Origin of the sequence: Allosphingosinicella sp., assembly GCF_036387615.1 — a bacterium.
Classification (GTDB): domain Bacteria; phylum Pseudomonadota; class Alphaproteobacteria; order Sphingomonadales; family Sphingomonadaceae; genus Allosphingosinicella.
Map to the genome: position 1 here is coordinate 1 of NZ_DASVTH010000043.1, position 51,737 is coordinate 51,737.

Consider the following 51,737-nt stretch of genomic DNA (forward strand, 5'->3'; position numbering starts at 1 on the left):
CGCTCCGATGGGGGCAAATCGACCTTGATGCGCGGAGGATCAATTTCCAGGCTACCGGAACATCACGGACAAAAAAGGGTCGCGCTCATATCCGTATTCCGGCCCGCCTGCTCACGTTTCTCCGGCTGGCGCGGCGCCGCGGGTCCGATTTAGGGTACGTTGTTCATCGCAACGGCGCTCGGGTCCGCAGCATCAAGCGAGCATGGGGCACAGCTTGCACGGCAACCGGTCTCCATGACGTTACGCCCCACACGCTACGCCATACGTGCGGAACTTGGCTCGCGCAGCGGGGCGTCCCGCTGGATAAGATCGGAGGTTGGCTCGGCCACACGGACGCTCGGACGACGCAGCTCTACGCACACCATCACCCTGACTTCATGGACGAGGCATCAGACGCTCTCGATCGGAGACCCGCGTGATGTCCGACGAACGTCCGAGCTACAAACGCCAGTTCGCGTCACGTTCCGCCCTTATCGACAGGAAAGAGCAAACAGAAACCGCAAGAAACGCCCCGACACGCGTCTTCGGGAGGCAGGGGCCGGAGGTTCGAATCCTCTCTCCCCGACCAATTTTTCATCGCTTGATCAGCGGCCTGTCCACGGGTCGTAGGGCGCTTGGCGGATCCAGCGGGTTGCGAGCCATTTGGTGCCGCTTGCCACCGGCCTGCCGGCGTGGCGCGTGCGGTAGTCGGGGCGGCCGTCATCGGCGGCGTTGGCAAAGATCAGGGCGTCGCCGGGCTCCCCCCTTGCCACGATCCCCAGCTGGTCGAAATCGGTCTCCCCAGCTTCATACTCGTTGTTCAGATACAGAAGAGCCGTCCAACGCCGCTGGTTTTCCACTCCTGGGAGCGCGTCGACGTGGGGCTTGTATTCCTGTCCCGGCGCGTAACGCAGGACATGGAGCGGCTCGCCCCAGCTGGGCTGCGTGCCCGTAATCGCCGCGATGCGCCGATTGAGGGCGTTGACCACCAAGTCCTCTTCCAGCGGCCCGAAGCTCATCCCCGCCGAAGTCCGGGTTGGATGCGGCAAGCGTCGCCCGCTCGGGTCGATGATGACGGAAGGCTGCAGCAACGGCGCGGCCCGGGAGATCAGGTAGGAGCATTCGTCAAGGCTGATGAGCCCGCGCACGAGGCGCACCGCCGGGTCGTCCGAAAGGCGCTCTGCCGGTAGCTGCTCCAGGCAATCAAGCTGCTGCATCCGATCGAGCAGTGCCAGCTGTGCGGCGGCATCCGCATCCTGCGGGGCGATGCTGGCGAGCAGCGCGCGCGCCTTTTCGTAGTCGGCCGCCACGCCCGTTCCGTTTCCGACCAGGGTGGCGAGCAGCAAGGTCGCTTCGGTCGACCCGGCCTGCCTCGCCCTGTCGAGCAAGCGATGCGAGTCGGCGAGATCGCGCGGGCCATAAAGCCCATGCAGCCGCCAGTGCGCGACCGCGAGCAGCGCTTCAGTGTCGCCCCGTTCGGCCGCGCTTTGGACAAGAGTTCGTGCCTCCGACCCGCGCCCCGACTGGGCGAGCGCGCGCGCCTGGTTCAAGATGCTCATCGCTCACCTGCCGGGACCATCGGTTGGGCTTAGCCGCCCTTTGCCTATTCTGAACAGAGCCGCTCGGTACCCTGGGGTCCGCCTGATGGAACCGGCGCCTTTTTGCGCAACCGGCATGTTCTGGTAAGAGCCGCGACGGGCGCGGGGGAGTCGCAGCTTGACCGAGGAACGTCCGGTGATCGGGTGGCGCGAATGGGTGGACTTGCCGGGGCTGCTCGCCGTTCCGATCAAGGCCAAGATCGACAGCGGCGCCCGGACCTCTTCGGTCCACAGCTTCGGAACGCGGCGCTTCGTCGATGGTGGAGCGCCGATGGTCGAGTTCCTGCTGCATCCGCTCCAACGCAGAGAGACTCCCGCTGTCGTCTGCGTTGCGCCGATCAAGGATGAGCGCTGGGTGCGCAGCTCCAACGGCGAGCGGGAATACCGGATCGTGATCGAGACCGAGGCGCGGCTCGGCGAGACCGTCTGGCCGATCGAGTTGACGCTGGCCGACCGCGACGTGATGGGCTTTCGCATGCTGCTGGGCCGCGAGGCGATCCGGCGGCGCTTCCTGATCGATCCGGCGCGCAGCTTCCGCCTGTCGCGCCGCACTCCCAAAGCCATCAGAGCCTTTGAAGCCGCAATGTCATGAAGATCGCGCTCTTGTGCCGCAGCCCCCAGCTTTACTCGCACCAGCGGATCATGGCCGCCGCGCGCGAGCGGGGGCATGATATCGATGCGATCAATCATTTGCGCTGCACGCTGGATATCGCCTCCCACCGGCCGGTCATCCATTATCACGGAAGGGCGTTGGCCGGCTATGACGCCGTGATCCCACGCATCGGCGCGTCGGTGACCTTCTTCGGCACGGCCGTGGTCCGCCAGTTCGAGATGATGCGGGTCTATACCGTCAACGAGTCGGTCGCGATCGCCCGCTCGCGCGACAAGCTCCGCAGCCTGCAGTTGCTCTCCCGCAAGGGCATCGGCCTGCCGGTCACCGTGTTCGCGCACCGCACGTCCAACGCCCAGGAGGTCATCAGGCTGGCCGGCGGCGCGCCGGTCGTGATCAAGCTCCTGGAAGGCACGCAGGGGATCGGCGTGGTGCTGGGCGAGACGCCGCGAGCGGCCGAGAGCATCATCCAGGCCTTTGGCGGGGTCGACACCAACATCCTAGTCCAGGAATATATCGCGGAGGCCAAGGGCGAGGACATCCGCTGCATCGTCGTCGGCGGCAAGGTGGTCGCATCCATGAAGCGGCGCGGCCGGGAAGGCGATTTCCGCTCCAACCTTCACCGCGGCGGATCGGCAAAGGCTGCCAAGATCACGCCACAGGAGCGCACCACCGCGATCGGCGCGGCCAAGGCGATGGGCCTCAACGTGTGCGGCGTGGACATGCTGCGCTCCAACCATGGCCCGGTGGTGATGGAGGTGAATTCCTCGCCCGGGCTCGAGGGCGTCGAGCAGGCGACGCATGTCGACGTTGCCGGCAAGATCATCGAGTTCATCGAAAAGAATGCTAAGCCGGGGGCAACCAAGACCAGGGGGACGGGATAAGATGGCACGGGGGGCGTTCACGATTGGTACCGAGAGCGTAGCACCCGGCGAGCGGCGCATGGTCGATCTGCCGCTGACGGCGCTTATCACCCAGACACCGATGTCCGTTCCGGTTTGCGTGATCCACTCCAGGCGAGAAGGGCCGGTTCTGTTCGTCAGCGCGGCGGTGCATGGCGACGAGCTGACCGGGGTCGCAATCTGCCGGCGTCTGCTCGGCTCGAACGCGCTGGCGATCAGCCGAGGCACGTTGCTGGTGGTGCCGATCGTCAATGCCTTCGGCTTCATCAGCCACAGCCGCTATTTACCGGACCGGCGCGACCTCAATCGCAGCTTCCCGGGCAGCGTGAAGGGATCACTCGCGGCTCAGCTCGCCCATCTGTTCATGACCGAAGTGGTGGCGCGATCAAACTACGGCATCGACCTGCACAGCGCCGCCATTCACCGATCCAACCTCCCACAGATTCGCGTCGACAGCCATGACGAGGGCGCCTTCAGCCTCGCCGAGGCGTTCGGGGCGCCGATCATCGTCCATAGCGGGCTGCGGGAGGGCTCGCTGCGCGAGACCGCGCTGCGCAAGGGTGTGCCGGTCATCGTTTATGAAGCGGGCGAGGGGCTGCGGGTCGACGAACTCTCGATCCGCGTCGGCATGGAGGGCGTCCTCAACGTCATGGCTCATCTCGGCATGACCCGCCGCCGCCGCGCGCAACCCCGCCCGCCCGTGCTTTCGACGAGCAGCCGCTGGGTGCGCGCGGAGGAAAGCGGCCTGTTCCGCCCGTTCCGCGATATTGGCGACCATGTGGCCGCAGGGGAGCGGATCGCCGTCGTCGCCGACCCCTATGGCGACCACGAGACCGACATCAAGGCGAGCTGCGCCGGCATCATCATCGGCCGGGCGAACATACCGGCGGTGAACCAGGGCGACGCGCTGTTCCATATCGCCAAGGTCGACAATGCCAGCCAGCTCGGCGCGCATTATGAGGCGCTGGAACGGCAGGCCGGGGCGGAGCCGATGCTCGACGAGGACGAGATTATCTGAGTTGGCCGAATCGCCAGCTTTTTACTCATCCTGAGGAGGGAGTGAGCTTGGAGAAGCTGTCCTGAGCGCCTGCCTTGGCAGGCAGACGGAGGGGGCCCGTCTCGCAGATCGCCGGCCCGGGTAGACCCTTGTAAGTCGTTAAGTCTTGCTGGACCAGGTGGCTGAGATCGACGGGCGTTTCATCCTCCACAGGGCGACCAGCCCGATACCCATCCAGATCACGTTGAGCACCGCCGACGGGATCGCGCCATGCCACCAGCCGTTGACGATGAAACCGGCCGCGCCGAGCACGTTCATGCCCTGGTAGAGCGGCGAGCGCGACGTCACCCGCTCCGCCGTCAGCAGCGCGTATCCGCCGAGGATCAGCAACGCGCCGCCCCAGCCGGCGCCCTCGACGAGGATCTCGGTAACGCTCACCAGCTCGCGCCGTCCACGTGCCGGACCTCGACATCGTCGAGCAGCGCCGGATCGAGCAGCCGCGCATTCACGCCCATCCGCGCGTGCGGCGGCGGGGTGCGCGGCTCCCAATGCGTGGCGACGCCGCAATTGGCACAGCGGAACAGCGTCAGATGGACTTGGTCCAGATCGGTTCGGACGTAGCTGTCGAACTCGCCGGAAATCTGTAGCTCTTCAGACGCGAAATAAATGCCGCGGACGCCGGTCTTCGTACACAGGCTGCAATTGCACTGCCCGACATAATCGGGCGTTCGCCGCAGCCGGATCGTGGCGCGGCCGCAATGACAAGTCGCGACCAATGTCACGCCGCGAGCTTCCGCAGCACATAGTGCAGAATGCCGCCGGCGCGGAAATATTCGAGCTCGTTCAGCGTGTCGATGCGGACGCGGGCTCGAAAGGAAGCTGAGCTTCCATCCGCCCTCTGCACCTGGACGTCGATTCCCTGGCGCGGCTGGAGATTGGCGATGCCGGTGATGGTGAAGGTCTCGTCGCCGGTCAGGCCCAGGCTCTCGCGGTTCTCGCCGTCGACGAACTGAAGCGGGACGACGCCCATGCCGACGAGGTTGGAGCGGTGGATGCGCTCGTAGGTCTCCGCGATCACGGCGCGGACGCCGAGCAGGTTGGTGCCCTTCGCGGCCCAGTCGCGGGACGAGCCGGTGCCATATTCCTTGCCGGCGAGCACGACCAGCGGGGTCCCCGCTTCCTTGTAACGCATCGCCGCGTCGTAGATCGGCATCACCTCGCCCGTGGGCACGTGGCGGGTGACGCCGCCCTCGATGCCGGGGGTCATCTGGTTTTTGATGCGGATATTGGCGAAGGTGCCGCGCATCATCACTTCGTGATTGCCGCGGCGGGCGCCGTAGCTGTTGAAATCGGCGCGCGAGACGCCGTGCTCGGTCAGGTAGGCGCCGGCGGGAGAGTCGAGCTTGATGCTTCCGGCCGGGCTGATGTGGTCCGTCGTGATGCTGTCGCCGAACACCGCGAGCGCTCGGGCGTCGACGATGTCGGTTAGGCCCGCCGCGGTCATGCTCATGCCCTCGAAATACGGCGGGTTCTGAATGTAGGTGGAGGCGGCGTCCCAGGCATAGGTGTCGCCGCCCGTGACCTCGACCGCCTGCCACTCCGCGCCGCCCTTGTAGACGTCGGCATAGCGCGCCTTGAACATGTCGGCGTTGACGAACTGGTCGATCAGGCTGCGAACCTCGGCGTTGGACGGCCAGATGTCGCGCAGGTAAACGTCCGTTCCGTCGCTGCCCTTGCCGATCGGGGAGGTGACCATGTCCTCGATCACCGTGCCCTTCAGCGCATAGGCGACCACCAGCGGCGGCGAGGCGAGATAGTTGGCGCGGACATCCGGGCTGACGCGCCCCTCGAAGTTGCGGTTGCCGGACAGGACGGAGGCCGCGACCAGATCGTTTGTGTGGATCGCCTTGGAGATCGGCTCCGGCAGCGGCCCGGAATTGCCGATGCAGGTTGTGCAGCCATAGCCGACCAGATCGAAGCCGAGCGCGTTCAGATCCTCGGACAGACCGGCCCGGTCGAGATAATCGGTGACGACCTGGCTGCCGGGGGCAAGGCTGGTCTTGACCCAGGGCTTGGTGTCGAGCCCTTTCTCGCGCGCCTTGCGGGCGACGAGGCCGGCCGCGACCAGCACGGACGGATTGGATGTGTTGGTGCAGGATGTGATCGCGGCGATCACGACATCGCCATGGCCGAGATCGTGGGTGGGCTTCTTGCCTATCAGGCCCTTGATCGTGTCCTTGATCCCTGCAGTGATGCCGCCGCCCGCATCCTCGACCGGGAAGCGGTCCGGAAGCTCCTCGGCGGGATGGCCGAACTCGTCGGTGAAGTTGCGGCGGAACTCCTCGTCGACCTGGGAGAGCAGCACCTTGTCCTGCGGGCGCTTGGGCCCGGCAAGCGACGGCTGGACGGAGGACATGTCGAGATCGATGGTGTCGGTGAACACGGGGTCCGCATCGCCCGCTGAGAGCCACAACCCTTGCGCCTTGGCATACGCTTCGACCAGCGCGATGTCCGCGTCCGGCCTGCCGGTGAGACGGAGGTAGTCGAGCGTCTTCTCGTCGATGCCGAAGAAGCCGCAGGTCGCGCCATATTCGGGCGCCATGTTGGCGATGGTGGCGCGGTCTGCGAGGCTGAGCTCTGACACGCCCGGGCCGTAGAACTCGACGAAGCGGCCGACCACGCCCTTCTTGCGCAGCATCTGGGTGACGGTGAGGACCAGGTCTGTCGCGGTGATGCCCTCGGCGAGCGCGCCGGTCAGCTTGAAGCCGACCACTTCGGGGATCAGCATCGACACCGGCTGGCCAAGCATCGCCGCTTCCGCCTCGATCCCGCCGACGCCCCAGCCGAGCACGCCCAGGCCGTTGACCATTGTGGTGTGGCTGTCCGTGCCGACGCAGGTATCGGGATAGGCGACTTCCGCGCCGGATGGATCGCGCGATGTCCAGATCGAGCGCGCGATATTCTCGAGATTGACCTGATGGCAGATGCCGGTGCCCGGTGGCACCACCTGGAAATTGCTGAACGCCGACGAGCCCCATTTCAGGAACTGGTAGCGCTCGATGTTGCGCTGATATTCGAGCGCGACGTTCTGCTCGAACGCCTTGGGGGTGCCGAACTCGTCGACCATCACGGAGTGATCGATGACCAGGTGGACCGGCACCTGCGGGTTGATCCGCGCCGGATCGCCGCCGAGCCGGGTAATCGCGTCGCGCATCGCGGCAAGATCGACCACGCAGGGAACGCCGGTGAAATCCTGCATCAGCACGCGGGCCGGGCGATACTGGATCTCCTTGGAGGTCGCGCCCTTGTCGCCGAGCCAGTCGACGATCGCCTGGATATCGGCGCGCGTGACGGTCTTGCCGTCCTCGAAGCGGAGCAGGTTTTCGAGCAGCACCTTCATCGAGAAAGGCAGGCGCGACACGTCGCCGAGCTGCTCGGCCGCCTTGGCGAGCGAATAATAGGCGTAGGAGCGGCCGCCGACGGAGAGGGTGGAGCGGGTGTTGAGCGAATTGTTGCCGATGGCGGTCATAAAGGCTCCGTTGCTAAGTGGACCTTCGCGCCGGGCAGACGGCCCGGCGGCGTTGCCGCGGGCTGTAGCAAGCGGGCGCCAAGGGCGAAAGGGCCAGGCATGCCGCCGGGACTGGCGTGTTGACGGCTGTATTAGGCCCATGCGAGCCCATCGGCTTCCGGAGTTCCGCAACGGGAAGACTACATAGGAGACAGCCGCTCTACGTGGTTTCCTTTCAACCCTTAGCTTGGCGCTGCGGCGCTCATGAGCTACGGCTCCGAACCAACAATTTGGTCCGGAGCCTATGCCGCCCATCCAGCTCGCCACGGTCCTGCCGGGAGGCGAGCCGTTCAAGAAGACAATGTAAACGAGACCTTCCGCGGCCAGGTTCTGCTCGCAGACAGGTCCGTGAGCGGAGCTATTCTGAAGGACCTCGACCCGCGCCAGCTCGCCAACGAATTGCTCGTCTCCGTTCTCGCGCAACGGGCGGGCCTCCCGACTCCTGACACTTACCTTGCGCTTGTTCGAGGGGCAGACCTCCCCGTCGTCCACGGCCCATCGCTTCCTGACGGCAACCGACTCGTGTTCGCGAGCGTGGACGTGAAGGTGCCCAACATCACTTTCAGGGCGCGCGGCGCCACGGCTGAGGAGCAGCAGCGTCTCGTCGAGGAGATACTCGAATGGGCGGGGCTCGGTGGCCTCTACGGCTTTGATGCTTGGGTTGCGAATGTCGATCGCCATCCCGGCAACCTGCTGTTCGGCGGGAAAGAGCAGGTTTGGCTTATCGACCACGGCCACTGTCTCTCTGGCCCAACGTGGGCACCGGATGACTTGAAGGAGGACGGCGATTACCGGAACCGCCTGACAGAATGGCTGACGAGCCGCATGAACCTTGATCAGAAGAAGAAACGGTCAGCAGAGGCGAATAAGCTCGCGACCGGCTTGAGCTTGATTGACGTGGACGATGCCGCGGCAGCAAGCCACGTACGGGCTCTGCTACCGCCTGCGCACGTTGCCGCTGCTACCAGCTTCTTGAAGGGGAGAATGGACAAGGTGCCACGTCATGCGAGCAAGGCACTCGGGGTCCCATTGATGCTATGAGCGCCGGTGGCATCATGTCGAACCAGTTTCCCTCCTTCGAGGCCGGGGTCCGTGCGCGCTGGGCTCCGATCATCCTCGTGCCGATCTCGGGCTCATACGAGCGGCTGGTGATCGGCGTGGCGGTCGCGAACGAGAACGGGTTCCACGTCGAGATGGCAAATGCGCTCGATCGTCTGCGGTGCCTCTATGCCGATGACGCGGAAGGCGTGGCCTACGCGATAGACCTCACAGCAGACCATCTGCGCTTGGACATCGGCAAGCGAGGCGTTCGCGCGATCGTGGAGCCGCAGCCCCTTCTCTCCGGTGTTGAAATTGGAATGAACCGCGAGGCCGAAGGAGCGAGCTTCGAGGCCATCGCGGCAAGTTGGATGCGCAGCCTGTCGTCTCTCTACCGGAACGAGCAGCAGCAGCCTTTCGCCGCTGACGAAGCGATATCGCAGGCTGAGGGCGTATCAGATCAACTGCCGGTCCTCGTCATGGATTATGTGCGGGAGCGGCGGGAAGGCTTCTTCAACTACTTCAGCGCTGACCTGCGAGAGGGCCGACGCCGCCGCGTAACGGGCCGCAGCCATGAGGTGCTGATCGACTTTGGGGGATCACGCCTCGTCGCTAACTTCGGAACGCTCAGAGCAAGCGGCATTGCGCGCTCGGTGAACCTCATAAAGCGGCGGCTGTGGGACTTGAAGGTTGAGCGCGATCGCGATCCGCAGAGCGCCCTTTTGCGGCAGCACGAGATGATCATCCAGAGCCCAGCCAAGGGCGATCCTCAGGTGACGGCGAATCAGCAGACCTATCTCTCAGATGCACTCGCCGCTCTCGAACAACAGGCCGATCAGGAGCAGCTGCGCCTGCGACCCCTGAGCAGCGTCCCCGAGATTGGTGAGCACGTGCTGCGCGTCGAGGCTGCTCAAGCGGCGATCTGATCGAGGTAGTAGGTGCCGTCTAGCCGGTTCCTGATCACGCCCGCAGCCTCGGCCTCGTCATACTTAGCCTTGCAGAAGCAGCGCTCTTCGCCATCAACGATGATGCGGATGACGAGGTCTCCCCATATCCCGTCTGGCTTCATGCCAATCACCCGCTGCTCGAGCGCGATCGTGCCGTCTGACAGGCGAACAGCTTGGGGCCGGTGCACCGCGTAAGGCTCAACGGGCTCATCTCGCCCGTAGGTGACCTCCTTAGGATAGAAGGCGATCTGGACGTCAGCGGGCTCGCCCTCAGGCAGCTCGTGCCGCCGCTCAAGGATGCGCCGTGCTTTCACCTCGCCCCACGCGTGCACGGGCCCGATCGCTTCGAAGCCGAAGCGACGCCAGAAGGCCCACGAGGATGCTGGTGCGCAGGTGATATTCAGTACGTTCAAGCCCTCGTCGATCGCGCGGCGCAGCCCCGCCTTGAATAAAGCCGTGCCGTAGCCCTGACCCTGGCGATCCTTGCGGACACTCGTGATTTCGGGCGCGCGGTTTCCGACTTGGAAGGCTACCGCCTTCCCGTCTTCGCGAATGACGGTCAGCTCGTCCGTTTCCAGCGCGCTGATGATTAGCCGCTTGTTGCACCAGAACCCACCGCCCTCCTCCTTATGCTCGCGCTCTAGCCAGCCCAAGATGTAGTCGAGGTCTGCCTGCGTTGCCTTCACCACCTCCACGTCACGTGTCTCCTCTTCTTGGGGCGATATAGGACGGCCCGATTAGGTTTCGATCAAAGGTTGCGAGGACCAGCGGCGACCGTCGGTCGAGCGGACGTCTTTCCTGCAATCCACCCGCGCCTGGCGCCCTTGAGGCCTGGGCCACTGCCGCTGAATGACGCTGTTGTTGCTGAGCGGTCGTGACCGCGCCGGGGCAATGGTGTATGGTACAAGCGTGACCCTCCCCGGCCACCCTCGCATCTGTGTCGATCCGGCCGTGTGCGGCGGGCGCCCCACGATTGCGGGCACGCGAATGCGCGTCACTGACATTCTTGAAGCGCTTGCCTCAGGCGCGAGCGAGCAGGAGTTGGTGCGCGACTTCCCCTACATCAGCGCCGAGGACGTCCGGGCCGCGCTCCGTTACGCCGCCTCCGCCGCCAACCACCCAGTCGCCATCGCGGCTGAATGAGGTTTCTGGTCGACGCGCAGCTGCCGCCCGCTTTGTGCGGTTGGCTGCGGGCGCGGGGGCATGAGGCCGAGCATGTCGGGGCCGGTGGGATCGGCGATGACGCGATTGCGCGGAGGGCCGAGCAGGATGCCGCGATCCTGATCAGCAAGGACGAGGATTTCTGCACGCTTCTCCTGCCGGACCGCTTCGGCCTGCTTTGGCTTCGCTGCGGCAACATCACCAACCCTGCGCTTGAACAATGGCTGGATGCGCGATGGGATCAGGTGGAGCGCTGGTTGGTGGAAGGCGAGCGGTTCATCGAGCTGCGGTGAGATCGGACCGGTGTGGAACGCCTCTTCAGGGCAAGCATTCACGCCCTGCGGCGCCGGCGCCGTTGTCAGAGCGAAGGTGATCCGATGATTGGCAAGGTGGCGAGGATGATGGCGGGGCGCTCGGTGGCCAGGAAGCTGGGCTATAGCGCCGGGGCGGGCGCGGTGGCCGGGCTGATTGCGCCGTTTGTGATCAGGAAGGCGCTGTCGTTGGTCGGGAAAGCGGGCAAGGCGGCGGTGAGATCGCGCCAACGGCCGGTGGAGCCTGAATATGGCAAGCCGCTGGACCGATCCGGGATCGGCCCCGACCGTAGCTGATCGCCGCCTCGGCCAGTGGCTCGCTCAAGGCGAGCGACTTGACGAACTCGCGGCTCCCCACTTTTGCCTCTGTCCTACACGAACCACATGGGTTACCCCGCGCATGGAGCAGGCGAGCGGAGGGCATTGTGGGAAGGCGGACGGGAAAGGCGGACGGGTTGAGCGTGGATGCGCCGGTGGGGGAGGCACTTCAACTTTCGTCAATGGCCGGGAGCGAGGTGGTGGTGGCGGCGGGATCGTTGCCGGTCGGGGGCGAAGGCTGGCGGCGGCGGCATGACGGGTTCACGGCGGAGCGGCGGCGCACCTTCCTGCGAATATTGGCCAGGACCGGCTGCGTGGCGGACGGCGCGCGGATGGCGGGGATTTCGACGACCACGGCGGACCGCTGGCGGCGGCGCGACGCGGTGTTTGCCAAGGCCTGCGAAACCGCGCTGCACATGGCGTCGAGCCACATCGAGACGCTTGCCTGGGAGCGGGCGGTGACCGGAATCGAAGAACCTGTCTGGCACTATGGCAAGCGCGTGGGCACCAGGCTGAAGCGGTCGGACGCGATCTTCAGGCTGCTGCTCATCGCCTCCAACAAGAAGAAGTTCGGGCGGCAGGGCGCGGCCGGCGGCGAGGCGCTGACGGCCAAGGTGCGCCAGCGGATCGAGGCGGAGGTGCGGGCCGAGATCGCGGCAAAGAGCGAGGTGGACGGGCGCGCGCTGGAACAGAATCTGCGGTTGCGGCTGATGACGATCCAGGCGCGGCTGCGCGGCGGACCGGAGCCGCAGTCGCTCGACGATCCGGATTACCGCGCCTGGGAGGACGCGCGGGCGGGGCGGGAGAAGCGCGCGATGGCGCTGCTCGAGCAATTGGAAGCCGAGCAGGCCGACAAATGAGGTTGGGCAGCAATGCCGATCGCGAGGCTTGGGCGCGGGCGCGAGCGATGATAAGGGGCGCGCATCATGCTCAACCTGACCAACGTCACCGTCCGCCTTGGCGGGCGCACCATCCTTGACGGCGCCACCGCCGCGCTGCCGCCGCGCAGCCGCGTCGGGCTGATCGGACGCAACGGCGCGGGCAAGACGACCCTGGTGCGGGTGGTCGCGGGCATGCTGGAGCCGGACGGCGGATCGGCCGAGATGCCGCGCGGCGCGCGCCTCGGCTACCTCGCGCAGGACGCGCCGGGCGGGCAGGCGACGCCGCTCGAGACGGTGCTGGCCGCTGATGTCGAGCGCTCGGCGCTGCTGGCGGAGAGCGAGACCTGCGAGGATCCGGACCGGATCGGCGAGCTGCACGAGCGGCTGCTCGCGATCGACGCCCATTCGGCGACGGCGCGTGCTGCGCGCATCCTGATCGGCTTGGGTTTCGACGAGGAAGCGCAGGGGCGGCCGCTGGAGAGCTTCTCGGGCGGGTGGCGGATGCGGGTGGCGCTGGCGAGCCTGCTCTTCTCGCAGCCGGACCTGCTGCTGCTCGACGAGCCTTCGAACCACCTCGATCTCGAGGCGGTGCTGTGGCTGGAGGATTTCCTCGTATCGTATCCGGCCACGATCCTGATCGTCAGCCACGAACGCGACTTCCTCAACAATGTCGTCGATCACATCCTCCACCTCGATCGCGGCAAGCTCGCGCTTTATCCCGGCGGCTACGACGCGTTCGAGCGGCAGCGCGCCGAGCGCCAAGCCCAGCTCGCCTCCGCCCGCGCCAAACAGCAGGCGGAGCGCGAGAAGCTGCAGGACTATATCGCCCGCAACAGCGCCCGCGCGTCGACAGCCAAGCAGGCCCAGTCCCGCGCCAAGGCGCTCGCCCGGATGCAGCCGATCGCCGAGCTGCTCGACGATCCGAGCCTCTCCTTCGGCTTCCCCGATCCGGATGCGTTGCGGCCGCCGCTGATCACGCTCGACATGGCCTCGGTCGGCTATGGCGAGACGCCGATCCTCCAGCGCCTCAACCTGCGCCTCGATCCGGACGATCGGATTGCGCTGCTCGGCCGCAACGGCAACGGCAAGACCACGCTGGCGCGGCTGCTCGCCGCCCAACTCGCGCCGATGGAGGGCGCCAAGGCCGCGTCGGGCAAGCTGCGCGTCGGCTATTTCACGCAATATCAGGTCGAGGAACTCGACCGGGACGACACCCCGCTCGAGCATATGACCCGCAAGATGGCGGGCGCGACCCCGTCGGCGGTGCGCGCCCAGCTCGGCCGCTTCGGCTTCTCCGGCCCCAAGGCGACCACCCAGGTCGGCAAGCTTTCGGGCGGCGAGCGGGCGCGGCTGGCGCTCGCGCTCATCACTCGCGACGCGCCGCATCTCCTCATCCTCGACGAGCCGACCAACCACCTGGACGTCGATGCCCGCGAGGCGCTCATCCAAGCGCTCAACGCTTATTCCGGCGCGGTGGTGATCGTCAGCCACGACCGCCACATGCTGGAGATGACGGCCGACCGCCTCGTCCTGGTCGATGGCGGCACCGCGCGTGAATATGACGGCACGCTGGACGATTATATCGCGCTCGTCCTGGCCGGCGACCCCGCGGCGCCGTCGAAGGCGGAGTCCAAGGCGAGCCGCAAGGAGGGTCGCCGCGCCGCCGCCGAAGCGCGCGAGAAGAGCCAGACGCTGCGCCGACAGGTCAAGGATGCAGAGGCCGAACTCGCTCGCCTCACCGCGCAGCGCAGCAATATCGACCGCGCGATGTTCGACCCCGCGTCCGCCGAGCCCTCGCTCGCCAGGCTCAGCATGAGCGACCTGATGAAGCGGCGGGGCGAGGTAGAGCGCAAGATCGCCGCAATCGAAGCCGCCTGGGTCGACGCCAGCGAAGCCCTGGAGCGCGCCGCTTAGCGCTGCCTAAGCGGTGGTTGCGGTTCTTATCCGCTCATCCTGAGGAGCCGCTGAGCGAAGTCGAAGCGGCGTCTCGAAGGACCGTTGCGTGCTTCGAGACGGGCCTTCGGCAAGCTCAGTCCCTCCTCAGCATGAGCGCACTGGGAGCTGCTCCAACCCAACCACCTCGATCGCCTCGACCTCACCGCCGAAGTCGACGAGGTCTCCCACCTCCGCCCCGATCAGCGCCCGGCCCAGCGGCGATGAAAGGCGAAGCTGGGTGAGGGTGACAGCGGATCAGGCAGAGCTCAGGCGCTCGGACCCTCACCCTCCCACTCGCTTCGCGAGCGGGCCCCTCACTCTCCTGAATGGGAGAGGGGTCCAATCCGGGTCAAAGCACCACTTCGGCCCGATCTTCCTTGACCCGGATATAAAGATATCTTTATATCCTTATCTGATGCTCCACGCCGTCGAGACCTTCAGCGCGCTCGCCGATCCGACCCGTCTCCGGATCGTGGCTTTGCTGCGTGCGATGGAGCTTTCGGTGGGCGAGCTCGCGCAGGTGCTCGGGCAGAGCCAGCCGCGCGTGTCGCGCCATGTGAAGATCCTGATCGACGCGGGCCTGGCCGACCGGCGTAAGGAAGGCAGCTGGGTGTTCCTGAGCCTGGGCGCCGACGCGCGGGTGCAGCCGTTGTTCGCATTGCTCGACAGCTGGTTGGAGCTGGACGGCGCCTGGATTGCCGCCGACAAGGCCCGGCTCGCGGCGGTTCAGGCGGATCGCGCGGCGGCGGCCGAGCGCTACTTCGCCAGCCATGCCGCGGATTGGGACGAGCTTCGCTCGCTCCACATCGCCGAATGCGAGGTCGAGGCCGGCATCGCCCGCGCGCTGGGGGATCGGCCGGTGGGCGAACTGATCGACATCGGCACGGGCACCGGGCGGATGATCGAGCTGTTCGGCCGCGCCGCCCGCCGTGCGCTCGGCGTCGACCGGAGCCCCGAGATGCTTCGGCTCGCCCGGGCCAAGCTCGCCCAGGCCGGCATCGCCTCCGAGCTGCGCCAGGGCGATATGTATGCGCTGCCGGTCGCCACCGGCTCGGCGGATACCGTGCTGCTGCACCAGGTATTGCATTACGCGCAGCAGCCGGCGGCGGCGGTTGCGGAGGCGGCGCGGCTGCTCGGCACCGGCGGGCGGCTGCTGATCGTCGATTTCGCGCCCCACGAGCGCGAGGAACTGCGCATCCGCGACGCTCATGCCCGGCTTGGCTTCGCCGACGAGGCGGTGGTGAAGTGGATGGAGGAGGCGGGGCTCGAGGCCAAGGTCGTCGATCATCTGGAAGGCGGCGAACTGACCGTCACCATCTGGCTGGGCCTCAGGGCCGAGACCAAGCTGAGGGTCGCCGCATGAGCCTGCTCCCCCATGCCGCCAACATGGCCAAGCCTTTGTTCGAGGACGTGGCCGGCGATATCGACGTTTCCTTCGAATTCTTCCCGCCCAAGACGGAGAAGATGGAGGAGACGCTTTGGGAATCGGTCAAGACGCTGGAGCCGCTGGCCCCGCGCTTCGTGTCGGTTACCTATGGCGCGGGCGGATCGACCCGCGCCCGCACCCACGCCACGGTCGAGCGGATCGCGCGCGAGACCACGATGACGGCGGCCGCGCACCTGACCTGCGTCGAGGCGAGCCGGGGCGAGATCGACGACATCGCGCGCGAATATTGGGCGGCGGGCGTTCGCCACATCGTTGCGCTGCGCGGTGACTCGCCGGAGCAGGGCAAGGCGTACGCGCCCCATGTGGACGGCTACCGCAATGCGGTCGATCTGATCGGGGGCTTGAAGAAGATCGCCCCGTTCGAGATCTCGGTCGCGGCCTATCCGGAGGGGCATCCGGATTCGCCCAACCGTGCGGCCGACCTCGATAACCTTTGGCGCAAGTTCGATGCGGGCGCGGACCGGGCGATCACGCAATTCTTCTTCGCGCCGGAGAGTTTTTTCCGGTTTCGCGACACCGCGGCGGCGATGGGCATCGATGCGGAGATCGTGCCGGGCATCCTGCCGGTCTCGAATGTCGCGCAGACCCGCAAGTTTGCGGGCGCGTGCGGGGCGAGCATTCCGGCCTGGATGGACCGATTGTTCGAAGGGCTCGACAATCTGCCGGGCGCGCGGGCGCTGGTCGCGGCGACCGTGGCGGCCGAATTGTGCGGCCAGCTTTACGCGGGTGGGGTCCGCCATTTCCACTTCTACACGCTGAACCGGGCGGAGCTCGCTTACGCGATCTGCCACCTGCTCGGGCTGCGGCCAAAGGAACAGCAAGTTGAACATCGCAGAACAGCTTAAACGGGCTGCCGCCGAGCGGATCCTGATCAAGGACGGCGCTTACGGGACGCAGATCCAGGCGCGGAAGCTCGGCGAGGCCGATTATCGCGGCGCGCTCGATCTCGGCCGCGACCAGAAGGGCAATAACGACCTCTTGAACCTCACCCGGCCCGATCTGATCGGCGCTATCGCGGCTGATTTCGCCGCGGCAGGCGCGGAGATACTGGCCACCAACAGCTTCAACGCAAACCGGATCAGCATGGCCGATTACGGGGCCGAGCATCTGGTGCGCGACATCAACGTCGCCGCGGCGCGGATCATCGGCGAGGCGGCGCGGGCGGCGCAGGCGAAGGATGGGCGCAGGCGCTTCATCGCCGGCGCGCTGGGGCCGACCAACAAGACGCTGTCGCTGTCGCCCGACGTCAACGACCCGGGTTATCGCGAGATCGACTTCGATTTCCTGTCCGACGTCTATGTCGAGCAGATCGAGGCGCTGGTCGAAGGCGGCGCGGAGATCGTGCTGATCGAGACGGTGTTCGACACGCTCAACGCCAAGGCTGCGATCCACGCCGCCAAAATCGTGGAGCAGAAGCTCGGGCGCGAGCTGCCGATCATGCTGTCGATGACGATCACGGACCTGTCCGGCCGCAATCTCTCCGGTCATTGCATCGAGGCGTTCTGGGCGTCGGTCCGGCATGCGCGGCCCCTCTCGATCGGGCTCAACTGCTCGTTCGGCGCGGCGCAGCTGCGGGCGCATATCGCGAGCCTGTCGCGGATCGCGGACTGCCTGATCATGGCCTATCCCAATGCCGGTCTGCCGAACGATCTCGGCGACTATGACGAATGCCCGGAGACGACTTCGAGCCAAGTTCGGCAATGGGCCGAGCAGCGCATTGTCAACATCGTCGGCGGCTGCTGCGGGACGACGCCAGCGCACATTCGTTCGATCGCGGAGCAGGTGGAAGGCTTCGCGCCGCGCGCGATCCCGCATCGCACCGCGCGCATGCAGCTGGCCGGCATCGCGCCGATGGTGCTCGCCGCCTGATGACTGCGACCGCCGCGAATTTGACCCTCTCCCACCGGGAGAGGGAGGGACCCGACGCGCAGCGGCGGGAGGGTGAGGGCGACCGGCTTTCGGGCGGGTCTCACCCTCACCCCAGCCCTCTCCCGGAGGGAGAGGGAGTCAGCCGCGCCAACTTCGTCAATATCGGCGAGCGGACCAATGTCACCGGATCGGCGGCGTTCAAGAAGCTCATCATGGCGGGCGATTACCCCGCCGCAGTCGAAGTCGCTCGCCAGCAGGTGGAGAATGGCGCGCAGATCATCGACATCAACATGGACGAAGGCCTGCTCGATTCCGAGGAGGCGATGGTCACCTTCCTCAAGCTGATCGCGGCCGAGCCGGACATCGCCCGCGTGCCCTTCATGATCGACAGCTCCAAATGGAGCGTGATCGAGGCCGGGCTGAAATGCGTTTCGGGCAAGCCGATCGTCAATTCGATCAGCATGAAGGAAGGCGAGGAGGAGTTTCTCCGGCTCGCCCGCAAGGTCCGCGACTATGGCGCGGCCGTGGTGGTGATGGCGTTCGACACGGTCGGGCAGGCGGACACGAAAGAGCGAAAGGTCGAGATCTGCAGCCGCGCCTATGATTTGCTGGTCGCGGACGGCTTTCCCCCTGAGGACATCATCTTCGATCCCAACATCTTCGCGGTCGCGACGGGGATCGACGAGCATCGCCGCTACGCGCTCGACTTCATCGAGGCGGCGAGCGAGATCCGCGCCCGTTGCCCGCACGCCCATATCTCGGGGGGACTCTCTAACCTGAGCTTCTCGTTCCGCGGCAATGAGCCGGTGCGGCGCGCGATGCACTCGGTGTTCCTTTATCATGCGATCCCGGCCGGGCTCGACATGGCGATCGTCAATGCCGGGCAGCTCGACGTCTATGACGCGATCGACCCGGAGCTGCGCGAAGCTTGCGAGGACGTGATCCTCGACCGCCGCGACGACGCGACCGAGCGGCTGGTCGAACTTGCCGAGCGATATCGCGGGACCGATCCGGTGCGCGAAAAGGCCGAAGCTGAATGGCGCGGCTGGCCGGTCGCCAAGCGGCTCGAACATGCGCTGGTCAAGGGCATCGACGCTTATGTCGTCGAGGACGCCGAGGAAGCGCGCCAGTCAGCGGGGCGGCCGATCCACGTGATCGAAGGGCCGTTGATGGACGGCATGAACGTGGTCGGCGACCTGTTCGGATCGGGCAAGATGTTCCTGCCTCAGGTCGTCAAATCAGCGCGGGTGATGAAGAAGGCCGTCGCGCACCTGATCCCGTTCATCGAGGCGGAGAAGGAGAAGAGCGGCGTTTCCACCGCCAAGGGCCGGATCGTGATGGCGACGGTCAAGGGTGACGTTCACGATATCGGCAAGAACATTGTCGGCGTGGTTCTGCAGTGCAACGGCTTCGAGGTGATCGACCTTGGCGTCATGGTGCCGTGGCAGGAGATATTGAAGTCGGCCAACGAGAATGACGCCGACATGATCGGCCTGTCGGGCCTGATCACGCCGTCGCTCGATGAGATGGTGACCGTTGCCGACGAGATGCAGCGGGCGGGGCTGACGCTGCCGCTGCTGATCGGCGGCGCCACGACCAGCAAGGTGCACACCGCCCTTCGCATCGATCCCGCGTATGAGGGTCCGGTGATCCACGTGCTCGACGCGAGTCGCGCGGTCGGGGTCGCATCGTCGCTGGTGTCGGACACGCAGCGTGATCCGCTCGTCGAGACCACGGTCGGGGACTATCAGAAGATCAGGGACGCACGGGCGGGCAAGGGCCAGAACGAGCTCGCGACGATAGCCGAAGCGCGCGCGAACGGGTTCGTGTTCGATCCGGCGGGCGTGGCGTCGGTTCCGGCGAAGCCGGGGCTGCATCGGTTCGACGAGTGGTCGCTCGAGGATTTGCGCGCCTGCATCGACTGGACGCCATTCTTCCGCGCCTGGGAGCTGGCCGGCAATTATCCGGCGATCCTGACCGACGAAGTCGTGGGCGAGAGCGCGAGCAGCCTGTTTGCGGACGCGCAGGCGATGCTGGACCGGATCGTCGCCGAGAAGTGGCTGACGGCGAAGGGCGTGGCCGGATTGTGGCGCGCTCGGCGGGACGGCGACGACGTGCTCGTCACGCCGCGTAATGAAGAGGTGCGGCTGCCTTTCCTGCGCCAGCAAGTGAAGAAGCGCGAAGGCCGGCCGAACATGTGCCTGGCCGACTTCGTGGCGCCGTCCGAAGACTGGATCGGCGGCTTCGCGGTTGCGCTGCATGGGCTGGAGCCGCACCTGGCGCGGTTCAAGGCGGCGCATGACGATTATCAGGATATCTTGCTGAAAGCGCTGGCCGATCGCCTGGCGGAGGCCTTTGCCGAGCGGCTTCACCAGCATGTTCGGACCACGCTCTGGGCCTATGCGCCGGACGAGCAGCTCTCCAACGAGGACCTGATCCGCGAGAAATATCACGGCATCCGGCCGGCGCCGGGCTATCCGGCCTGCCCGGATCATAGCCTGAAGCCAATGCTGTTCGACATGCTCGGCGGGACGGATGAGCAAGGTCCGGCCGGCATCTCTCTGACGTCCAGCTTCGCGATGCTGCCGACTTCCGCCGTGTCCGGCTTCTACTTCGGCCATCGCGATGCGGCCTATTTCGGTGTCGCCCGGATCGGCCGCGACCAGCTCGAAGACTACGCGCCCCGCCGCGGCATTCCCGTCGAGGACGCCGCGCGCTGGCTCCGCCCGAACCTGGACTGAGCTGTCCCGACTTGGCGCAGGCTCGCGCTTAACCACCTTTGTGGATCGACTCGTCGCCGGGCGCGAGCCAATCCGGCGCGATGAAGAAGCTGTTTCTCGCAGGGATCGCCCTGCTCGCCGCGCCGCTGTCCGCCCAGGGCGGCGCGCCATTCGTGGTCGTCGAAACCGGCCAGGGATTCGCCCGGCTGCAGCAAGCCGTTGACGCGGTTGGCGACCGCGATGGCACGATCCGGATCGCGCCTGGCCGTCACCGCGACTGCGCCGTCCAGACAGCTGGCCGGATCGCCTTCGTCGCCGCTCAGCCGGGCACGGCGGTGCTCGACGGCGCGCCCTGCGAAGGCAAGGCGGCGCTGGTACTGCGTGGGCGCGGTGCGCGGGTCGAGGGGCTCACCTTCCAGAACCTGCGCGTGCCGGACGGCAATGGGGCGGGCATCCGGCTGGAGAAAGGCAATCTGCACGTCCTCGAAACGCTGTTCCGCAACAGCGAGGAGGGTATCTTATCAGGCGACGATCTCGGCAGCGAGATCCGGATCGAGCGCTCGACCTTCTCAGGCCTGGGCCGTTGCGACCGGGGGCTGAGCTGTGCTCACAGCCTGTATATCGGCAATTACGGCACGCTGCGGGTGATCCGGTCGCGCTTCGAAAAGGGGACGGGCGGTCATTATGTGAAGACGCGCACTCCAAAGGTCGAGATCGTGGATTCGAGCTTTGACGATAGCGGAGGGCGGACGACCAACTACATGATCGACCTGTCCAACGGCGGTTCCGGCACGATCGCCCGCAACAGCTTCGTTCAAGGTCGGGACAAGGAGAATTACAGCGCCTTGATCATGGTCGCCGCCGAGGGCGTGTGGCATCCCTCGCGCCTGACGATCACGGGCAACCAGGCGAGCGTCGCGCCCGGCTTCGACAAGCAGACGAGCTTCGTCGCCGACGCCAGCGGGGACGCCATCCGGATCGCAGGCAACAAGGTCGGTGCGCGTATCAAGGAATTCGAGCGCCGCTGATCAGCGGCAGCTTGTCGCAGGACCTTCGATCAGGTCGAGACAGCGGCCGTCGATGCTTCCGGCAGCGATCGGCACGCCCAGGATCGAGGCCAGGGTCGGCATGATGTCGACCGTTTCGACCGGCAGCGGCTGCTCGTACGGGGTGAGCCCGCGCCGCCAGAACAGGATCGGCACGCGTCGATCATAATCCCAGGGGCTGCCGTGGGTGGCGACATAGCCCCGGCTGGCGTCCGCGATCGGCGTCACCATGGGCTTCAGCATCACGACGAGATCGCCTGAGCGTTCCGGATCGAACGAGGCGCGGGCGCGATCAAGCAGGCTCCAGGCGTCGGGCGGGCCCGACGGGCTCGGCGCGCGGGACAACTCGGCCGCGCTGAAGGCGGCGGCGACCTGCGGGTGAGTGCGGTACGATCGCAGCGCCTCGGCAAGCACGCGGGCGCGCTGGGCGGGAGGAAGCGCGCGATCAATGTACATGTCGCCGAACGCGCCGTCTCCGAACAGAACGGGGCCGCCGAGGCCGAGCCGAGCGCCGATCGCCTTGCCCATCGTGGTTGCGGCCAGCGCCGGATCCACCCGAAGCGCTCCCGGTGCGGCGCTCTGGCCCTGGCGCTCGGGTAGGTCCAGCCCACCATGATCGGAGGTCAGCGCGACCAGATAGTCGATGCCGGTGCGATCGAGCAGCGCGAAGAAGTCGCCGAGATCGCGGTCGAGCGAGAGCAATTGCAGGCACATCTCCGCGCCCTGGGTGCCGAAAGTGTGGCCGACATAATCGGTTGCGGAGACCCCGACGATCAGCAGGTCGGTCGAGCGGCCCTCGCCCAGCCGAAGCTCGGAGCGGAGCGCGCCCGCAAAGGCCAAGCTGGCCCCATCGAGCTCGGGCGAGGCGCGAAAGGCGCGGCTGTCGCCTGCATCCCGCGCAAAGCGGCCGGCGCCGACGGCTTGCCCTCCCTGGACCGGAACCGCCCGGCTGCGCGCCTGGCAGACGGGCGGCAGGCTTAGCGGCTGGCGCGGGCGCGACAGCGCCGTCTCCACCGCCCGGTTGGTCGCGGCGAGCGACGCCGCCTGCGGTGCCCGAGCCGCGCCGGTGAACGCCTTTCCGCTCCACCAATAAAGATGATCCGGACCATGGCCGCCCATCATGACGGCGGCGCGGTCCTTGCCTGCGACAGCGGCCACCCGTGCGCCCGGATCGGCGCGCTTCATGAGGTCGCCGAGGGCCGGGACCTTCAGGTGATAGCTCGACACCGTATAGTTGCTGGAGGTGCTCCCCGGCACCCGCGGATCCTCGGCGCAATAGACCTGCTTGTCCTCCCGGGGCAGGCCCAGGTTGAACCAGTTGTTGGCGATCACTCCGGTGCGGCTTGGGCGCGATCCGGTGAGGATGGTGCTGTGGCCGGGGCAGGTCTCGGTCGCGGCATGGGCCTGGTAGCCGGACGGGAACACCACGCCGTCGGACAGACGGCGCAGCCCGCCGGTGAAGTGCTGGCGATATTGCGCGAACAGATCGCTTGAAAGCTGGTCGACTGAAATTACCACCACCAGCTTGGGCTTGGCCGGTGCGGGCTGCGCGGAGGCGGGCGCGGCGATCAGGAATGCGGCGCCGATTGCGGCGAGAAAGCTGTTCATCGACACAGGACAGGCACTCGTCGAGAGTAAGTGATCGAAACGGATCGAACTGCTATAGGGCGCTCGTGAAGCAAGGCAACGCCATGGGGCGGCTCGGTTACCTGATGATGACGTTGGTGGCGGCGCTGCTGTTCACCACACCGACGCATGCCAAGAACAATATCGCCGCGAGCCTGGTGCCGGAAAGCCGCGTCGTTGCGCCCGGCCAGACGGTGACGCTTGCGCTGGTGATGCGGCCCGAGAAGGGCTGGCATGGCTATTGGAAGAATCCCGGCGACAGCGGGATCGAGACGAGCATCGCCTGGCAATTGCCGCAAGGCGTGACGGCGGGCCCGATCCAGTATCCGGTGCCGGGGCGGCTGCTCATCTCAGGCCTCATGAATTACGTCTATGAGGGCGAATATGTCCAGCTGATCGACATGGCCGTGCCGAGCGGCGTCGCCCCCGGAACCCGGCTGCCGATCAGTGGCCGGGTCGATTACCTCGCCTGCACCGACCAGATCTGCGTGCCGGAAAGCGCGCAAGTGGCGGTCGAGCTCGAGGCCGGCACTCCCGGTGCTCGCAACGCCAGCTTCGACAAATATCGGCAGGCGCTCCCGAAGCCGCTCGGCAGCGAGGGCAGGTTCGAGCTGGCCGGCGGCGGCTTCCGGCTGGCGGTCCCGATCCCCGCCAGCATGGACGTGAGCGAGGCCTATTTCTTCCCGCTCACCGACGGCGCGCTCGATTATGCGGCCCCGCAGAAAGTCTCGAGAGCCGGCGATATGCTGATTGTGGAGACGAAGGCGGGCTCTGCGGCCGCGACAATCGGCCCGATCGAAGGCGTCCTGAAAGTCGGCGAGGACCAGGGGCTCGTCTTCCGGGCCGTGCGCGGAACGGTTCCGGCTGCGGGCGCTGCGCTCGCCCCGGCGGAACAGTCTCAGGATAGCGGATCGGCGATTTTCGCGGCGCTGCTCGGGGCGGTGGTCGGCGGGCTGCTGCTCAACATCATGCCATGCGTGTTCCCGATCCTGAGTCTCAAGGCGTTGAGCCTGGCCAAAGCCGGAGGGGAGGAGAGCGCAGCGCGCCGCGAAGCGCTCGCCTATACGGCCGGCGCCGTTCTGGTGTGCCTGGCGCTGGGAGGAGCATTGCTGGCGATCCGCGCGAGCGGGGCCGCCGCGGGCTGGGCGTTCCAGCTTCAGGATCCGCGGGTGATTCTGTTCCTGCTGCTGCTGGTGACTGCGATCGCGCTGAACCTCGCCGGATTGTTCGAGCTGCCAAGCCTGGCGGGCGGGAGCCGCCTGGCCGAGCGCAAGGGTTTCGCGGGCGCGTTCTGGATCGGCGGGCTTGCCGCGTTCGTCGCGACGCCCTGTACCGGTCCGTTCATGGGCGCCGCGCTCGGGGCTGCGCTGGTGCTTCCGACGGCGGCGGCCCTGGCCGTCTTCGCTGGGCTTGGCTTGGGCCTCGCCTTGCCTTTCCTGGCGCTCGGCTTCGTGCCGGCATTGCGCCGCCGCCTGCCGCGGCCCGGCGCATGGATGGAGCGCTTCCGCCGGATCATGTCGGTGCCCATGTTCCTGACGGCGCTCGCGCTCGCCTGGGTGCTCGGCCGGCAAGCGGGCGTGGATGGAATGGCGCTTGGGCTTGCCGCCGCACTAATCGTGGGCCTCGCCTTGTGGTGGGTCGGGCAGCGGCAGGGGCATGGCCGCTTGTGGCTGCCGCTTGCACCGGCTGCGCTTGCGGCTGTCGGCGCCCTGCTCCTGGTCCAGACCGCCACCGAGCCCGCGCTGGCCAGTGCGCAAGGCCCGCTGAAATCCGAGCCGTTCAGCGAAGCGCGCCTGTCGCAGCTTCGTGGGCAGGCGCGCCCGGTGTTCCTGTATTTCACGGCTGACTGGTGCGTCACCTGCAAGGTCAACGAGAAGGGCGCGCTGGAGCGCAAGGAAACCGCCGAGGCTTTCGCGCAGAAGAACGTCGCCGTGCTGGTCGGAGATTGGACCCGTGGCGACGCGGAGATCGGCCGCTTTCTTGCTTCGCACGGCCGCTCGGGCGTGCCGCTCTACCTTTATTACGCGCCGGGCCAGGAGCCGCAGGTTCTGCCCCAGATCCTCACCCCCGGACGGCTGCGGGAAACGATCAGCTGAAGGAGAGAAACATGCGTCGAGCCTATTACCTCATGTCCGCGATCGCCCTGGGCGGAGCGTCGGCCACCGCGCTCGTTGTGACCGCGATGGCCCCTAGCGTCGCTTCGGCGGCGGCCCCCGTCGTCGGCCAGCCCGCGCCCAACTTCCGCCTTTCCGACATGAACGGCCGGGCGGTCACCTTGTCCGATTACCGGGGCAAGACGGTCGTGCTCGAGTGGCACAATCCCGGCTGCCCGTTCGTGCAGAAGCATTATGGATCGGGCAACATGCAAAAGGCGCAGGCCGCGGCGGCGCAACAGGGGGTCGTCTGGCTCAGCATCAACTCGGGCGCGCCGGGCAAGCAGGGCCATATGGACGCGGCCGCCGCCAAGGCGATGGTCGGCAAGGTCGGCGCGAAGCCGACCGCCTATCTGCTCGATCACAAGGGCGTGGTCGGCAAGGCCTATGACGCCAAGACCACGCCGCACATGTACGTGATCAACCCCAAGGGCACGCTCGTCTATGCGGGCGGGATCGACGACAAGCCGACGGCGAATCCGGCCGACGTCGCGGGGGCACGCAATCACGTGCTGGCTGCGCTTGGCGAGATCAAGGCCGGCAAGGCGGTCTCGGTTGCGACCAGCCGCCCTTATGGCTGCTCGGTCAAATATTCCGACAGCTGAGCGGGCCGGGGCCGCGTCGCATCCAAAGCTGGGCCTCGCCTGCTCCGGCATCGAGGCGTACCCGATCGTATCGGCTTGTCGCGAGAGCACGGACGGACGCCTCGAAGCGGACCGCGCGGGCGTCCGTCAGCGTGCTCGGGCGGGACAGGACCAGGAAGGTGGGCAAACAGCGGCGCAGCGCGTCCAGCATGGCCGGCGCCTCGTTCCGTAGCGCATGATCGGAGTCTATCCCGTGCGTCAGGGTGGGGTATGGGAGCGCGTTCCTGACGCCGCTCATCGGGTAGAGCGCGAACATGCTGTCCCAAACGGCGAGCCGGTCCTCCGGCCTCGCCCGCGCCCGAAGCTCGGCAAGGATCGCGCGCTGCGACGGGGGCACGGCCGCTTCCACACCGGGGGCTCGCGATGATATCCGCCACCAGCTCATCCTGCCCGCGTTGGCCGCATTGACGCACAGCGCCACCGCGAAGAGCGACAGCACGGCCTGGCCCGGGCGATAGCCGCCGCGATCTCGAACCAGGCTGATCAGCATCGCGGAAGCCGCCGCCCCGCTCAGCGCGAACGGCAGGAAGTAATGGCCGTAATTGCGTCCGGTGCCGAGCGCCCCTGCCAGGTCAGCCAGCGCCCAGAGGGCGAACAGCCCGCAAAGCTGCTGAGCCTCCAACCCGGGCAACAGCAAGCCGCTGTCGGACTTCGGCTTTCCTTTCGCGGCTTGCAGCAGCCCGAACGCACCCGCCACAGCCGCACAGGCCGCCAGCGCCAAGGGCATGGCGATCGCGATGAGCACGTAGAACTGATCGGTGAGCGCGTGACCGCTCCCGGGGAGATGCCCACCGGCATAATGGATCGGATGGAGGAGGCTGCCGTCGATCAGCGCTTTCAGGTCACTCAGCCAGGCGCCGAGCCCAAGCAGGATTGCAAGGCAGAGTCCGAAGCCGGCGAGGCACCAGCTAAGCGCCGCGGCAGCTTGCGACCTCCGGCCCGGAACGAGCAGCAGCGAAAGCAAGAGGCCAATCTGCGCCAGCAAGGGGGCAAGGCCGGGCAGCTTGGCGAAAGCCGCGAGGCAGGCCGCGGCGCCGGCGCCCGCGAGCAGCGCCGGCTGGTGTTCATCGAGCGCCCGGACGAACAGGAACTTAGACAAGGCGGCGAGCGGGAGCACGTAAAGCTCGCTGTAGTTTCCGCCCTCCGCGATCGCGTCATAGCCGACCAGCACCGTGTAGAAGAGCAGGGCAGCCGCGGTCGCGGGCGGCCAGGAGCGAGCGCGGTGCAGCGTCGACCAGAGCAGCCAACCCGCCCCCGCAAGCGCGGCCGTCTCGAACAGTGCGAGCCACGCGCGCTGGTCGCCGAGCCGATCCGCGGCGGCATTGACGAGGAAGATGATCGGCGGCTTCAAGTCCCAGACATCGACGTAGAGCCGAGCGCCCTCGTTCATCCGCTGCCCGAAATACATGAACAGGGCTGCGTCGCCGAGGCTGGGCCATACGGCCACCAGGACCCGGAACGCCGCTATTGCGCCGAAGCAGAGCGCCGCGAGGACGAGCCACCACGATCTCGGCCAGTCGTGCGCAACCCGGAGGTGCGCGGCCCTCGCGCTCGCCAGATCGTGCAAAAGAGTCCTCCATCCGCTTCGAGATGGAACTTTGTCTCACGAGAAGCCCGGTCAGGTGAAGCGTCGCGGTCGCCTCGCGTGTCGCGAAACGGGACCGCCGGTCAGCGGCGCTGCCAGACCTTGCGGCCGGCCAGATAGGTCTCCAGCACCTGCGTCTCGCGAAGCTGCTGCGGCGTCGCGGCGAAGATGTCGCGGTCGACGAAGATGAAGTCGGCGTAGGCGCCGCGATCGAGCGTGCCGAGTCGATCCTCGGCGAACGACGCATAGGCAGCGCCGCGGGTGAAGCCATCCAGCGCCTGCGTCAGGCTAAGCTTCTGCTCCGGGATCCAGCCGCCGGCCGGTTGCCCTTGCGTGTCTTCACGCGTGATCGCGACGGCGAGGCCGGCAAATGGGTTGGGCGATTCCACCGGGAAATCGGAGCCGAAGGCGAGCGGAACGCCATTGGCGATCATGCTCCGCCAGGCGTAAGCGCCGCCCAGCCGCGCCATTCCCATGCGCGCCTCGGCCATCCGCCAGTCGGAGCTCTGGTGAACCGGCTGCATCGAGGCGATGATGCCGTTGCGGGCGAAGCGCGGGAGATCGGCCGTGTCGACGATCTGGGCATGCTCGACGCGCCAGCGGCGGTCGCCCTTGTAAGTCCCGGCGAGTTCCTCGATCGCTTCGAGCAGCTGCGCATTCGCGGCGTCCCCGATTGCGTGGACTGCGACCTGGAATCCGTCCATCGCGGCCCGGCTCATCAGATTCCTGAGCGTGGCGTCCGTAAGGAAGCCAAGTCCCTTTTCTCCCGCCGCATCCTTGTACGGCTGCTTGAGCCAGGCGCCGCGCGAGCCGAGCGCGCCATCCGAGTAGAGCTTGACGCCGACCATGCGCAATTTGCTGTCGTACAGCCATGGCGTCGGCTGGGTGCCCGCGACGGCAATCAGTGTATCGACGCCGCCGGCATAAGAGAGAATCCGGACCTTGAGCTGGCCGGCATCGGCCGCCCGGCGGATCACCATCCAGTCCTCACTGCTGGTGCCCATGTCCGCGGCAGCGGTGATGCCGTTAGAAAGCAGGATCTCCTGGGATTGCTGGAAGGCGCGGTCGCGGACCACGGGCAGCGGCGCGGGCACGGCCTTTTCGACGAGCTGGGAGGCGGCGTCCACGAACACGCCGCTCGGCTGCCGGCCCGCCATCTCGATACGCCCGCCGGCCGGAGACTTGCTGGCCGAAGTGACGCCCGCTTCCTTCATGGCCGCGCTGTTCGCCCAGCCGGCATGCCCGTCGACCCGCTCGAGCCAGACCGGGCGATCGGCCACCACCTTGTCGATGTCGGCCGCCGTCGGGAACCGGCCGAGCCGCCACGTCTCCTGGTTCCAGCCGCGCCCAATGATCCAGCGCGGACTCGGATTGGCCGCGGCGTAAGCAGCGATCTTGGCCTGCGCCTCCGCGAGGCTGCGAGTGTCGCTGAGATCGAGCTGGATGGCGTTGAAGCCGAGGCCCATGACATGGCCGTGGCTGTCAATCAGGCCCGGGATGAGGGTTCGCCCGCGTCCGTCGATCCGGAACTGGGTACGCTCGGCGCGCCGTTCGCCGCGCCCATAGAGCTGGCGTACCCGGCCGTCGTCCCCGATCACCATCGCGCCGAAGCGGACCAGCTTGCCCTGCCGGTCGATCGTGTAGCCGTTGACGTTGTCGACAAGCGTATCGGCCAAAGCCGCGGAGCAGAAGAACAGCGCCGCAAGCGCGGCAAGCAGCACCCTCATCGAACCAGCCTTCGGATCAGCGACGACGTATCCTGACGCGCGCCGCCCATCGCCTGCACTTCGGCGTAGAATTGATCCACCAACGCCGTCATCGGAAGGCTGGCGCCGTTGGCCCGCGCTTCCTCCAGTGTCAGGCCGAGATCCTTGCGCATCCAATCGACGGCGAAGCCGAAGTCGAACTGCCCTTCCGCCATCGTTTTCCAGCGGTTGTTCATCTGCCAGCTCTGAGCAGCGCCGCCCGAGACCGCCTCCAGCACCTTGTCGGTATCGAGGCCTGCGGCCTTGGCGAAGTGCAGCGCCTCGGAGAGCCCCTGCAGCACCCCCGCGATGGCGATCTGGTTCACCATCTTGGTCAGCTGGCCGCTGCCTTCCGCGCCGACATGAACGATCCGGGCAGCGTAGGCGGCCATGATCGGCTCGGCCACGGCCATGGCTTGCGCGGTGCCGCCGCACATGATCGACAGCTTGCCATTCTCCGCCCCCGCCTGGCCGCCCGAGACGGGAGCGTCGAGCGCAGCAATGCCCTGCTTGCCTCCGACCTGCGCCAAGTGCCGCGCAAGCCGGGCCGAGACCGTGGTATGATCGATGAAGATCGCGCCCGCCTTCATGTTGCGAAAGGCGCCATCGGGCCCGAGCGTCACCGCCTCCACGTCGCGATCGTTGCCGACGCAGCTGATCACCGCGTCCGCACCGCCGGCCGCCGCGGCTGGAGTGCCGGCATAGGCGCCGCCATGGGCCTTTGCCCATTCGCGCGCTTTGTCGGTCGTTCGATTGTAGACGACGACGCTGTGGCCGGCTTCGGTCAGATGCCTGGCCATGGGTGAGCCCATCACGCCGAGCCCGATGAACGCGATACGTGCCATGGCCGGCGGCATAGGGCTTGTTTGCCCGGGGCGCCAGATGGGTTTAGGTGCCCCGATGGCCGACGCTGACCCGCTTCCCGTCACGCTGGAGGATATTCGCGCGGCCGCCGGCCGCATCCGCGGCGCCGTGGTGCGTACGCCGACCCTGCACAGCCGGACCTTGTCCGACGTGACCGGCGCGACCGTGTTCGTGAAGTTCGAGAACCTGCAGTTCACCGCGGCCTACAAGGAGCGGGGCGCGCTCAACAAGCTGCTGCTGATGGACGAAGCCCGCCGCGCGCGGGGCGTGATCGCCGCCTCGGCGGGCAATCACGCGCAGGCGGTCGCCTATCACGGCCGGCGCCTGGGCGTGCCCGTCACCATCGTGATGCCGAAGCCGACACCGACGATCAAGGTGATGCAGACGGAAGGGCACGGCGCCACGGTTGTGCTTCATGGCGAGCTGTTCGACGAAGCTTATGCCAGGGCCAAGGAGTTGGAGGCGGAGCAGGGCCTGACCTTCGTGCACCCGTTCGACGATGCGGAAACCATCGCCGGCCAGGGCACGGTCGCGCTCGAACTGCTGGAGGATGCGCCGGAGATCGACGCCCTCGTCGTCCCGATCGGCGGCGGAGGGCTGATCGCCGGCATGGGCATCGCCGCCAAGGCGCTCCGGCCGGACATCGAGGTAATCGGCGCCCAGGCCGAGCTCTACCCGTCCATGTACTGCCATGTGACAGGCGAGGAGCGCCCCTCCTCCGGCGACACGATCGCCGAGGGCATCGCGGTCAAGAAGCCGGGCGCGCTCACCGCGTCGATCATCCGCCGGGTGGTGGACGAGATCCTGCTCGTCCCGGAGCGCGACATCGAAACAGCGGTCAGTCTGTTCCTCCAGATCGAGAAGACGGTTGCGGAAGGAGCGGGCGCGGCGGCTCTGGCGGCTCTCCTGACCCATCCCGAGCGACTCAAGGGGCGCAAGGTGGGCCTGGTGCTGACCGGGGGCAATATCGACACGCGCCTGCTCGCCACCGTCTTGCTTCGCGACCTCGCCCGTTCCGGCCGGATGGCGCGGCTTCGGATCCAGCTCCAGGACCGCCCCGGGGCGCTGTTCTCGGTCGTTCGCCTGTTTGAGAAACATCAGATCAACATCATCGAAGTCTATCACCAGCGCATCTTCACGACGCTGCCGGCCAAGGGCCTGTTCACCGACTTCGACTGCGAGGCCCGGGATGCGGCGCATCTCCAGCGGCTCGTCGGCGATCTGAAGGCGAGCGGCTTCGACGTGCATCCCGTCGAAGTGGATTAGTCCGGGCGAGCGTTAAGCCGGCGGCTGGCTCACGTCCCGGGCTGGAACGTGTCGCCGTGTCCGCGCGGTCTGCCGAGTCCGCCCCTTCCTTTCACCCGTCCGAAGTCTCATAAAGAGCCCTTCCGCAGCTGCCCAACCCGGAGTCCCGGTGAGCGCACCATTTCGCTTTCCCCGCTTCTTTGTGACCACGCCCTCGGCTTGCCCCTACATTCCGGGCAAGACCGAGCGGAAAGTGTTCACCGAATTGAACGGCCAGCACGCGAACGAGCTCAACGACGCGCTCGGCCGGATCGGCTTCCGCCGCAGCCAGGGCGTCGCCTACCGGCCGAGCTGCCTCGATTGCTCGGCCTGCGTCTCGGTCCGGGTGGTCGCGAGCGAGTTTCAGCCGAGCGCCACCCAGCGCAAGATGATGCGCAGACACGCCGATCTCGAAGTCACCGCCTGCAAGCCCTGGACCACCGGCGAGCAATATGAGCTGCTCCGCCGCTACCTGAAGCAACGCCATCCGGGCGGCGGCATGGTCGACATGGACGAAGGCGACTTTGCCGACATGGTCGAGCAAAGCCCGGTCAAGACCTATGTCGTCGAATATCGCGAGCCTTCGCTTGACGGGCGGCCGGGCCGCCTGGTCGGAGCCTGCCTGACCGACCAGCAGGCGGACGGCCTGTCGATGATCTACAGCTTCTTCGAGCCCGATCATCCCGACCGGCCGGGCCTCGGCACCTACATCATCCTCGACCACATCATCCGCGCCGGCCGGGCCGGCCTGCCCTATGTCTATCTCGGCTATTGGGTCGAGCATTCCCGCCGGATGGCCTACAAGGCCAAGTTCCGCCCGCTCGAACGGCTGGGGCCGGACGGCTGGCGCAAGTTCGAGCCCGACCAGAAGGAACTGCCGCTGACGCGGTGAAGGTGGAGAGCGGCCGAAGAATTTTGCCGAGTAGGGGCTCCGCTGCGACGGCGAGCAAGTTCAGATGGCTGCTTTCATCGCAGACATGATCAAGATGTCGACTTTCTTGGCGCCGCGCCGGGAACGGAAGCAAAATATCTATTTGACTGAGCAGTCGAAAAGGAGCCCACTTGCCCGAGTCGGGGAGCAAGACTTTGCGACTTTCTTAGAGGGGACATCCATTGACGGCGCCCAACTTACGCGTGCTCGTGCTTGGCCTGGCGTTCGCCATGGCTTCCAGTAGTGCGCTAGCGCAGCAGTGGAAGCCAGGCCAAGTCGTGCTTGGGTCCCCTATTCAGGGTGACTTCCAGTGGCTTCGGTGTCAGGTGCTCGGCGGCCCAAACGAAGCTGACTATTACGAGCTCAAATGTGTTGATTCCAACCTCGACACGAACGGCAACAAACGTCGATACGAGACCGGCACCGTTCGAGCGCCCGGTAAGTGGATCAAGGCCGATGACCCGTCCTTCAAGCCGGACATGCAGTTCGCTGCCGTGCGGGCCGCTCCCGCTCGACCCAACCCGCCGCGTGCGCCTGCGGCAGCAGGCGGCGCCCGCAGTGGCACGCTGCCCGACGGCCGGTACACCTGTCAGATATGGATCGGCTCAATGCTCTCCACGCTGGGGTTCGTCGACATCAAAGGCCGGAGCTACCGGGGCCCGTCCCATACGCCGGGCGGACCGTTCAAGCCGTTGGCGACCGATGCCTCAGGCCGCGTTCTGTGGAATCCGAACTTCAGCTCTCTGGCCGCTGCGGGAGCAACGATCACGGGGACCCGCATTACCGGTTCCGCGGCAAAACCCTCCTTCAACGTTGATTACACCACGCGGAGCGGATTCAAAGAAAGCCTGACTTGTTCCCGGGTTTGATCGACCCGTTGCCAAGTGAGTCCTTGTCCGTCGAATCTCGCCTTCGGGTGGAAGCGGACCTTAGCTGATGGCGCTGACCTGTTCATGAAGCGACCCTTGCCAGGTCATCGTCCAAGCATAGTCCACTCACCACGCACGTCCGCACTGGCACATTCGGAACTAAGTCGCGAAGCTGGGGTCGAGCCGGTAGGCCTTGCGCAGCAGGGCGGGCCAGGCGAGGGCGCCGGCGGCCATCTTGAGGCCCATCTTGCCCTGCTCGGCGGTGACTTCGGGGGCGCCTTGCGGTGGGCTGTTGAGGCCCTCATGGCCGATCGACAAGGCCAGGATCTGGGCCTGGCATGCGCGTTCCAGGAAGTAGATCTTGAGGAACGCCTCGCCGACCGTCTCGCCGACCGCGAGCGTTCCGTGGTTGCGCAGCAGCATGCTGCCCTTGTCGCCAAGATCGGCGACGATGCGCTCGCGCTCGTCGAGATCGACCGCGACCCCCTCATAATCGTGATAGGCGACGTCGTCGCGGACCAGCATCGCAGTCTGGGTCAGCGGCAGCAGGCCCTCGGCGTGGGCGGAGACGGCCTGGCCGTGCGGTGTGTGGAGGTGGATCACGGCGTGCGCGTCCGCCCGCGCCATGTGAATCGCGGAGTGGATCGTGAAGCCCGCGGCGTTGGTGTTGAACGGCGTTTCGCCGACCGGCCGGCCGTCCATGCCGACCTTGACCAGGCTCGACGCGGTCACTTCCTCGAACATGAGGTTGTACGGATTGAGCAGGAAATGGTGCTCGGGGCCGGGGATGCGCGCGGACAGGTGGGTGAAGACGAGATCGTCCCAACCGAAATAGGCGACCAGGCGATAGGCGGCGGCGAGATCGACGCGGATCTTCCACTCCTCCTCGCTGACCTGGCCCTGGAGGCTCGGGATCTCGACGCTGCTCAGCGCCACCGGCGCACCCATGATCGCGCTGCGCTGCCGCGCCGCCGTCGTGCCCTCGACCTGCCTGTCCATCACAGTCGCCATTCGCGCCTCCTGCATTTTGGCGCTGCTTTAGCGCGTTCAGGCGGGCGGAGCGACTCTGTCCGGATGCGCGGCGGCGAACGCCTCGAGCGCCGTCGCCTCGGCATCGAGGCGCACCAGCAGCGGGAAGGAGTCGAGCGGCACGTGAAAACGCCGGGCATTGTACATCTGCGGCACGAGGCAGATGTCGGCCAGGGTCGGAGAGTCGCCGAACAGGAAGCGGCCGGCGCGCGGCGCCGCGAGCGCCTCCAGCGCAGCGAAGCCCTCGCTAATCCAGCGCGCGATCCAGCCGTTCTTCGTCTCCTCGGTGAGGCCGAGATCGCCGGTGAGGTGCTTGAGGACGCGCAGGTTGTTGAGCGGGTGGATGTCGCACGCGATGGTAAGCGCCAGCGCGACGACATGCGCCCGGTCGGCAGCGTCGCCGGGCACGAGCGGCGGCTCGGGCCGGGTCGCGTCGAGATAATGAATGATGGCGAGGCTCTGCGTGATCCGGCGTCCGCCATCGTCGAGCATGGGCACGAACCCCTGCGGGTTGACCGCGCGATAGTCCGGCTTTTTCTGCGCGCCGGCCGCCAGGTCGACCGGGATGGAGCGGTACTCGACGCCCTTCAGATTGAGCGCGATCCGCACCCGATACGAGGCGGAGGAGCGGTAATGGTCGAACAGGATGGGGCTGGTCATGCGCGAACCCCGGGGGCCAAGTGGTGCCGCTTACAGGACTCGAACCTGTGACCCCATCATTACGAATGATGTGCTCTACCAGCTGAGCTAAAGCGGCTGACCGGTGTAAGGCGCGGCCCATATCAGCGGGCCCTGGCGAAGACAAGCGCCGGCCTGGTTTACGCTTCCTCAACCATGTCCGGGGCATGAGGTCGACAGAGATATCAGCCGACCTGCCTTTCGAGGACATGCAATGGACAGTTACCGGGCGTTCGACGATGCAAGCGACCTCGCTTATGAGGACGAGCCGGCAAACGAAGCGCCGCCGGAGATCGGCGTGGATGAGCGGCGGATGCATGTCCGCGCCTACAATTATTGGGTCTCCCTGCTGGACGGACGGGCCTACCCGTCGATCCGCAACCTCGATCCGCACAATATCGAGGATTTCGGCCCGCACAGCGTGCTGCTCGATTTCACAGCGGGCAGCGAAGACCCCGCCATTGTGTTCGTCGGGCGCTCGCTCCGCACCGAATGCCGGCTGGCCGAGGACATCCGCCACATCAGCGACGTGCCAAGCCGTTCGCTGCTGTCGCGGCTGACCGACCATTATCTCCAGATCATCGCCAATTGCGCGCCGATCGGCTTTGAAGCCGAGTTCGTCGGCCAGCGCGGCGTCAATACCATGTATCGCGGGATCCTGATGCCCTTCTCATCGGACGGCGACAAGATCGACTTCATCTATGGCGTGATCAATTGGAAGGAAGTCGCCGATGGCGCGACCGTCGCCGGGATCGCTTCGGAAGCGAGCAGAGCAAGTCCTTCCCACTCGTCGGCCGAGGCCTGCCCGGTATGGGCCGACGGTCCCAACAGCGCGCCGCTCGAGGGCGCCGTATACGATGCAAGCTCCGCTCTCGTCGATGACGGGCTTGAGCTCGGTATCGGCTATGACGAAGCAGAGAGTGCCGGGCAGAGCAGATTGCCCCTCGACCCGGAGGCGGGCCTTGCCGACCGCCTGTGCGCCGCCCGCGAGACGGCCGAGATCGTCAAGAGCGCCGATGCGCGCAGCCGCTCGGCTTTGTACCGCGCGCTCGGCCAGGCGTATGATTTCGCCCTCGCTGCCGAGCAGGCGCCGGAGGATTATGCCGAGATCCTGGAGGATGCCGGCCTGAAGGGGCAGGCGCGTGCGCCGATGACGCCCGTCGTCAAGCTGATCTTCGGGGTCGATTACGACAAGACCCGCCTGACGGAATTCGCGGCGGCGCTCTCCTATGGCCAGCGCGAGGCGGTCGGCCAAGGCGAGCTGCCGCGCCTGCTCGAGCGGTTCAGCGGCGGCCTCAAGGGCGTCGTCCAGGCCGAGCGTAAAGCAAGGCGGCCCCAGGCCAAGCCGCAATCACCGGATGGCCGCGACGCGCTTCGCACGGCCGAGCCGCTGGCCTATCTGGACCTCGATGTCCCCGGGGACGGCGAATTCGTCGTCCTCGTCGCTCGCCGCAACCAATATGGGGCGCTTTCGGTGATTGCGCCGGTCACCGATCAGGCGGTGGTGGACCGGGCCGTGCGAAAGGCCGCTGCCTAGCTCGTCTGCGGATCTTCGACCTCGCCGTTCCTGGGTCGGGCCAACTTGGGCTTGTCGCGCCACAGATCGTGTGCACCGCGCTTAACGCGAGCCCGGATTGGCTTTGCCTGATCCGCCGCCGCGGTGTCGTTCCCGATGCAAGGCGCCGCAGGTTCGGCCGAGCGCGAACCCACTTTCCAGTCCCAAAGTCCTGCTGTGGCTTGTCGTTCTTCGCGTTTAGCCAAGCTGTCGTTCGACCTGAGCAGGCGACGATACCTCATCGGAGCGAATCGGGCCGTCCTTGACGGCGTTGGAATCGCGGTGCTGGCAGGCTTTTCCTGCCAGCTCCCGCCCGATGCTTACCGCCCCTGGGCGCGCCAGCGCTTGACCACGCGGGCAACCATCGCCTCTTCTTCGCCCGTCTGCTTCCACAGCTCGGAGAAGAGCGGATCGGACGAGGCCGGCCGGCGGCTGTGCTCGAGTTCGTCGAAGGCGACGCGGATCGGAATCGACACGCCCTCGCCGCAGACGATGCATTCGCGATTGCGCAGCGCCGGGATCACATCAAGGAAGCCGCGCGCGCCTTCCGGCATCGCCGCCTTCACGAAATGCTGGTCGCGCTCATTGTTGAGGCGCATCGCGATGATGGTGCCGCACTGGGAGAGCACGCCCTCGGCCAGATCGGACGGACGCTGCGTGATGAGGCCCAGCGACACGCCGTATTTACGGCCTTCCTTGGCGATCCGCTCCAGGATCTTGCGCACGGCCTGGCCGGACGAGGTCTTGTCGGACGGCACGTATCGGTGCGCTTCCTCGCAGACCAGCAGCACCGGGCGCTGCAGCTCGTTACGCGACCAGATCGCATAGTCGAACACCAGGCGGGACAGCACTGCGACCACCACCGAGGTGATGTCGGAGGGAACCCCGGACACGTCCACGATCGAGATCGGCTTGCCCTTTGCCGGCAGCCGGAAAATCTTGGAGATGAAACCGGTCATGGTGTCGGCGACGAGCATGCCGGAGAACATGAAGCTGTAGCGCGGATCGGCCTTCAGCTCGTCGAGCTTGGTCTTGAGCCGCATATAAGGCGCCGTGTCGGTCGCTTTGTTGAGCAGCCCCATCTCGTTCTGGATGGAGTTGCTGAGATCGCTCAGCGTGTACGGGATGGGCGAGTCGACCGTGAGCTTGCTCAGCCCCTCCGCAGCGCGATTCTTGGAGCGCGCATGCAGCAGGCATTTGGCGAGAATGTCGGCGTCGGTCTGCTTGTCAGCGCCCGATGAGGTGATCATCACCTCGCAATGCTCTTCGAAGTTCATCAGCCAATAGGGCATGGCCAGATTGTCGACGTTGAACAGTTCGCCGGTGCCCTTGAACGCTGCCGAATATTCGCCGTGCGGGTCGATCATGACGATATGACCTTCGGGCGCGAGCTCGCAGATACGGTGCATGATGAGCGCGGCCGAGGTCGACTTACCTGTGCCGGTCGACCCAAGTAGCGCGAAGTGCTTGCCCAGCATGGCGTCGACATAAAGCGCGCCGCGCACGTCCTTGGTGGGATAAACGGTGCCGATCTCGATGTTGGCGCGGTCGTCGGCCGCGAACATCTGCTTCAGGTCCTCGCCCGTGACCGGGAACACCCGATTGCCTGGAATGGGATAAGAGGTGATGCCGCGCTTGAAGTTGATCAGCTTGCCGGTCTGCTCGTGCTCGTCGCCTTCGCCGAGGAAGTCGATTTCGGCGACCACCAGATCCGCGCCATCGGTGCGCAGGTTGCGGACGTTGGCGAGCAGCCAATGCTTGCCGACTTCCAGCTTGATCTGGCTCCCGACCTGGCCGGAGAGCGCAACGCTCGGGTCAGGGTTGGCTCCGAGATCACGAAGCCGTTGGCCCTCGATCTGGATTTTCGCTCCGCCGCCTGAAATCTCGGTCACGTAACCGATCGGCTCGTGCCGCATCGCGCGCTGCAAGGTGGTGGGGGCGACTTTCTGAACGGGGATGCGCTCGACCGGCTCGATCTCCTGATCTCGCTCAAATCCATGCAGGCTTACTAGATCGGTCATGATGCGGCCCTTCCCCCCTGTTGCACGCGGGTTCCGCCTTTGGTTGCTAGAGAATAAGGGTAAAGAAGCTGTTTGCGGCCTTGGCCGGGACAACTGGACGCCGAGCTTAGAAGGCGAGGTGGGCCGTGCCGTCGCCGCCCGCCGGCGTCGCGCCCGGCTGGATCGAGAGCAAGGCGCGTAACCTGGCGCGGAAGCCCGCCAACTCGGGTGCACTCAGCTGCGCACGGGTCGCGAACTGGACGGATGCGGGGTCGACCGGCACGCCGTTGACGTGAAGCTCGTAATGGAGGTGCGGCCCGGTCGAAAGACCGGACGATCCGACATAACCGATGAGCTGCCCCTGGCGGACATGGCTGCCAGGCTCGGCGATGATCCGGCTCATGTGACTGTAGCTGGTGGTCACGCCACCGGCATGGCTCAACCGGACCTGCTGGCCGTACCCGCCGGCCCAACCCGCGGCGGCCACCACTCCATCGGTGGCGGCCAGAATGGGCGTGCCATATCCCGCTGTGAAATCCAGCCCCTTGTGCATGCGGGTATAGCCGAGGATCGGGTGGCGGCGCAGGCCGAAATCGGAGGAGACAACACCCGGTACGGGCCTTTGCAGAACGCCGCGAGCCTTGCCGACGCCCGATGCCTCGAACCACTGGACGCGGCCGTCCTGCTGCCACGGCATCAGCTGAAGGCTCTTGCCCCCGCTGCGCTCCAGCCCGGCATAGAGCAGCGACCCGCTCTCGCTCTCTCCGGTTGCGGCCCGGCGGTGCTCGAGAACGATGTCGAAGCGATCATCCTCGCCGAGATCCCCGATGTCGATCTGGCTGGCGATCGCGCGAATGTAGGTTTCCACCGCCTTGGCCGGAATGCCGGCGGCCCGGGCGGCGCGGTACAGGCTGGTGCCGACCCGGCCCTGGATTCGCAGGGGCGTGCCGTCCACCGGCACGGGCGCCTGCGTCAGCATCAGCCGGCCGTCGACGCGGCGAATGCTGAGCTTCAGGTCAAGCCGGGCGCGAAAGCTGAGGGCCTCGAGTGGCCGCGGCGCGGTGAGGCTGGATCGGCTCCCAAGCCGCACGTCCATCACCGTGCCCGGCTTGATCCCTTCCGGGTCGGAGACGGCAGCCACCATCGCCGCGACACGCCCGGCTTCGGCCGAAGCAACCCCGGCGCGTTCCAGGACGCGGGTGAAACTGTCGCCGAACCCCATCATCGCGGTCAGCTCGACGCTGGGCCGGTCGGGCGCATCGAGCAGCGGCTGGACCGCGTCGGTCGGCGCCATGCGCCGCCCTGTGTCGGCGCCATAGGCCAGCGGGGAGATGGTGAGAGCCTGGAGTTCTTCCCAATGCTCCTCGGCGATGGGGGCAGGGCTGGCGCCGATCAGCGGCTCCATGCCAGGGGAGAAAGACCAGGCGGCGTAGCATAGCGCCAGGCAGGTCGCCGCACCGCGCAGCCATTCGCGTGAGCCTACGCCGACGCCCAGGTCGGTGACCAGTTGCAGGCTGCGCAACCGGGAGAGTCGGCGCGGCTTGAGCGGCAATGGCGCGAGACCAAGCGGTGCAGTCTGAGCCCTCAGGCTTACCGCTCCCCCGCCCGCCGCGCCGAATTCGCTGCCGTGATACAAGCCCAAAAGCCCCCGTTCCGCCCGTTCGCAGCCAGTCCGCTAAGGGGCCCACTGCTCGCGTCCTTGGCCTTCGACTGTGGGAGAATGAGGTTAAAGTAAAGTTAAGCGTCGAAATGCCGCCGCGAAGCAAGACGTTGCGCTAACGCGCGTAAGGTCCGATCTATGTTCCATGAGTGATTTCGCCCGGGCGCCGCTCAGCGCCATCCTGGGGCCCACCAACACAGGCAAGACGCATCTCGCGGTGGAGCGCATGGCCGCTCACTCGAGCGGGATGATCGGCTTCCCGCTCCGCCTGCTCGCCCGCGAAGTCTACGATCGAGTGATCAAGCTCAAGGGGCCCAACCAGGTCGCGCTGATCACGGGCGAGGAGAAGATCCTGCCCAAGGACGCGCGCTGGTTCCTGTGCACCGCCGAATCGATGCCGATGGAGCGCGACTTCGCGTTCGTCGCGCTCGACGAGGCGCAACTCGGCGCGGATCCGGAGCGCGGCCACGTCTTCACCGATCGCATGCTCCACGCCCGCGGGCGCGAGGAGACGATGATCCTCGGCTCCGAAGCGCTGGCGCCGATGGTGCGCGCGCTCCTGCCCAAGGCCGAGATCATCGGCCGGCCGCGCTTCTCGACGCTGAGCTATGCCGGACCCGCCAAGCTGTCCCGCCTGCCACCGCGCTCGGCGATCGTCGCCTTTTCGGCCGAGCAGGTCTACGCGGTCGCCGAAATGCTGCGCCGGATGCGCGGGGGCGCGGCGGTTGTGATGGGCGCGCTTTCCCCACGCACCCGCAACGCCCAGGTCGCCATGTATCAGGCCGGCGAGGTCGATTACCTCGTCGCCACCGACGCGATCGGCATGGGCCTCAACATGGACGTGACCCACGTCGCCTTTGCCGGCCTGTCGAAGTTCGACGGCAAGCGACGGCGGCGGCTGACCCCGGCGGAGATGGCGCAGATTGCCGGCCGGGCCGGTCGCCACCAAAAGGACGGCACGTTCGGCACCCTGACCAGCGAGGGGGAGCCGGCATCCGAATTCCGAACCGAAGAAATCGAGGCAATCGAGGAGCATCGCTTCGCACCGCTCGACCATCTGTACTGGCGGGAGGGCGACCCTGAGTTCCGCAGCCTCGATGCGCTGATCTGCTCGCTGGAACGGCGGCCGGAGAAAGCGGGCCTCCGCGCCGCGCCCGAAGCCGTCGATCTGGCGGTTCTGAAGCGACTGTCCGAGGACGCGGAGGTGCGCGCCCGTGCCAACGGCCAGGAGCGCGTGCGCCGGCTCTGGGCAGCGTGCGGCCTGCCCGACTTCAGGAAGACAGGAGCCGACCATCACGCTCGCCTAGTTGCGCGCATCTATACGCATCTGACGGAAGGCGAGGGCCGCATCCCGCAGGGCTGGTACGCCGGGGAGGTCGCCCGACTCGATAACGTCCAGGGCGACATTGATACGCTCGCCGACCGCATCGCGGGGGTGCGCACCTGGGCCTATATCGCGCACCGCGCCGACTGGCTGGCGAGCCCCGAGGAAATGGCGGAGCGCGCCCGCGCGGTGGAGGAGAAGCTGTCCGACGCCCTTCACGAGCGGCTCACTCAGCGCTTCGTCGATCGGCGCACCGCCGTGCTGATGCGCGATGTCGGCGGCAAGGGCGCATCCCAGTTTCCGGTGCTGGTCGACGATCAAGGCGAGGTCTCGGTCGGCACCTACGCGATCGGCAAGCTCACCGGCTTCCACTTCGAGGTCGATCCGACGGCGCGCCACGCCGACCGCAAGATGCTGCTCGCCACAGCCGAGCGGCGCCTGTCCGGCGAATATGAAAAGCGCGCGGCCGCGTTGGTCGCCGACAAGGACGAGAGCTTCACCCTCCGCACCGAGCCGGGCAGCCCGGTCGCGATCCTGTGGCGCGGGCACGAAGTGGCGCGGCTCGGGCCCGGCAAGAACCTGCTGTCCCCGCGCGTGCACCTCGATCGGCGAATCGAGCGCCTGTCGGAGCGGGGCAGGGAGGCGGTGATCGAGCGGCTGAAGCTCTGGGTCCGCCATGGGGTCGAGCGCACGCTTGGGCACCTGCGCGTCGCCGGCATGGCGGCGCAGGATCCGGGTGCAGCGCCCGCCGTCCGCTCGATTCTCGCCATGCTGGTCGACGAAGGCGGAATCATCGCGCGCGAGGCGGTCTTGAAGCCGCTCGCCGCGCTCGACCGGGATCAGCGCCGCGCGATCGGCAAGCTCAAGGTTCGTATCGGCGCGCTCGACCTGTTCATGCCGGACGTTCTCAAGCCCGAGGCCCGGCGTTGGCGAACCGCGCTCCGCGCCGCCGCGGCCGGCGAGACGATGCCCGCGCTGCCGCCGGAAGCCAGTGTCCTGCTGCCGACACCCCCGAACGGCGAACGGCTACTGCTCAGCCGGCTCGGCTTCCGGGCGCTCGGGCCGCAGATGCTGCGCGTCGATCTGGTCGAGCGGCTCGCTCGTCATGCCCACGAGGCTCGCACCGGCAAGCAGGCGCGCGTGGTGGACGAGGCGCTGGCGACTTCGCTCGGGCTGCAGCCGCCTGCAATTGCCAGGTTGATGAAGGAGCTCGGCTTCCGCCCCTCGACTGGCGAGGCTGGCTGGATCTGGCGTGGCCGGGCGCGCCCGAAAGAAGAGCGGCGCGCCGATCCCAGCCACGCCTTCGCCGCGCTGGCGGAACTGCGCCGCAATGGCTGACAGCCTGCGGCTCGACAAATTCCTCTGGTTCGCCCGGATCGTGAAAACCCGCTCGCTGGCGCAGACGCTCGCGGAGCAGGGCCGCCTGCGCCTCGGCGGCCGCGTCATCGACCGCGCCCATGCGTCGGTTCGCGTCGGCGACGTGCTGAGCTTTGCCGTCCACGGACAGGTGCGCGTGCTGAGGATTGAAGCCTTGCCTGTTCGCCGCGGTCCGCCGGCCGAAGCGCGCCTCCTATACACCGAGCTCAACGAGGGCGCGGCCCCGTTGACGAGCGAAGGCGGCGGGGACTAGGGCTCGGCCCATCCAGGAGAAGCCGCAATGACCTACGTCGTCACCGAAGCCTGCATCCGCTGCAAATATATGGATTGCGTGGAAGTTTGCCCGGTCGACTGCTTTTACGAAGGCGACAACATGCTGGTGATCAATCCCAGCGAGTGCATCGATTGCGGCGTGTGCGAGCCCGAATGCCCCGCCGAAGCGATCCTGCCGGACACGGAGCCTGGCCTTGAGAAATGGCTGGAACTCAACACCACCTATTCCGCCGACTGGCCCAACCTCACCCGCAAGCGCCCTTCCCCGCCCGACGCGGACGAGCACAAGGGCGAGGAAGGCAAGTTCCAGAAGTATTTCTCGCCCGAGCCCGGGCAGGGAGACTGAGTTCCACACGGCTGGTCACCGGGAGAGGACGAACATGGATCGAACCAGTGCCCTCGACAGCTGGCGGCCCCGCATCCTGAGCATCGTTCGGATCGTCTCCGGCTTGATCTTCATGGCTCATGGAACGCAAAAGCTTCTGGGCTTCCCGGGCGGAGAGCGGGCGGGATCGGGTCTGGCGTTCGACAATCCAGGCGCGTTCGCTGGAATCATCGAACTCTTCTGCGGCCTCCTCATCACCCTTGGCCTGTTCACCCGGCCCGCCGCCTTTCTCGCTTCGGGCACAATGGCGGTCGCCTACTGGATCGCGCACGCGCCGCAGAACTTCTTCCCGGTCAACAACGGCGGGGATGCGGCGATCCTCTACTGCTTCCTGTTCCTCTACTTCGTCTTCGCGGGGCCCGGCCCGTGGAGCCTGGATGCGAGCTGGAGGCGCGGCAAAGCGGCTTGAATCGGTGTCCTTTGCCATTTTCGGGCGATTGATGGCCCGGAAAGCTAGCTTTCGACGTCAATTTCTGTTACATAATCGTCATCGGAGCGGATGCCTCTCGCGTCCGCGTTGGTGATCAGCTGAGAATCGTCGCACATCGGGTGACTTGACCTGCGTCTACGGTGAGATGCGGTGTTGCGCACACAGCGGCACAATCCAACGGAAGGTGAATTCATGGCAGCGAAAGCGTTGAGCTTCGACGTTGGCGATTACGTTGTTTATCCCAAGCACGGCGTCGGCCGTGTGATCGAACTGCAAAGCACGGACATCGCCGGCATGCAGCTCGAATTGTATGTGCTGCGTTTCGAGAAGGAGCGGATGACGCTTCGGGTCCCCACCAACAAGGCCGAAAGCGTCGGCATGCGCAAACTCTCGTCCGACAAGACGCTGCGCGATGCGCTCGAGACGCTCAAAGGCAAGCCCAAGGTCAAGCGCACCATGTGGTCGCGCCGCGCCCAGGAATATGAGGCGAAGATCAATTCGGGCGATCTCATTTCGATCGCCGAAGTGACCCGCGACCTGTTCCGCGCCGACGATCAGCCCGAGCAGAGCTATTCGGAACGTCAGATCTTCGAAGCGGCGTCGAGCCGCCTCGCCCGCGAGTTGGCGGCGATGGAGGAAGTCGACGAGCCCAAGGCACTCGAGAAGATCCTCGAGATCCTGAACAAGGCCGCGGCCATCTACAACAAGGACAAGGTGCCGGCCTGAGCTTTGGGCCAGCGCTGAACCAGAAGTGGGCGGTCCCGGATGGGACCGCCCTTTCTCGTTGGGTCGCCTTACTTGGCCGGCGCAGCCTCAAAGGCCGAGGGCGTCCGATCCGGTCCCGCTGCCGGCGTGAGCAGCCTCGCGACAGGGCGGTGCGACACGATCAACAGCAGCATGCCAGTGGCGGGGAGCGCGGCAGTCAGGGCCCAGTACAAAGCGGGACCGAGCGGCTCGAAGAAGCGGGCCAGCCAGCCGAGCAAGAAATAGGAAAAGGCACTGGCGAGCTTGAACACCGCCATCATCGTCGCGTTCACCGCGGCGGGCGCGTTCCGCGACGTCAGCGAAGCGGTCGGCGCCTCGGTCCAGCCGATCGCCAGGTCAAGGATCAGATAGAAGCCTACAAACAGCAGCAGCGGAACGCTTGCCCATGTGGCGAAGTAGGCCACGAACAGATATGCGAGCGTGATGCCGGCGCAGCCGACGGCCAGCTTGGCCGTATCGCGCGGCTCGCGCCCGCGCGCCGCCAGCCGCTTCCAGATCGACGTCGCAACCACAACCCCAACGATGGTCATGAGCCCGTCGAGCGTCAGGATCCAGGTGATCGGCACCTCCCAGCCCAGCACACGACGCTCGACATTCTTGTCCGCCCACACCAGCATCAGCCCGTAAGCCTGCTGCAGCGCGGCGTATGCCAGGATGTATGGCAGCAGGACGATGACGATGCCTGCGATCGACCTCCATTCGGCGCTTGTGAGCGCCGCCCGCTCCACGCGTCTCCTGATTTGGTCCGGCGGCAGGTGCCGCCGGCCGTGTAGATAGGTGGCGAGCCCGATCAGCATGCCGATCCCGGCGGCGCCGAACCCCCAATGCCATCCGACCGTTTCCCCGAGCGTGCCGATCACCAGCGGCGAGGCGAGCGCGCCGACGTTGAGCGCGATCAGGTAGACGCCGAACGCGCGGGTCCGGCGCTCGTCATCTGGCGCGTACAGCTGGCCGACCTGCGCAGCCATGTTGCCGACCAGGCAGCCGGCCCCGAGGATCAGAAGCAACAGCGCGACCAGGAACAAGCGCTCGGACGCCATGACGAGATGGCCCGCAGACATGAGCAGCGCGCCGATGGTCACCGTGCGCGTCTTGCCCAGCACCCGATCGCCCAACCATGCTCCGGCGAGCGGCGTCACGTAGATGAAGCCGGAGTAGAGTCCGAACGTCTGAGCGGCGAACGCCAGGTCCGTCATCGGGCCGAACAGGCTGGCCAGCGTCGATCGGAACGCGGCGAGGCCAAGCACGTCCGGCGCGATCTCCGGCTTGAGCAGGTGCTGCGTCATGTACAGCATCAGCAGCGCCTGCATGCCGTAAAAGGAGAAGCGCTCCCACAACTCGGTGCCCGCGAGGGTTCCGAGACCCTTCGGGTGGCCGAAGAAACGTTCGTCTCGCTCGCTCGTCACCCCAATGCCGCCCCATGCTACGAACGGGCACTATGCGGGGCCGTTTGGGGCGGGAGCAATGGCGCATTCCCCTTCCGACTAAAATCATTTGCGCCGGCACTTCGCCTGCTGTATTGTTCCAATAACACAGCACGGGAGGACGTCGTGAAACGGACTATGGCTATCCTGCTCTCCACCCTCGCCCTGGTCGCCTGCAACATCACCGCGGACGCCCAGGAAGGCGAGAGCGGCGGCGGGCCCGTCACGCAACGCAGCTTCAACCTGACCGGGTTCGACGCGGTCGGCCTGGCCGGCTCGCCCGACCTTGTGGTCAGGGTCGGCCAACCGCACTCCGTGCGCGCGGAAGGGGACGCCGAGATGCTCGAGCGGCTCGACCTTCGTGTCGAGGACGGCAAGCTGAGGGTCGGATACAAGAAGGGCAATTGGTCGATGAACTGGGGCAGCCGACCCAAGACGACCATCTATGTGACCCTGCCGGCGCTGCGCGGCGCCTCGCTCGCCGGCTCCGGCGACATCCGGATCGATCGGGTTGAAGGCAACAGCTTCGATGCTTCGGTCGCCGGTTCGGGCGACATCGCGATCGCGCAACTCCAGGTCGGCACGCTCAACATGAAGGTTGCGGGATCGGGCAACATCAAGGCCGCGGGCGCGGCCCAGAACGCCTCCGCGTCGGTTGCCGGATCGGGCGATATCGATCTCCGCGCTGTCCAAAGCCGGATCGCCTCCGCCAAGGTTGTCGGATCGGGGGACATCCGCATTCAGGCGAGTGAGACGGCCGATGTGGCGATCGCGGGCTCGGGCGATGTCTGGGTGAGCGGCCCGGCCCGCTGCACCGTCAGCACCCGCGGCTCGGGCAACGTCCACTGCAACGCCTGAGCGTGGTTATCACCGCTTAACCTTTGGGCGGCATGATCCGGTTATGACCAGGATCATGCTCGCCTTCCTTTGCCTCCTCGCCGCCACGTCGGCCCAAGCCGCCGAGCGGCGTTTTACCGTATCCGGTTTCGAGAAGGTGCAGGTGGAGGGACCGTTCCAGGTCACCCTGGCGACCGGGAAAGGGAGCAATGCGGTCGCGACCGGAAGCCAGCAGGCGCTCGACCGTATCTCGATTCAGGTCGAGGGCCGAACCCTTCGCATCCGTCCGAACCGCTCCGCCTGGGGCTCACCGCCGAAGCCGGGGGAAGGGGGCGTGGCCATTGCGCTTTCCACACATGAGCTGACCGCGGTCACCCTGGCCGGCTCGGGCAGCCTCACCGTTGACCGGGCAAGGGCGATGCGATTCGACGCCGCGGTCTCGGGGAGCGGAAGGATCGCGATCGGCAGCGTCGAGGCGGACAAGCTCAACCTTCAGCTACTCGGCGCCGGAAGCATCTCCGTGGGCGGCAAGGCCAAGTCTCTGCGCGCGACTGTAACGGGCCAGGGCGCTCTCGACGCAGCCGGGCTCGCGGCAGACGATGCGGAGATCGCAGCCGATACGACCGGCAATATAGCGCTTGCGGTTCGCCGCGCGGCCAAGATCGCCTCCAGCGGCGCTGGCGACGTCACGGTTGGAGGCACGCCGGCTTGCACAGTCAGCGGGATCGGCTCCGGCCGCGTCAGGTGCGGAAAGTGAATGCCGCCAAATCCGCGACCGCCGGAACGTGCTGAAAGCTGAGAGCTTCTGATCCGGAAGCGGACGCGAAGGGGCTTGTCAAAAGCCGGCGGATCGGATCAACCTGCCTCTGAAAACGGGGGCAATAATGGACGGGGCGGAGCTGATCTTCGCGGTCGCCGGCTTCGTCATGCACGAGGCCATGCTGTTTGCCGCCTGCGGGTTCCTGCTGCTCGGGGCCGGGGATATCCTGGTCGACTTCATCTGGATTGGCCGCACAGCAAAGCGGGCTCTGATGCGCGGCGGCAGCGCCGCTGCTGACACGCTGCCGGTGCCCGAGCGGCCGGGCCTGCTCGCAGTGTTCGTGCCCGCCTGGGATGAAGCCAAGGTCATCGGCGGCATGCTCCGCGCCACGCTCGATCGCTTCGATCATCCCGATTACCGCGTTTATGTCGGCACCTATCCCAATGATCCGGCGACGATCGCGGCAGTCGAGGCGATCCAGGACGAACGCGTTCGGCTGGTGATTGGGCCTGTGCCGGGCCCGACCACCAAGGCGGACTGCCTGAATCGCCTGTGGGATGCCCTCATCGCCGATGAACGCGCAGAGGGACGCACAGCCAAGGCGATCGTGCTGCACGATGCGGAGGATGTGGTCCACCCGGCCGAGCTGCGCGTATTCGACCGGCTGATCGAAAGCTTCGATCTGGTCCAATTACCCGTGCTCCCGATTGTGGACCGAGGGACCACGACCGTTTCGGCCAGCTATGCCGACGAGTTTGCCGAGTCGCACGGCAAGGAGTTGGTCGTTCGGGAAGCGATCGGGGCCGGAATCCCGTCCGCGGGCGTGGGCTGCGCCTTTTCGCGCGAGGCGCTTGCGGAGGTCGCCGCCCGAAGCGGCGGCCGTCCTTTCGCCGCCGATAGCCTGACCGAAGATTATGAGCTCGGCCTCAAGCTGCACGCGCTCGGCAGGCGGGGAGCTTTCGTGCGGCTTCCGGCAACCGGGGGAGGGCGTGTCGTCGCGACCAAGGAGTACTTCCCGGGCACGATCGAGGCGGCTGTCAACCAGAAGTCCCGATGGATCGTCGGCATCGCTCTGTCGGGCTGGGACCGGCTCGGCTGGAGCGGCGGGCCGGCCGAGTGCTGGATGCGCCTTCGCGACCGCCAGTCGCTGCTGGCTGCAGTGCTGCTGTTCACCGCCTACCTGACGCTCCTGCTCTGGATGCTCCTCGAGGCCCGGCTGACACTCACGGGCGTGCCCCAGCCGCCCATCCCGGAGCAGCTCGCTCTGTTGATGCAAATCAATCTGGCCCTGCTTGTCTGGCGGCTGGCGATGCGGTTCGGGTTCGTGACGCAGGCCTACGGGTGGCGGCAGGGGCTCGCCTCCATTCCTCGGGTCATCGTCGCCAACCTGATCGCGATGTTGGCGGCCCGCAAGGCCGTTTCCAGGTATCTGCGAATTAGGCGTACGGGCGCGATGCAGTGGGACAAGACGACGCACGCATTTCCCGCCGAACTGCCGGCCGAGTGAGCCGCGGCGGTTCCCCGCTGCGCTTCCTGGGCCTGGTGCTCGGCGGGTGGCTGTGCGGGAGAGCCGTCTTCCTCGGACCCGCTTGGCTCACCGAAACAGCGGTCGCCGATCAAGCCAAGCCGCCAATTTTGACGCAGTCGACCGTCGAGCCGGTTCAGCCCGCGCCAGCCCCGTTGCCGGTTGTGGGTCAGCACCGCCGCCTTGCTCCAAGCGTAAGCGCCTTCGTGATTGCGCGTGCTCCGCAAAAACCGAGCATGATTTTGCCGCGCCACGCGTTCGCCGCACGATCGCATGGGCTTTCCCCCGTGGCAGGGGCTGAGTCGTTTGAGGTGCCGCTCTTGCCTGCGCCGATGTCGTCAATGGTGAGCCATCCACCTCTCTCCTCCCCGTCAGGCGCAGACTTCAAAGCCCCGTCGACCCTCAATCGCTGGTCGCTGTCCACCTGGGCCTTCGTCCGCCGCGGCAGTGCCGAGCAGCTTGCCGCAGCCGGTACCTTGGGCGCCAGCCAGGCTGGCGCGCGGGCGACCTACGCGCTGACGGATCGGCTGGCCCTTAGCGCACGCCTTTACTCCCCGATCAGTCGGCTGAAAGGCGCTGAGGCTGTGCTCGGAATCGAAGTGCAGCCGCTCCGGACCGTGCCGGTCAGAATTCTGGCGGAACGGCGGCAGGCGATCGGGAGGGATGGGCGGTCCGCTTTCGCGCTCCTGGCTCATGGCGGCGCGAGCGAGCAACGGGTGCTCGGGCCGGTGCGCCTGGACGCTTATGGCCAAGCGGGCGTGGTCGGGCTCCGTTCGCGACACGGCTTTGTCGACGGCGCGGCCCGCCTGGGCGTGAACTTGACTGAGGATCTCAAGCTCGGGCTGGGCGCATGGGGCGCGGCTCAGCCGGGTGCGACGCGGCTGGATCTTGGGCCGCAAGCGTCCTACCGGCTGCCAGTGCTCGGCGGACACGTGAACGCCAGCCTCGAGTGGCGGGCCCGCGTCGCCGGTGACGCTCGTCCGGGCTCCGGCCCTGCCCTGACCCTCTCGACAGATTTTTAGCGGCGCCGCCAGCCTCGCGGGATACCAAGCGCAGACCTTAACGGCTAGGTTCCGGCCTGGCATGGACATCTACCTTCCCGTCGCCGGCCTGTCGGTCAACGCCCTGGTGATCATCGGGCTAGGCGCGGTGGTCGGCCTCCTGACCGGAATGGTCGGCGTCGGCGGAGGTTTTCTGACGACCCCGATCCTCATCTTCTACGGGATCCCCCCCGCAGTCGCGGTCGCCTCGGCAACCACCCAGATCACTGGAGCGAGCGTCTCGGGCGTGATGGCGCACAGGCGGCGGCGCGGCGTCGACTATCGCATGGGCGCGGTGCTGGTGGCGGGTGGCACGCTGGGGGCGCTCGTCGGAGGCGGGCTGTTCCGGCTGCTACAGGAGAGCGGGCAGATCGATACGGTGATCGCGCTGCTCTACGTACTCCTGCTCGGCACGATCGGCAGCCTGATGGCGAAGGAAGCGGCGACCGCCCTTGACATCATCCGGCCGCGGAACGGCGGGCAGAAGCGGCGGCGTCGGCATAACCCGGTCATTGCCGTTCTGCCGATGCGTTGGCGCTTCTACGATTCCGGGCTTTACATCTCGCCGCTTGCGCCGCTTGCGCTCGGCTTCTTCTCCGGCATGCTGACGGTTCTGCTTGGGGTCGGCGGCGGCTTCATCGTCGTCCCGGCGATGATCTACCTGCTTGGCATGTCGACCTCGGTCGTGGTCGGCACCTCGCTTCTCCAAATCCTGTTCGTCACCGCCGCAACGACGCTGATCCACGCGACAACGACGAAGTCGGTCGATATTGTGCTGGCCGTGCTGCTGCTGTTTGGCAGCGTGATCGGTGCGCAATATGGCGCGCGCTTGGCGCAAAAGGCCAAGCCCGAGCTTTTGCGGATGTTCCTTGCCATTATCGTGCTCGCCGTCGCGCTTCGCATGGCGATCGGACTCGGCTGGAGACCGACCGAAATCTACACGGTTCAGACGCTGTGATCTGGACGCGCCTCCTCGCGCTGTTCCTCCTGCTTCCGATTGTGTGCGCGGCCACCGAGCCCAAGCTGGTCCCGGACGTCTCTCAGCGCGAGATCCAGATTCGTTACAGCTTCACGGGGGCGGAACTGCTGCTGTTCGGGGCGATCATCTACCCCGGGGGCCGCCTGCCTTCCGACCCTGCCGACATCGTGGTCGTGTTGAAAGGCCCGGTCGAGCCGATCGTGGTGCGCGAGAAGCAGAAGGTCGCAGGCATCTGGATGAATGTGGAAAGCGAACGCTTTCGGTCCGCTCCGTCCTTCTACGCGGTCGCCTCCTCGCGCCCGCTCCCCGAGCTGGTCAAGGAGCGCATCGCCGGGATTTACGAGCTTGGGGTCCGGAACCTGCAATTATCGCCCGGTGCCGGCGCGACTCCGGAGGAGCAACGCCGATTCGAGGCTGGGCTGATCGATCTGATGCGCCGGCGCCAGCTTTATTTCGAGAACCCGCGAGGCGTGGAAATCACCGAAGGGGTGCTTTATCGCGCCCGCCTCAACATCCCCGCGCGCGTACCGATCGGGAGTTACACAGCCGAGACTTTCCTCATCAAGAACGGCAAAGTGCTAACGGCGGCCACCCGGGACATTCGGATCGAAAAGCTCGGGTTCGAGCGTTTCGTCGCCAGGGCCGCGGAACGCTGGTCGTTCACCTAC

47 protein-coding genes and 1 tRNA gene are annotated in these 51,737 nt (G+C 66.6%); 33 read left to right on the forward strand and 15 right to left on the reverse strand.

The features are described from left to right. Window positions 1-419 (forward strand): site-specific integrase (locus tag VF631_RS09640; protein WP_431850084.1); only part of this gene is annotated, 419 nt, incomplete at its 5' end. A gap of 165 nt (window positions 420-584) precedes the next feature. On the opposite strand, the gene VF631_RS09645 is transcribed toward VF631_RS09640, so the two are convergent. Next, entirely contained in the window at window positions 585-1,538 is a 954-nt protein-coding gene (locus VF631_RS09645; RefSeq protein WP_431850085.1) for a 2OG-Fe(II) oxygenase, read from the reverse strand. Between the two features lie 157 nt (window positions 1,539-1,695). Here VF631_RS09645 and VF631_RS09650 point away from each other — a divergent pair, with 157 nt between their 5' ends. From VF631_RS09650 to VF631_RS09660, 3 genes are read left to right on the forward strand one after another with little or no spacing between them, the layout of a single operon-like run. Then, window positions 1,696-2,169: an ATP-dependent zinc protease family protein gene (locus VF631_RS09650; protein WP_431850086.1), complete on the forward strand. Its 474-nt coding sequence runs from the start codon at window positions 1,696-1,698 to the stop codon at window positions 2,167-2,169. Continuing rightward, on the forward strand, window positions 2,166-3,071 hold the full coding sequence (gene rimK / locus VF631_RS09655) for a 30S ribosomal protein S6--L-glutamate ligase (RefSeq protein ID WP_431850087.1): 906 nt from the start codon (window positions 2,166-2,168) through the stop codon (window positions 3,069-3,071). The genes VF631_RS09650 and rimK overlap by 4 nt, the downstream gene beginning before the upstream one ends. A 1-nt stretch (window position 3,072) precedes the next feature. After that, window positions 3,073-4,107 carry a succinylglutamate desuccinylase/aspartoacylase family protein gene (locus VF631_RS09660; RefSeq protein WP_431850088.1) on the forward strand — a complete coding sequence of 345 codons (1,035 nt, stop codon included), beginning with the start codon at window positions 3,073-3,075 and terminating at the stop codon, window positions 4,105-4,107. A gap of 138 nt (window positions 4,108-4,245) precedes the next feature. Here VF631_RS09660 and VF631_RS09665 read toward each other — a convergent pair whose 3' ends face one another. The 3 genes from VF631_RS09665 to acnA are packed head-to-tail and all read right to left on the reverse strand — an operon-like array spanning window position 4,246 to window position 7,615. Next, on the reverse strand, window positions 4,246-4,524 hold the full coding sequence (locus VF631_RS09665) for a CBU_0592 family membrane protein (RefSeq protein ID WP_431850089.1): 279 nt from the start codon (window positions 4,522-4,524) through the stop codon (window positions 4,246-4,248). After that, window positions 4,521-4,862, reverse strand: a complete 342-nt coding sequence (locus tag VF631_RS09670) for a GFA family protein (RefSeq protein ID WP_431850090.1) — start codon at window positions 4,860-4,862, stop codon at window positions 4,521-4,523. The genes VF631_RS09665 and VF631_RS09670 overlap by 4 nt, the downstream gene beginning before the upstream one ends. 2 nt (window positions 4,863-4,864) lie before the next feature. Beyond that, on the reverse strand, window positions 4,865-7,615 hold the full coding sequence (gene acnA / locus VF631_RS09675; protein WP_431850091.1) for an aconitate hydratase AcnA: 2,751 nt from the start codon (window positions 7,613-7,615) through the stop codon (window positions 4,865-4,867). Window positions 7,616-8,188: 573 nt separating this feature from the next. Here acnA and VF631_RS09680 point away from each other — a divergent pair. Then, on the forward strand, window positions 8,189-8,695 hold the full coding sequence (locus VF631_RS09680) for a hypothetical protein (protein ID WP_431850092.1): 507 nt from the start codon (window positions 8,189-8,191) through the stop codon (window positions 8,693-8,695). Between the two features lie 107 nt (window positions 8,696-8,802). Continuing rightward, on the forward strand, window positions 8,803-9,618 hold the full coding sequence (locus VF631_RS09685; RefSeq protein ID WP_431850093.1) for a hypothetical protein: 816 nt from the start codon (window positions 8,803-8,805) through the stop codon (window positions 9,616-9,618). On the opposite strand, the gene VF631_RS09690 is transcribed toward VF631_RS09685, so the two are convergent. Continuing rightward, the gene (locus tag VF631_RS09690) at window positions 9,603-10,334 is read right to left on the reverse strand and encodes a GNAT family N-acetyltransferase (RefSeq protein WP_431850094.1); all 732 of its coding nucleotides are present in this window, start codon (window positions 10,332-10,334) and stop codon (window positions 9,603-9,605) included. The genes VF631_RS09685 and VF631_RS09690 overlap by 16 nt on opposite strands. 196 nt (window positions 10,335-10,530) lie before the next feature. Here VF631_RS09690 and VF631_RS09695 point away from each other — a divergent pair, with 196 nt between their 5' ends. The 10 genes from VF631_RS09695 (at window position 10,531) to VF631_RS09740 (ending at window position 21,309) form a co-directional block, all read left to right on the forward strand. Then, window positions 10,531-10,782 carry a DUF433 domain-containing protein gene (locus VF631_RS09695; protein ID WP_431850095.1) on the forward strand — a complete coding sequence of 84 codons (252 nt, stop codon included), beginning with the start codon at window positions 10,531-10,533 and terminating at the stop codon, window positions 10,780-10,782. Beyond that, window positions 10,779-11,093 carry a DUF5615 family PIN-like protein gene (locus VF631_RS09700; protein WP_431850096.1) on the forward strand — a complete coding sequence of 105 codons (315 nt, stop codon included), beginning with the start codon at window positions 10,779-10,781 and terminating at the stop codon, window positions 11,091-11,093. Before VF631_RS09695 ends, VF631_RS09700 begins: the two co-directional genes overlap by 4 nt. 84 nt (window positions 11,094-11,177) lie before the next feature. Beyond that, window positions 11,178-11,408 carry a hypothetical protein gene (locus tag VF631_RS09705; protein WP_431850097.1) on the forward strand — a complete coding sequence of 77 codons (231 nt, stop codon included), beginning with the start codon at window positions 11,178-11,180 and terminating at the stop codon, window positions 11,406-11,408. A gap of 203 nt (window positions 11,409-11,611) precedes the next feature. Then, a complete protein-coding gene (locus VF631_RS09710; RefSeq protein WP_431850098.1) occupies window positions 11,612-12,289 on the forward strand; it encodes a hypothetical protein in 678 nt (225 codons plus the stop codon). A 66-nt stretch (window positions 12,290-12,355) separates the two neighbouring features. Next, complete coding sequence (locus tag VF631_RS09715) at window positions 12,356-14,224, forward strand: ATP-binding cassette domain-containing protein (RefSeq protein WP_431850099.1); 1,869 nt, start codon at window positions 12,356-12,358, stop codon at window positions 14,222-14,224. A 436-nt stretch (window positions 14,225-14,660) separates the two neighbouring features. Continuing rightward, on the forward strand, window positions 14,661-15,608 hold the full coding sequence (locus VF631_RS09720; RefSeq protein WP_431850100.1) for an ArsR/SmtB family transcription factor: 948 nt from the start codon (window positions 14,661-14,663) through the stop codon (window positions 15,606-15,608). Further along, on the forward strand, window positions 15,605-16,537 hold the full coding sequence (metF, locus tag VF631_RS09725; protein WP_431850101.1) for a methylenetetrahydrofolate reductase [NAD(P)H]: 933 nt from the start codon (window positions 15,605-15,607) through the stop codon (window positions 16,535-16,537). The genes VF631_RS09720 and metF overlap by 4 nt, the downstream gene beginning before the upstream one ends. Beyond that, the gene (locus tag VF631_RS09730; protein WP_431850102.1) at window positions 16,515-17,561 is read left to right on the forward strand and encodes a homocysteine S-methyltransferase family protein; all 1,047 of its coding nucleotides are present in this window, start codon (window positions 16,515-16,517) and stop codon (window positions 17,559-17,561) included. Before metF ends, VF631_RS09730 begins: the two co-directional genes overlap by 23 nt. Then, window positions 17,561-20,302 (forward strand): methionine synthase, encoded by a 2,742-nt coding sequence (gene metH / locus VF631_RS09735; protein WP_431850103.1) that lies wholly within the window; start codon window positions 17,561-17,563, stop codon window positions 20,300-20,302. The genes VF631_RS09730 and metH overlap by 1 nt, the downstream gene beginning before the upstream one ends. An 80-nt stretch (window positions 20,303-20,382) precedes the next feature. Next, window positions 20,383-21,309: a right-handed parallel beta-helix repeat-containing protein gene (locus VF631_RS09740; RefSeq protein WP_431850104.1), complete on the forward strand. Its 927-nt coding sequence runs from the start codon at window positions 20,383-20,385 to the stop codon at window positions 21,307-21,309. Here the strand turns inward: VF631_RS09740 and VF631_RS09745 are convergent, their stop codons facing one another. Beyond that, the gene (locus VF631_RS09745) at window positions 21,310-22,935 is read right to left on the reverse strand and encodes an alkaline phosphatase family protein (protein WP_431850105.1); all 1,626 of its coding nucleotides are present in this window, start codon (window positions 22,933-22,935) and stop codon (window positions 21,310-21,312) included. Window positions 22,936-23,018: 83 nt separating this feature from the next. Between VF631_RS09745 and VF631_RS09750 the strand changes: the two genes are divergently transcribed. After that, on the forward strand, window positions 23,019-25,049 hold the full coding sequence (locus VF631_RS09750; protein WP_431850128.1) for a protein-disulfide reductase DsbD family protein: 2,031 nt from the start codon (window positions 23,019-23,021) through the stop codon (window positions 25,047-25,049). Between the two features lie 11 nt (window positions 25,050-25,060). Continuing rightward, window positions 25,061-25,711 (forward strand): redoxin domain-containing protein, encoded by a 651-nt coding sequence (locus tag VF631_RS09755; RefSeq protein WP_431850106.1) that lies wholly within the window; start codon window positions 25,061-25,063, stop codon window positions 25,709-25,711. Here the strand turns inward: VF631_RS09755 and VF631_RS09760 are convergent. From VF631_RS09760 to VF631_RS09770, 3 genes are all read right to left on the reverse strand, one after another. After that, a complete protein-coding gene (locus VF631_RS09760) occupies window positions 25,692-27,317 on the reverse strand; it encodes a hypothetical protein (protein WP_431850107.1) in 1,626 nt (541 codons plus the stop codon). The genes VF631_RS09755 and VF631_RS09760 overlap by 20 nt on opposite strands. A 101-nt stretch (window positions 27,318-27,418) precedes the next feature. Beyond that, complete coding sequence (locus VF631_RS09765; protein WP_431850108.1) at window positions 27,419-29,062, reverse strand: amidohydrolase; 1,644 nt, start codon at window positions 29,060-29,062, stop codon at window positions 27,419-27,421. Then, window positions 29,059-29,925, reverse strand: coding sequence for an NAD(P)-dependent oxidoreductase (locus VF631_RS09770; RefSeq protein ID WP_431850109.1), 867 nt, complete (start codon window positions 29,923-29,925; stop codon window positions 29,059-29,061). The genes VF631_RS09765 and VF631_RS09770 overlap by 4 nt, the downstream gene beginning before the upstream one ends. A gap of 55 nt (window positions 29,926-29,980) precedes the next feature. Here VF631_RS09770 and VF631_RS09775 point away from each other — a divergent pair, with 55 nt between their 5' ends. The 3 genes from VF631_RS09775 (at window position 29,981) to VF631_RS09785 (ending at window position 33,028) form a co-directional block, all read left to right on the forward strand. Further along, window positions 29,981-31,210 carry a threonine ammonia-lyase gene (locus tag VF631_RS09775; RefSeq protein ID WP_431850110.1) on the forward strand — a complete coding sequence of 410 codons (1,230 nt, stop codon included), beginning with the start codon at window positions 29,981-29,983 and terminating at the stop codon, window positions 31,208-31,210. A gap of 148 nt (window positions 31,211-31,358) precedes the next feature. Beyond that, on the forward strand, window positions 31,359-32,120 hold the full coding sequence (locus tag VF631_RS09780) for an arginyltransferase (RefSeq protein ID WP_431850111.1): 762 nt from the start codon (window positions 31,359-31,361) through the stop codon (window positions 32,118-32,120). 221 nt (window positions 32,121-32,341) lie between these two features. Beyond that, window positions 32,342-33,028, forward strand: coding sequence for a hypothetical protein (locus VF631_RS09785; protein WP_431850112.1), 687 nt, complete (start codon window positions 32,342-32,344; stop codon window positions 33,026-33,028). 159 nt (window positions 33,029-33,187) lie between these two features. On the opposite strand, the gene VF631_RS09790 is transcribed toward VF631_RS09785, so the two are convergent. From VF631_RS09790 to VF631_RS09800, 3 genes are all read right to left on the reverse strand, one after another. Further along, window positions 33,188-33,976 carry a class II aldolase/adducin family protein gene (locus tag VF631_RS09790; protein ID WP_431850129.1) on the reverse strand — a complete coding sequence of 263 codons (789 nt, stop codon included), beginning with the start codon at window positions 33,974-33,976 and terminating at the stop codon, window positions 33,188-33,190. Between the two features lie 99 nt (window positions 33,977-34,075). After that, on the reverse strand, window positions 34,076-34,717 hold the full coding sequence (gene maiA / locus VF631_RS09795; RefSeq protein WP_431850113.1) for a maleylacetoacetate isomerase: 642 nt from the start codon (window positions 34,715-34,717) through the stop codon (window positions 34,076-34,078). A 21-nt stretch (window positions 34,718-34,738) separates the two neighbouring features. Beyond that, a tRNA-Thr gene (locus VF631_RS09800) sits at window positions 34,739-34,814 on the reverse strand. A 135-nt stretch (window positions 34,815-34,949) separates the two neighbouring features. On the opposite strand from VF631_RS09800, the gene VF631_RS09805 reads away from it, so the two are divergent. Then, complete coding sequence (locus tag VF631_RS09805) at window positions 34,950-36,272, forward strand: PAS domain-containing protein (RefSeq protein ID WP_431850114.1); 1,323 nt, start codon at window positions 34,950-34,952, stop codon at window positions 36,270-36,272. A gap of 338 nt (window positions 36,273-36,610) precedes the next feature. Here the strand turns inward: VF631_RS09805 and VF631_RS09810 are convergent, their stop codons facing one another. Continuing rightward, window positions 36,611-38,206, reverse strand: a complete 1,596-nt coding sequence (locus tag VF631_RS09810) for an ATP-binding protein (protein WP_431850130.1) — start codon at window positions 38,204-38,206, stop codon at window positions 36,611-36,613. A gap of 211 nt (window positions 38,207-38,417) precedes the next feature. After that, a complete protein-coding gene (locus VF631_RS09815; RefSeq protein WP_431850115.1) occupies window positions 38,418-39,812 on the reverse strand; it encodes a M23 family metallopeptidase in 1,395 nt (464 codons plus the stop codon). Between the two features lie 283 nt (window positions 39,813-40,095). On the opposite strand from VF631_RS09815, the gene VF631_RS09820 reads away from it, so the two are divergent. The 5 genes from VF631_RS09820 to VF631_RS09840 all read left to right on the forward strand — a co-directional run bounded on the left by VF631_RS09820 (window position 40,096) and on the right by VF631_RS09840 (window position 44,465). Further along, the gene (locus VF631_RS09820; protein ID WP_431850116.1) at window positions 40,096-42,612 is read left to right on the forward strand and encodes a helicase-related protein; all 2,517 of its coding nucleotides are present in this window, start codon (window positions 40,096-40,098) and stop codon (window positions 42,610-42,612) included. Further along, the gene (locus VF631_RS09825; RefSeq protein WP_431850117.1) at window positions 42,605-42,904 is read left to right on the forward strand and encodes an RNA-binding S4 domain-containing protein; all 300 of its coding nucleotides are present in this window, start codon (window positions 42,605-42,607) and stop codon (window positions 42,902-42,904) included. Before VF631_RS09820 ends, VF631_RS09825 begins: the two co-directional genes overlap by 8 nt. A 27-nt stretch (window positions 42,905-42,931) precedes the next feature. Continuing rightward, a complete protein-coding gene (fdxA, locus tag VF631_RS09830) occupies window positions 42,932-43,270 on the forward strand; it encodes a ferredoxin FdxA (RefSeq protein WP_431850118.1) in 339 nt (112 codons plus the stop codon). 34 nt (window positions 43,271-43,304) lie between these two features. Then, window positions 43,305-43,718 carry a DoxX family protein gene (locus VF631_RS09835; RefSeq protein ID WP_431850119.1) on the forward strand — a complete coding sequence of 138 codons (414 nt, stop codon included), beginning with the start codon at window positions 43,305-43,307 and terminating at the stop codon, window positions 43,716-43,718. Window positions 43,719-43,931: 213 nt separating this feature from the next. After that, window positions 43,932-44,465, forward strand: a complete 534-nt coding sequence (locus tag VF631_RS09840; RefSeq protein WP_431850120.1) for a CarD family transcriptional regulator — start codon at window positions 43,932-43,934, stop codon at window positions 44,463-44,465. A 68-nt stretch (window positions 44,466-44,533) separates the two neighbouring features. On the opposite strand, the gene VF631_RS09845 is transcribed toward VF631_RS09840, so the two are convergent. Continuing rightward, window positions 44,534-45,910 (reverse strand): peptide MFS transporter, encoded by a 1,377-nt coding sequence (locus VF631_RS09845; RefSeq protein WP_431850121.1) that lies wholly within the window; start codon window positions 45,908-45,910, stop codon window positions 44,534-44,536. A 144-nt stretch (window positions 45,911-46,054) separates the two neighbouring features. Here VF631_RS09845 and VF631_RS09850 point away from each other — a divergent pair, with 144 nt between their 5' ends. The 6 genes from VF631_RS09850 to VF631_RS09875 all read left to right on the forward strand — a co-directional run. Beyond that, complete coding sequence (locus VF631_RS09850; RefSeq protein ID WP_431850122.1) at window positions 46,055-46,786, forward strand: head GIN domain-containing protein; 732 nt, start codon at window positions 46,055-46,057, stop codon at window positions 46,784-46,786. Between the two features lie 43 nt (window positions 46,787-46,829). Continuing rightward, window positions 46,830-47,522, forward strand: a complete 693-nt coding sequence (locus VF631_RS09855; protein WP_431850123.1) for a GIN domain-containing protein — start codon at window positions 46,830-46,832, stop codon at window positions 47,520-47,522. 127 nt (window positions 47,523-47,649) lie between these two features. Beyond that, a complete protein-coding gene (locus VF631_RS09860) occupies window positions 47,650-49,032 on the forward strand; it encodes a glycosyl transferase family protein (RefSeq protein ID WP_431850124.1) in 1,383 nt (460 codons plus the stop codon). A 359-nt stretch (window positions 49,033-49,391) separates the two neighbouring features. Then, window positions 49,392-50,072 carry a hypothetical protein gene (locus tag VF631_RS09865; RefSeq protein WP_431850125.1) on the forward strand — a complete coding sequence of 227 codons (681 nt, stop codon included), beginning with the start codon at window positions 49,392-49,394 and terminating at the stop codon, window positions 50,070-50,072. A 61-nt stretch (window positions 50,073-50,133) separates the two neighbouring features. Continuing rightward, the gene (locus VF631_RS09870) at window positions 50,134-51,048 is read left to right on the forward strand and encodes a sulfite exporter TauE/SafE family protein (protein WP_431850126.1); all 915 of its coding nucleotides are present in this window, start codon (window positions 50,134-50,136) and stop codon (window positions 51,046-51,048) included. After that, the coding region (locus tag VF631_RS09875) for a TIGR02186 family protein (RefSeq protein WP_431850127.1) at window positions 51,045-51,737 on the forward strand (693 nt) is incomplete at its 3' end. The genes VF631_RS09870 and VF631_RS09875, both read left to right, overlap by 4 nt.

Excerpts from the sequence above, each read along its gene's own strand:
- VF631_RS09645 (WP_431850085.1), bottom strand. The coding sequence starts at position 1,538 with ATGAGCATCTTGAACCAGGCGCGCGCGCTCGCCCAGTCGGGGCGCGGG.
- rimK (WP_431850087.1), top strand. The coding sequence starts at position 2,166 with ATGAAGATCGCGCTCTTGTGCCGCAGCCCCCAGCTTTACTCGCACCAG.
- VF631_RS09660 (WP_431850088.1), top strand. The coding sequence starts at position 3,073 with ATGGCACGGGGGGCGTTCACGATTGGTACCGAGAGCGTAGCACCCGGC.
- acnA (WP_431850091.1), bottom strand. The coding sequence starts at position 7,615 with ATGACCGCCATCGGCAACAATTCGCTCAACACCCGCTCCACCCTCTCC.
- VF631_RS09695 (WP_431850095.1), top strand. The coding sequence starts at position 10,531 with ATGGTGTATGGTACAAGCGTGACCCTCCCCGGCCACCCTCGCATCTGT.
- VF631_RS09700 (WP_431850096.1), top strand. The coding sequence starts at position 10,779 with ATGAGGTTTCTGGTCGACGCGCAGCTGCCGCCCGCTTTGTGCGGTTGG.
- VF631_RS09705 (WP_431850097.1), top strand. The coding sequence starts at position 11,178 with ATGATTGGCAAGGTGGCGAGGATGATGGCGGGGCGCTCGGTGGCCAGG.
- VF631_RS09710 (WP_431850098.1), top strand. The coding sequence starts at position 11,612 with ATGGCCGGGAGCGAGGTGGTGGTGGCGGCGGGATCGTTGCCGGTCGGG.
- VF631_RS09715 (WP_431850099.1), top strand. The coding sequence starts at position 12,356 with ATGCTCAACCTGACCAACGTCACCGTCCGCCTTGGCGGGCGCACCATC.
- VF631_RS09720 (WP_431850100.1), top strand. The coding sequence starts at position 14,661 with ATGCTCCACGCCGTCGAGACCTTCAGCGCGCTCGCCGATCCGACCCGT.
- metF (WP_431850101.1), top strand. The coding sequence starts at position 15,605 with ATGAGCCTGCTCCCCCATGCCGCCAACATGGCCAAGCCTTTGTTCGAG.
- metH (WP_431850103.1), top strand. The coding sequence starts at position 17,561 with ATGACTGCGACCGCCGCGAATTTGACCCTCTCCCACCGGGAGAGGGAG.
- VF631_RS09740 (WP_431850104.1), top strand. The coding sequence starts at position 20,383 with ATGAAGAAGCTGTTTCTCGCAGGGATCGCCCTGCTCGCCGCGCCGCTG.
- VF631_RS09745 (WP_431850105.1), bottom strand. The coding sequence starts at position 22,935 with ATGAACAGCTTTCTCGCCGCAATCGGCGCCGCATTCCTGATCGCCGCG.
- VF631_RS09750 (WP_431850128.1), top strand. The coding sequence starts at position 23,019 with ATGGGGCGGCTCGGTTACCTGATGATGACGTTGGTGGCGGCGCTGCTG.
- VF631_RS09755 (WP_431850106.1), top strand. The coding sequence starts at position 25,061 with ATGCGTCGAGCCTATTACCTCATGTCCGCGATCGCCCTGGGCGGAGCG.
- VF631_RS09765 (WP_431850108.1), bottom strand. The coding sequence starts at position 29,062 with ATGAGGGTGCTGCTTGCCGCGCTTGCGGCGCTGTTCTTCTGCTCCGCG.
- VF631_RS09770 (WP_431850109.1), bottom strand. The coding sequence starts at position 29,925 with ATGGCACGTATCGCGTTCATCGGGCTCGGCGTGATGGGCTCACCCATG.
- VF631_RS09775 (WP_431850110.1), top strand. The coding sequence starts at position 29,981 with ATGGCCGACGCTGACCCGCTTCCCGTCACGCTGGAGGATATTCGCGCG.
- VF631_RS09790 (WP_431850129.1), bottom strand. The coding sequence starts at position 33,976 with ATGGGTGCGCCGGTGGCGCTGAGCAGCGTCGAGATCCCGAGCCTCCAG.
- maiA (WP_431850113.1), bottom strand. The coding sequence starts at position 34,717 with ATGACCAGCCCCATCCTGTTCGACCATTACCGCTCCTCCGCCTCGTAT.
- VF631_RS09805 (WP_431850114.1), top strand. The coding sequence starts at position 34,950 with ATGGACAGTTACCGGGCGTTCGACGATGCAAGCGACCTCGCTTATGAG.
- VF631_RS09810 (WP_431850130.1), bottom strand. The coding sequence starts at position 38,206 with ATGCGGCACGAGCCGATCGGTTACGTGACCGAGATTTCAGGCGGCGGA.
- VF631_RS09820 (WP_431850116.1), top strand. The coding sequence starts at position 40,096 with ATGAGTGATTTCGCCCGGGCGCCGCTCAGCGCCATCCTGGGGCCCACC.
- VF631_RS09825 (WP_431850117.1), top strand. The coding sequence starts at position 42,605 with ATGGCTGACAGCCTGCGGCTCGACAAATTCCTCTGGTTCGCCCGGATC.
- fdxA (WP_431850118.1), top strand. The coding sequence starts at position 42,932 with ATGACCTACGTCGTCACCGAAGCCTGCATCCGCTGCAAATATATGGAT.
- VF631_RS09835 (WP_431850119.1), top strand. The coding sequence starts at position 43,305 with ATGGATCGAACCAGTGCCCTCGACAGCTGGCGGCCCCGCATCCTGAGC.
- VF631_RS09840 (WP_431850120.1), top strand. The coding sequence starts at position 43,932 with ATGGCAGCGAAAGCGTTGAGCTTCGACGTTGGCGATTACGTTGTTTAT.
- VF631_RS09855 (WP_431850123.1), top strand. The coding sequence starts at position 46,830 with ATGACCAGGATCATGCTCGCCTTCCTTTGCCTCCTCGCCGCCACGTCG.
- VF631_RS09860 (WP_431850124.1), top strand. The coding sequence starts at position 47,650 with ATGGACGGGGCGGAGCTGATCTTCGCGGTCGCCGGCTTCGTCATGCAC.
- VF631_RS09865 (WP_431850125.1), top strand. The coding sequence starts at position 49,392 with ATGGTGAGCCATCCACCTCTCTCCTCCCCGTCAGGCGCAGACTTCAAA.
- VF631_RS09870 (WP_431850126.1), top strand. The coding sequence starts at position 50,134 with ATGGACATCTACCTTCCCGTCGCCGGCCTGTCGGTCAACGCCCTGGTG.